57 protein-coding genes (1 of these 57 cut by a window edge) are annotated in these 55844 nt (G+C 70.9%); 30 read left to right on the top strand and 27 right to left on the bottom strand.

The annotated features are described in order from the left end of the window. From ACIGXO_RS20455 to ACIGXO_RS20435, 5 genes are all read left to right on the top strand, one after another. Positions 1-17 carry the 3' end of a helix-turn-helix domain-containing protein gene (locus ACIGXO_RS20455; RefSeq protein ID WP_014144137.1) on the top strand. Its footprint begins 193 nt before the window's first position, so 17 of the gene's 210 nt are visible here — the last part of the coding sequence; the start codon falls outside the window, past its left edge; its stop codon occupies positions 15-17. A gap of 163 nt (positions 18-180) precedes the next feature. Beyond that, positions 181-279, top strand: coding sequence for a 30S ribosomal protein bS22 (locus ACIGXO_RS20450; protein ID WP_003948845.1), 99 nt, complete (start codon positions 181-183; stop codon positions 277-279). A gap of 359 nt (positions 280-638) precedes the next feature. After that, entirely contained in the window at positions 639-1688 is a 1050-nt protein-coding gene (locus ACIGXO_RS20445) for an NAD-dependent epimerase/dehydratase family protein (RefSeq protein WP_399788432.1), read from the top strand. A 14-nt stretch (positions 1689-1702) separates the two neighbouring features. Continuing rightward, positions 1703-2707: a lysophospholipid acyltransferase family protein gene (locus tag ACIGXO_RS20440; RefSeq protein WP_399788430.1), complete on the top strand. Its 1005-nt coding sequence runs from the start codon at positions 1703-1705 to the stop codon at positions 2705-2707. A 91-nt stretch (positions 2708-2798) separates the two neighbouring features. Beyond that, positions 2799-3776 (top strand): aldo/keto reductase, encoded by a 978-nt coding sequence (locus ACIGXO_RS20435; protein ID WP_399788427.1) that lies wholly within the window; start codon positions 2799-2801, stop codon positions 3774-3776. A gap of 165 nt (positions 3777-3941) precedes the next feature. Here ACIGXO_RS20435 and ACIGXO_RS20430 read toward each other — a convergent pair whose 3' ends face one another. The 4 genes from ACIGXO_RS20430 to ACIGXO_RS20415 all read right to left on the bottom strand — a co-directional run bounded on the left by ACIGXO_RS20430 (position 3942) and on the right by ACIGXO_RS20415 (position 8240). Beyond that, positions 3942-5144, bottom strand: a complete 1203-nt coding sequence (locus ACIGXO_RS20430) for a DUF5667 domain-containing protein (RefSeq protein WP_399788423.1) — start codon at positions 5142-5144, stop codon at positions 3942-3944. A gap of 313 nt (positions 5145-5457) precedes the next feature. After that, positions 5458-6252 (bottom strand): ECF subfamily RNA polymerase sigma factor, BldN family, encoded by a 795-nt coding sequence (locus ACIGXO_RS20425; RefSeq protein ID WP_399788420.1) that lies wholly within the window; start codon positions 6250-6252, stop codon positions 5458-5460. A 539-nt stretch (positions 6253-6791) separates the two neighbouring features. After that, on the bottom strand, positions 6792-7700 hold the full coding sequence (locus tag ACIGXO_RS20420) for an HAD family hydrolase (protein ID WP_399788528.1): 909 nt from the start codon (positions 7698-7700) through the stop codon (positions 6792-6794). A gap of 261 nt (positions 7701-7961) precedes the next feature. Continuing rightward, entirely contained in the window at positions 7962-8240 is a 279-nt protein-coding gene (locus ACIGXO_RS20415) for a glutaredoxin family protein (protein ID WP_399788417.1), read from the bottom strand. A gap of 385 nt (positions 8241-8625) precedes the next feature. Between ACIGXO_RS20415 and ACIGXO_RS20410 the strand changes: the two genes are divergently transcribed. From ACIGXO_RS20410 to hemB, 5 genes are read left to right on the top strand one after another with little or no spacing between them, the layout of a single operon-like run. After that, positions 8626-9405 carry a redox-sensing transcriptional repressor Rex gene (locus tag ACIGXO_RS20410; protein ID WP_223736026.1) on the top strand — a complete coding sequence of 260 codons (780 nt, stop codon included), beginning with the start codon at positions 8626-8628 and terminating at the stop codon, positions 9403-9405. Continuing rightward, complete coding sequence (locus ACIGXO_RS20405; RefSeq protein WP_399788414.1) at positions 9402-10850, top strand: glutamyl-tRNA reductase; 1449 nt, start codon at positions 9402-9404, stop codon at positions 10848-10850. Before ACIGXO_RS20410 ends, ACIGXO_RS20405 begins: the two co-directional genes overlap by 4 nt. Then, positions 10847-11815, top strand: a complete 969-nt coding sequence (hemC, locus tag ACIGXO_RS20400) for a hydroxymethylbilane synthase (RefSeq protein WP_399788411.1) — start codon at positions 10847-10849, stop codon at positions 11813-11815. The genes ACIGXO_RS20405 and hemC overlap by 4 nt, the downstream gene beginning before the upstream one ends. Continuing rightward, entirely contained in the window at positions 11812-13461 is a 1650-nt protein-coding gene (locus ACIGXO_RS20395; RefSeq protein ID WP_399788408.1) for a uroporphyrinogen-III synthase, read from the top strand. Before hemC ends, ACIGXO_RS20395 begins: the two co-directional genes overlap by 4 nt. After that, the gene (gene hemB, locus ACIGXO_RS20390) at positions 13458-14450 is read left to right on the top strand and encodes a porphobilinogen synthase (protein ID WP_399788405.1); all 993 of its coding nucleotides are present in this window, start codon (positions 13458-13460) and stop codon (positions 14448-14450) included. Before ACIGXO_RS20395 ends, hemB begins: the two co-directional genes overlap by 4 nt. 65 nt (positions 14451-14515) lie before the next feature. Here the strand turns inward: hemB and ACIGXO_RS20385 are convergent, their stop codons facing one another. Genes ACIGXO_RS20385 through ACIGXO_RS20375 form a run of 3 tightly spaced genes read right to left on the bottom strand, consistent with a single transcriptional unit; the run spans position 14516 to position 15756 of the window. Next, entirely contained in the window at positions 14516-14707 is a 192-nt protein-coding gene (locus ACIGXO_RS20385; protein ID WP_399788402.1) for a DUF1059 domain-containing protein, read from the bottom strand. A 15-nt stretch (positions 14708-14722) separates the two neighbouring features. After that, a complete protein-coding gene (locus ACIGXO_RS20380; RefSeq protein ID WP_399788399.1) occupies positions 14723-14929 on the bottom strand; it encodes a DUF397 domain-containing protein in 207 nt (68 codons plus the stop codon). After that, positions 14926-15756: a helix-turn-helix domain-containing protein gene (locus tag ACIGXO_RS20375; protein WP_399788397.1), complete on the bottom strand. Its 831-nt coding sequence runs from the start codon at positions 15754-15756 to the stop codon at positions 14926-14928. The genes ACIGXO_RS20380 and ACIGXO_RS20375 overlap by 4 nt, the downstream gene beginning before the upstream one ends. Positions 15757-15918: 162 nt before the next feature. On the opposite strand from ACIGXO_RS20375, the gene ACIGXO_RS20370 reads away from it, so the two are divergent. After that, positions 15919-16269, top strand: coding sequence for an ATP-binding protein (locus ACIGXO_RS20370; RefSeq protein ID WP_399788395.1), 351 nt, complete (start codon positions 15919-15921; stop codon positions 16267-16269). On the opposite strand, the gene ACIGXO_RS20365 is transcribed toward ACIGXO_RS20370, so the two are convergent. Then, the gene (locus ACIGXO_RS20365; protein WP_399788392.1) at positions 16262-16966 is read right to left on the bottom strand and encodes a DUF6882 domain-containing protein; all 705 of its coding nucleotides are present in this window, start codon (positions 16964-16966) and stop codon (positions 16262-16264) included. The two genes, ACIGXO_RS20370 and ACIGXO_RS20365, sit on opposite strands and share 8 nt — an antisense overlap. Positions 16967-17074: 108 nt before the next feature. Further along, positions 17075-18832, bottom strand: a complete 1758-nt coding sequence (gene argS, locus ACIGXO_RS20360; RefSeq protein WP_399788388.1) for an arginine--tRNA ligase — start codon at positions 18830-18832, stop codon at positions 17075-17077. Between the two features lie 137 nt (positions 18833-18969). On the opposite strand from argS, the gene lysS reads away from it, so the two are divergent. After that, on the top strand, positions 18970-20736 hold the full coding sequence (lysS, locus tag ACIGXO_RS20355; RefSeq protein WP_399788525.1) for a lysine--tRNA ligase: 1767 nt from the start codon (positions 18970-18972) through the stop codon (positions 20734-20736). Positions 20737-20798: 62 nt separating this feature from the next. Here lysS and ACIGXO_RS20350 read toward each other — a convergent pair whose 3' ends face one another. From ACIGXO_RS20350 to ACIGXO_RS20340, 3 genes are all read right to left on the bottom strand, one after another. Beyond that, the gene (locus ACIGXO_RS20350) at positions 20799-21995 is read right to left on the bottom strand and encodes a DUF2637 domain-containing protein (protein WP_399788385.1); all 1197 of its coding nucleotides are present in this window, start codon (positions 21993-21995) and stop codon (positions 20799-20801) included. A 128-nt stretch (positions 21996-22123) separates the two neighbouring features. Then, the gene (locus tag ACIGXO_RS20345) at positions 22124-22834 is read right to left on the bottom strand and encodes a DUF3558 family protein (RefSeq protein ID WP_399788382.1); all 711 of its coding nucleotides are present in this window, start codon (positions 22832-22834) and stop codon (positions 22124-22126) included. A gap of 151 nt (positions 22835-22985) precedes the next feature. Beyond that, entirely contained in the window at positions 22986-24056 is a 1071-nt protein-coding gene (locus ACIGXO_RS20340; protein ID WP_399788379.1) for a hypothetical protein, read from the bottom strand. Between the two features lie 268 nt (positions 24057-24324). Between ACIGXO_RS20340 and ACIGXO_RS20335 the strand changes: the two genes are divergently transcribed. After that, positions 24325-25518 (top strand): RtcB family protein, encoded by a 1194-nt coding sequence (locus ACIGXO_RS20335; protein WP_399788376.1) that lies wholly within the window; start codon positions 24325-24327, stop codon positions 25516-25518. Between the two features lie 127 nt (positions 25519-25645). Here ACIGXO_RS20335 and ACIGXO_RS20330 read toward each other — a convergent pair whose 3' ends face one another. Next, positions 25646-26125, bottom strand: coding sequence for an ArsI/CadI family heavy metal resistance metalloenzyme (locus ACIGXO_RS20330; protein WP_399788373.1), 480 nt, complete (start codon positions 26123-26125; stop codon positions 25646-25648). A gap of 80 nt (positions 26126-26205) precedes the next feature. On the opposite strand from ACIGXO_RS20330, the gene ACIGXO_RS20325 reads away from it, so the two are divergent. The 7 genes from ACIGXO_RS20325 (at position 26206) to ACIGXO_RS20295 (ending at position 33011) form a co-directional block, all read left to right on the top strand. Continuing rightward, a complete protein-coding gene (locus ACIGXO_RS20325; protein WP_399788370.1) occupies positions 26206-26604 on the top strand; it encodes an ArsR/SmtB family transcription factor in 399 nt (132 codons plus the stop codon). Next, positions 26601-27713 (top strand): ACR3 family arsenite efflux transporter, encoded by a 1113-nt coding sequence (gene arsB / locus ACIGXO_RS20320; protein ID WP_399788367.1) that lies wholly within the window; start codon positions 26601-26603, stop codon positions 27711-27713. Before ACIGXO_RS20325 ends, arsB begins: the two co-directional genes overlap by 4 nt. 55 nt (positions 27714-27768) lie before the next feature. Further along, the gene (locus ACIGXO_RS20315; protein WP_399788522.1) at positions 27769-28125 is read left to right on the top strand and encodes an arsenate reductase ArsC; all 357 of its coding nucleotides are present in this window, start codon (positions 27769-27771) and stop codon (positions 28123-28125) included. Positions 28126-28221: 96 nt separating this feature from the next. Next, on the top strand, positions 28222-28713 hold the full coding sequence (locus ACIGXO_RS20310; protein ID WP_399788364.1) for a DUF2975 domain-containing protein: 492 nt from the start codon (positions 28222-28224) through the stop codon (positions 28711-28713). Beyond that, positions 28713-28934 (top strand): helix-turn-helix domain-containing protein, encoded by a 222-nt coding sequence (locus tag ACIGXO_RS20305; protein WP_399788361.1) that lies wholly within the window; start codon positions 28713-28715, stop codon positions 28932-28934. The genes ACIGXO_RS20310 and ACIGXO_RS20305 overlap by 1 nt, the downstream gene beginning before the upstream one ends. Before the next feature lie 384 nt (positions 28935-29318). Then, entirely contained in the window at positions 29319-30605 is a 1287-nt protein-coding gene (locus tag ACIGXO_RS20300; protein WP_399788358.1) for a haloacid dehalogenase-like hydrolase, read from the top strand. A gap of 234 nt (positions 30606-30839) precedes the next feature. Further along, positions 30840-33011 (top strand): ATP-binding protein, encoded by a 2172-nt coding sequence (locus ACIGXO_RS20295; RefSeq protein ID WP_399788355.1) that lies wholly within the window; start codon positions 30840-30842, stop codon positions 33009-33011. 33 nt (positions 33012-33044) lie between these two features. On the opposite strand, the gene ACIGXO_RS20290 is transcribed toward ACIGXO_RS20295, so the two are convergent. Then, the gene (locus tag ACIGXO_RS20290; RefSeq protein WP_399788352.1) at positions 33045-35213 is read right to left on the bottom strand and encodes an ATP-binding protein; all 2169 of its coding nucleotides are present in this window, start codon (positions 35211-35213) and stop codon (positions 33045-33047) included. Between the two features lie 351 nt (positions 35214-35564). Here ACIGXO_RS20290 and ACIGXO_RS20285 point away from each other — a divergent pair, with 351 nt between their 5' ends. Continuing rightward, positions 35565-36056: a hypothetical protein gene (locus ACIGXO_RS20285; protein WP_399788349.1), complete on the top strand. Its 492-nt coding sequence runs from the start codon at positions 35565-35567 to the stop codon at positions 36054-36056. A 75-nt stretch (positions 36057-36131) separates the two neighbouring features. Here ACIGXO_RS20285 and ACIGXO_RS20280 read toward each other — a convergent pair whose 3' ends face one another. The 5 genes from ACIGXO_RS20280 to ACIGXO_RS20260 all read right to left on the bottom strand — a co-directional run bounded on the left by ACIGXO_RS20280 (position 36132) and on the right by ACIGXO_RS20260 (position 39892). Next, positions 36132-36554, bottom strand: coding sequence for a peptidoglycan-binding protein (locus ACIGXO_RS20280; RefSeq protein WP_399788346.1), 423 nt, complete (start codon positions 36552-36554; stop codon positions 36132-36134). A gap of 113 nt (positions 36555-36667) precedes the next feature. After that, entirely contained in the window at positions 36668-37069 is a 402-nt protein-coding gene (locus ACIGXO_RS20275; RefSeq protein ID WP_399788519.1) for a VOC family protein, read from the bottom strand. Between the two features lie 59 nt (positions 37070-37128). Continuing rightward, complete coding sequence (locus ACIGXO_RS20270) at positions 37129-37878, bottom strand: SDR family NAD(P)-dependent oxidoreductase (RefSeq protein WP_399788343.1); 750 nt, start codon at positions 37876-37878, stop codon at positions 37129-37131. An 87-nt stretch (positions 37879-37965) separates the two neighbouring features. Continuing rightward, on the bottom strand, positions 37966-38301 hold the full coding sequence (locus ACIGXO_RS20265) for a YnfA family protein (RefSeq protein ID WP_399788340.1): 336 nt from the start codon (positions 38299-38301) through the stop codon (positions 37966-37968). A 46-nt stretch (positions 38302-38347) separates the two neighbouring features. Beyond that, positions 38348-39892, bottom strand: coding sequence for an FAD-dependent oxidoreductase (locus ACIGXO_RS20260; protein WP_399788337.1), 1545 nt, complete (start codon positions 39890-39892; stop codon positions 38348-38350). Positions 39893-40000: 108 nt separating this feature from the next. Here ACIGXO_RS20260 and ACIGXO_RS20255 point away from each other — a divergent pair, with 108 nt between their 5' ends. Then, complete coding sequence (locus ACIGXO_RS20255; protein WP_399788334.1) at positions 40001-40597, top strand: TetR family transcriptional regulator; 597 nt, start codon at positions 40001-40003, stop codon at positions 40595-40597. Between the two features lie 15 nt (positions 40598-40612). Here ACIGXO_RS20255 and ACIGXO_RS20250 read toward each other — a convergent pair whose 3' ends face one another. Together ACIGXO_RS20250 and ACIGXO_RS20245 are read right to left on the bottom strand one after the other, a co-directional pair. Further along, the gene (locus ACIGXO_RS20250) at positions 40613-41551 is read right to left on the bottom strand and encodes a M56 family metallopeptidase (RefSeq protein WP_399788331.1); all 939 of its coding nucleotides are present in this window, start codon (positions 41549-41551) and stop codon (positions 40613-40615) included. A gap of 3 nt (positions 41552-41554) precedes the next feature. Beyond that, the gene (locus ACIGXO_RS20245) at positions 41555-41947 is read right to left on the bottom strand and encodes a BlaI/MecI/CopY family transcriptional regulator (RefSeq protein WP_399788328.1); all 393 of its coding nucleotides are present in this window, start codon (positions 41945-41947) and stop codon (positions 41555-41557) included. Positions 41948-42147: 200 nt separating this feature from the next. Here ACIGXO_RS20245 and ACIGXO_RS20240 point away from each other — a divergent pair, with 200 nt between their 5' ends. Next, positions 42148-42411: a twin-arginine translocase TatA/TatE family subunit gene (locus ACIGXO_RS20240; protein ID WP_399788324.1), complete on the top strand. Its 264-nt coding sequence runs from the start codon at positions 42148-42150 to the stop codon at positions 42409-42411. Positions 42412-42451: 40 nt separating this feature from the next. Here ACIGXO_RS20240 and ACIGXO_RS20235 read toward each other — a convergent pair whose 3' ends face one another. The 6 genes from ACIGXO_RS20235 to ACIGXO_RS20210 all read right to left on the bottom strand — a co-directional run bounded on the left by ACIGXO_RS20235 (position 42452) and on the right by ACIGXO_RS20210 (position 47886). Beyond that, on the bottom strand, positions 42452-42907 hold the full coding sequence (locus tag ACIGXO_RS20235; RefSeq protein WP_399788321.1) for a tellurite resistance TerB family protein: 456 nt from the start codon (positions 42905-42907) through the stop codon (positions 42452-42454). 130 nt (positions 42908-43037) lie between these two features. Then, a complete protein-coding gene (locus ACIGXO_RS20230; protein ID WP_399788318.1) occupies positions 43038-43760 on the bottom strand; it encodes an ANTAR domain-containing protein in 723 nt (240 codons plus the stop codon). Between the two features lie 56 nt (positions 43761-43816). Continuing rightward, positions 43817-44662: a GAF and ANTAR domain-containing protein gene (locus ACIGXO_RS20225; RefSeq protein ID WP_399788315.1), complete on the bottom strand. Its 846-nt coding sequence runs from the start codon at positions 44660-44662 to the stop codon at positions 43817-43819. Between the two features lie 9 nt (positions 44663-44671). Further along, complete coding sequence (locus ACIGXO_RS20220; protein ID WP_399788312.1) at positions 44672-46552, bottom strand: CheR family methyltransferase; 1881 nt, start codon at positions 46550-46552, stop codon at positions 44672-44674. After that, positions 46552-47172 carry a chemotaxis protein CheB gene (locus ACIGXO_RS20215; RefSeq protein ID WP_399788309.1) on the bottom strand — a complete coding sequence of 207 codons (621 nt, stop codon included), beginning with the start codon at positions 47170-47172 and terminating at the stop codon, positions 46552-46554. Before ACIGXO_RS20215 ends, ACIGXO_RS20220 begins: the two co-directional genes overlap by 1 nt. Positions 47173-47274: 102 nt before the next feature. Continuing rightward, on the bottom strand, positions 47275-47886 hold the full coding sequence (locus ACIGXO_RS20210; RefSeq protein WP_223735993.1) for a hypothetical protein: 612 nt from the start codon (positions 47884-47886) through the stop codon (positions 47275-47277). Positions 47887-48011: 125 nt separating this feature from the next. On the opposite strand from ACIGXO_RS20210, the gene hemL reads away from it, so the two are divergent. The 7 genes from hemL to ccsB all read left to right on the top strand — a co-directional run bounded on the left by hemL (position 48012) and on the right by ccsB (position 55730). Next, complete coding sequence (gene hemL / locus ACIGXO_RS20205) at positions 48012-49319, top strand: glutamate-1-semialdehyde 2,1-aminomutase (protein WP_399788305.1); 1308 nt, start codon at positions 48012-48014, stop codon at positions 49317-49319. Further along, entirely contained in the window at positions 49316-50026 is a 711-nt protein-coding gene (locus tag ACIGXO_RS20200) for a histidine phosphatase family protein (RefSeq protein ID WP_399788302.1), read from the top strand. Before hemL ends, ACIGXO_RS20200 begins: the two co-directional genes overlap by 4 nt. Before the next feature lie 165 nt (positions 50027-50191). After that, positions 50192-51400: a hypothetical protein gene (locus ACIGXO_RS20195; protein ID WP_399788299.1), complete on the top strand. Its 1209-nt coding sequence runs from the start codon at positions 50192-50194 to the stop codon at positions 51398-51400. A gap of 57 nt (positions 51401-51457) precedes the next feature. Then, the gene (locus ACIGXO_RS20190) at positions 51458-52075 is read left to right on the top strand and encodes a TlpA family protein disulfide reductase (protein WP_399788296.1); all 618 of its coding nucleotides are present in this window, start codon (positions 51458-51460) and stop codon (positions 52073-52075) included. Between the two features lie 4 nt (positions 52076-52079). Then, positions 52080-52850: a cytochrome c biogenesis CcdA family protein gene (locus ACIGXO_RS20185; RefSeq protein ID WP_399788293.1), complete on the top strand. Its 771-nt coding sequence runs from the start codon at positions 52080-52082 to the stop codon at positions 52848-52850. 4 nt (positions 52851-52854) lie between these two features. Next, complete coding sequence (locus tag ACIGXO_RS20180; protein ID WP_399788290.1) at positions 52855-54645, top strand: cytochrome c biogenesis protein ResB; 1791 nt, start codon at positions 52855-52857, stop codon at positions 54643-54645. After that, positions 54642-55730 carry a c-type cytochrome biogenesis protein CcsB gene (gene ccsB / locus ACIGXO_RS20175; RefSeq protein ID WP_399788287.1) on the top strand — a complete coding sequence of 363 codons (1089 nt, stop codon included), beginning with the start codon at positions 54642-54644 and terminating at the stop codon, positions 55728-55730. Before ACIGXO_RS20180 ends, ccsB begins: the two co-directional genes overlap by 4 nt. Positions 55731-55844: the final 114 nt, after the last annotated feature.

Here is a 55844-nt window from a genome sequence, read left to right as displayed (position 1 = left end):
GGGTGGAATCGGCCTGACGGGGGCCCATGAGGTCCCGCTGCGGGCCTGGTGAGGCCGTATGGAGGCCACGGAAGACCCTCGGATTACGCCGTACGCTCGGCGCCGGGTAGGCTGGCCCGATGTAGGTAGTGTGGGCTCGGACGCCCCGCACCGAGTGATTCGAAGTGAGCGAGGGTAGTCGTGGGCTCTGTTATCAAGAAGCGGCGCAAGCGGATGGCCAAGAAGAAGCACCGCAAGCTGCTCAAGCGCACCCGTGTTCAGCGTCGCAACAAGAAGTAAGCGACACTGAAGCGCGTTACCGCAGCCCCCCACCGCATTGGTGGGGGGCTGTGGTGCGTTCGGGGGCGGTGGTGCGTTCGGGGGCGGACGAGCCCGGAGGGCACACAGGCCGGGAATGGACCGAGCCCGGAACGGCGCGGGCTCGGAACGGCACGGATGCCCGGAAGCCGGGTACTCGTCGGAGCGCCACGGCGAAAGCCCTCAGGACGGGCCCCCGCACAGGACCGGACCAGGCCGAAACACGGCCGGTGGCGGCCACAAGTCATCCCAGTGCAACACCGACCGGATAGCGTGGGCCGCCACATCTCGGCACGTGCGGGGGGCGTGCGGGGGACGACGGTGGGAAGGAAGGGCTGATCTTGGGCAAGGTCGTGCTCGTCACGGGAGCCGCACGTCAGCTGGGCGGCCGTTATGTTCGCCGGCTCCAGCGCGATCCCGACGTCGACCGGGTGATCGGCGTCGACGCCGTGCCGCCCGAGCACCACCTCGGCGGCGCCGAGTTCCTGAAGGCCGACATCAGACATCCGGCCATTGCCAAGGTCCTCGCCGAAACGGGCGTGGACACGGTCGTACACATGGACATCCACGGCACCCCGCTCGGTTCCCGCGGCGGCCGCTCGGCGGCCAAGGAAACCAACGTCATCGGGACGATGCAGCTGCTGGGCGCGTGCCAGAAGGCACCGCACGTCAAGCGGCTGGTCGTGAAGTCCTCCGCGAGTGTGTACGGCTCCGCACCCCGGGACCCGGCGGTCTTCACCGAGACCACCAGCCCCAAGTCCCTGCCCAGCGGCGGCTTCGCGAAGGACGTCGTCGAGGTCGAGGGGTACGTACGGGGCTTCGCCCGGCGGCGGCCGGACGTCGCGGTGTGCGTGCTGCGCTTCGCGAACATCCTCGGGCCGTGCGCGGACTCCCCGCTCGCGGAGTACTTCTCGCTGCCCGTGCTGCCCACCGTCCTCGGGTACGACCCGCGGCTGCAGTTCGTGCACGAGGAGGACGCGATCGAGGCGCTGCGCATCGCGACCGCCGAGCCGCGCCGGGGCACGCTGAACAGCGGTACGTTCAACATCGCGGGCGACGGCGTGCTGCTGCTCTCGCAGTGCTCGCGGCGCCTCGGCCGGCCCACGCTGCCGCTGCTGCTGCCGACGGTCACCTGGGCGGGCTCGATGCTGCGCTCGCTCGGCATCACCGACTTCTCGCCGGAGCAGATCCGGATGCTCACGCACGGCCGGGTCGTCAGGACGACCCAGATGCGCGAGACACTGGGGTTTGAACCGGCGTACACCACGGCCGAGACCTTCGCGGAGTTCGCCCGCAGCCGAGGTCCCGGCCTGCTGCCGCCCGAGAAGGTCTCCCGTACCGTCGACCGGCTCGCCGCGCTGCTGCCCGCAGCCAGTGCCCAGACCCAGTGAGGAGTTCACCCACGATGGCGGACGCCAAGGTCATTCCGTTCGGCGACGAGCCGCGCGCGCGGAGAAGGGCCAAGCGGTCGGGGAGCGCGGCACGCAGCGCGGGCCTGACGCCCGTGCCGCCGCCGCGCCAGGACGAGCCGGAGCCCGCGGCGCCCGGGGACGGCCACGAGGAACGGGGCAGTTCCTGGGAGCAGCGGATCGCCGGCGGCCTCAACTTCCTGCGCAGACGGCTCACCGGTGAGTACGAGGTCGACGACTTCGGGTACGACGAGGAGCTCACCGACCAGGTCATGATGTCCGCGCTGCGGCCCCTGTACGAGAAGTACTTCCGGGTCGAGGTGAAGGGCGTCGAGAACATCCCCGACAAGGGCGGGGCGCTGATCGTCGCCAACCACTCGGGAACGCTGCCGCTGGACGGCCTGATGCTCCAGGTCGCGATCCACGACCAGCATCCGGCGGGCCGTCATCTGCGGCTGCTGGCGGCCGATCTGGTCTTCATGCTGCCGGTGGTCAACGAGCTGGCGCGGAAGGCCGGGCACACGCTGGCCTGCACGGAGGACGCCGAGCGGCTGCTGGAGCGCGGCGAGGTGGTCGGCGTCATGCCGGAGGGCTTCAAGGGGGTCGGGAAGCCCTTCTCGGACCGGTACCGGCTGCAGCGCTTCGGGCGCGGCGGCTTCGTGTCGACCGCGCTGAAGGCCGGGGTGCCGATCGTGCCGTGCTCGATCGTGGGCGCGGAGGAGATCTACCCGATGATCGGGAACGCCAGGACGCTGGCGCGGCTGCTGGGTTTCCCGTACTTCCCGATCACGCCGACGTTCCCGTGGCTGGGGCCGCTGGGCGCGGTGCCGCTGCCGACGAAGTGGACCATCCAGTTCGGCGAGCCGATTCCGACGGACGGGTATCCGGCGGAGGCGGCGGACGACCCGATGCTGATGTTCAACCTCACGGACCAGGTGCGCGAAACGATTCAGCACACGCTCTACAAGCTGCTCGTGCAACGTCGTTCGGTCTTCTTCTGAGGCCATGGCCGCCGGGTGACGGCCGGATGACGGCCCTGATGAGGGATGCCCCGTGTGCTGTCGGGGCATCCCGGCGCGACAGAATCGGATCATGTCCATCACCCAGTACGTGAAGCTCGGCTCCACCGGCCTGGACGTCTCCCGCCTCTGCCTCGGCTGCATGACCTACGGCGTCCCCGACCGCGGCCCGCACCCCTGGACGCTCGACGCGGACCAGGCCCGCCCGCTGATCCGGCAGGCAATCGAGTCAGGGATCAACTTCTTCGACACCGCCAACGTCTACTCCGACGGGACCAGCGAGGAGATCGTCGGCAAGGCGCTCGCCGATTTCGCGCGGCGCGACGAGATCGTGCTCGCGACCAAGGTCAACGGCCGGATGCGGCCGGGCCCGAACGGCGCGGGGCTGTCCCGCAAGGCGATCATGACCGAGATCGACCACAGCCTGCGCCGGCTCGGCACCGACTACGTCGACCTCTACCAGATCCACCGCTGGGACCCGCGTACTCCCATCGAGGAGACCATGGAGGCCCTGCACGACGTGGTGCGGGCGGGCAAGGCCCGGTACATCGGCGCCAGTTCCATGTACGCGTGGCAGTTCGCCAAGGCCCAGTACACCGCCGAGCGGAACGGCTGGACCCGCTTCGTCTCCATGCAGAACCACTACAACCTCCTCTACCGCGAGGAGGAGCGCGAGATGCTGCCGCTCTGCGCGGACCAGGGCGTGGGCGTGCTGCCCTGGAGCCCGCTCGCCCGCGGCCGGCTGACCCGGGACTGGGACGCGACCAGCCGGCGCGCGCAGACCGATGAGTTCGGCAAGACGCTGTACCAGGAGGGCGACCGGGAGATCGTCGACGCGGTGGGCACCCTCGCCGCGGAGCGCGGCGTGCCGCGCGCGCAGATCGCGCTCGCCTGGCTGCTGCACCAGCGGCCGGTGACCGCGCCGATCGTCGGCGCCTCGAAGCCGCAGCACCTCGAGGACGCACTGGCCGCGCTGGAGCTGCGGCTCACGGATGAGGAGATCGGGCGGCTCGAACAGCCGTATACGGCGCGGCCGGTCAGCGGGCACTGAGAGTTCGTGTACGGCCGGTCAGCGGGCCCCTGAGCGCCGCCTGCCCGGCCCGTACGGCCCGTACGGGCACATGCGACGGCGCCCGGTGTTCTTCTGGAGGGAAGGACCGGAAGAACACCGGGCGCCGCCGGGCCAACGGAGGCGCGCACTGACCGCCGCGCGCCGCTAGTCGTCCTGGCCGTCGACGCCGAGCCCCGGGAGCAGGTCCGGGAGCAGCGGCGGGATCGTGACGTCGGGCTCGGCGGGGCCGTCGCTCTTGTGCCCGCCGTCCGAGGGGGAGGCGCTGTCCTTGGCGGGCGGGTCGAGCAGACCGCCGGTGTTCCCGCCGAGCAGGCCGTCGTCCTTGGACGGGGAGGAGGACGGGCGGGGCGAGGGGGAGTCGTGCTTCTTGCCGCTCGCGGACGGGCTGCCGGAGCGGGACGGCGCCGTCGAGTGCTCCTCGGCCGTGCTGTCCGAGGCGGACGGAGCGCCGTGCCGGGCGCCCTTGTCCGCCTTCTTCGGCAGCAGCGGGCGCAGCGGCCCGACCTCCTCGTCTATGGCGTCGAAGACCGAGCTGACGTCCTGGGAGACGTCGGCGAGCTGCACCGGCAGCCGGTCGCGCAGCTGTGCCCAGCCCTCGCGGTGCGAGGCGGTGAAGGAGTCCAGCGCCTGGATGGCGCCGAGCGACCCGTCCCGCTCGTACGCGTCGTGCAGCAGGCGGTGGCCCGTGCCCGCGTCCTCCGTGACGCCCGCCAGCGACCTGCGGACCTCGGAGAGGGTCTCGTGCGCCAGCGGACCGGACTTGAGCCGCTCCATCAGCCGGCGGGCCTCCTGCATCCGGCTGCCCGCCTGGTCGAGGTAGAGCCGGCCGCGGTCGGAGTCGTCCTCGGCCATGCCGAGCTTGAGGTCCTCCATGCCGCGCTTGAGGCCGTACAGCGAATCACCGGGCAGCGCTTCGGAGCTGGCGGCCGCCACTCCGCTGAACGCGCCCGCGGCCACCCCGACCGTCAGCCCGCCGGCGGCGAGTCTCCTGGACAGCCGGGACCGCGGGCGCAGCCGGCCGAGCGACTTGGCGGCGCGGTGCGCGCCTCGCACGCCGCGCTGCTGTGGCACCTTCGCGCCGTCGGAGGGTGCGCCGCCTTCGGCGAAGGCGGCTTCCATCGCGGCGATGAGCTGCGCGCGCTGGACCGTGCGCGCTTCCGGGTCCAGCGTGGGCCTGGGGAGCTCCTCCAGGCCGCCGGCCACTGCCAGCAGCCGTGCCGTTTCGGGCTCCGCCGGCTCCTGACCCGGTGTGTCGATCTGCTCATCGGCCGCGCCCTGGAGGTCCTGATCCTCCAGCGCCTGGGCGAAGGCGTGAGCCCGCCGGTGCGCCGATACGTTCGCGATCACGGGCGGCACCTCCTCTCATCATCCCGCTCGACTCCCCGGACTGGCTTGACGATCCAGCAGGGCCGGAAGGCTGCACACCCTGCGCGCAACCACTCGATCGAGTGAGTGGCCGCGGGCATGGCGTGTCCGCAGGGAGCCTGCATTCCGCACAACGAGCGGCGAGGTACTCGGGTTACGCCCCCACGATGATGTGACGGACCGGTACCGCGCGATGGCTGAAAGTGATGGCCTGGTCAGGGCTTGGCGGCACAATAAGAGTGGTGTGGGGGACGGATGTTCGGGGAGAGCGGCCCGAGGAGGGGAGCGGACGACGTCAGCGGGCGTCGTCCGGCAGCAGCCGCGCGAGGGTCCGGACAGCGCGGTACTGGAGGGTCTTGATCGCTCCTTCGTTCTTGCCCATGACGCGGGCGGTCTCGGCGACCGACAGCCCTTGGAGGAACCGGAGCGTGACGCATTCCTGCTGCTGGGGGTTGAGTTTGCGGACGGCTTCGAGGAGGGCGGCGTTGGACAGGGATTCAAGGACGGAGTCCTCGGGGCTGCGCTCGACCTCGTTGGCGTCGAGCATCTCGCCCGTGGTCACCTCCAGGCGGAAGCGCGAGGACTTGAAGTGGTCGGCGACGAGGTTGCGCGCGATGGTCACCAGCCAGGCGCCGAAGTCCCGGCCCTGCCAGGTGAAGGTGCCGATCCGGCGCAGTGCGCGCAGGAACGTCTCGCTGGTCAGGTCCTCGGCGGTGGCCCGGCCGCCGACGCGGTAATAGATGTAGCGGTAGACCGTGTCGGCGTACTGGTCGTAGAGCCGGCCGAAGGCGTCGGCCTCGCCCGCCTGGGCCCGTTCGACGAGCTCCATCATGCGGCGGCTGTCGCTGTCGGCGGGGCGGCGGGCGGTGGTCGTGCCACTGCGGCGCGTACGGCTGCCGGCGGACCGTGCGCCGACGGCGGTCCTGGCGTCCGCCAGGGCGTAGCAGGGGCGGGCGGGTCCTGCGGCAGGGGCGGGTGTGGCGAGGGCGGGGACGGTGTACGCGGTGGGGACAAAACTGCGCAGGTGGTCGACGAGCGTCGTACGCAGCGTAGCCAGGCCCGAGGCGTCAACCCCGACGTGTGGGTACACGGGACTCCCAGAGGCAGAGCTTCCATCACGTGCAGTGCGGGACCGTTCACCCGCGGTAGGGGCTTATGGGTTCCGGTTTGCGTCTGAGGAGAATAACGCTTCGTACAGGCAGCGCTACACCCAGTTGCTCAAATCGTCGATTCCGTCTGGTCTGTTACGTATTTCTGGTCGATCAAGTATCAGATGTTGAACAGGTATTGATCGGAAAGTGACGGGATCTGCCTGGTTGAAGGGCGTGTTGTGGCGCACCGGGCGTCGGGCGACTCCGCGCCGACCGGTGGGGTATGAAGAAGGTTTGCCCTGCACACAGCGGTACGAGTGTTCGTACGGGGCGTGCGGAAGCACCCTTGGGAGTGGTGCTGCGAAGGGCAGCGCGAAAAAACTGGCGCACGCCGTCGATGTGATCATCGGTGGGCGGCGCGTTCCCCGCCCTTTCGGTGACGGTGTGTAACGCGCACCCCTCCACTGGAAGTTGGGCGGGCTTCCGGTTATAGGGCTTTGCCGGTGCCTCTTGCGATGTCCCGCCCGCGTGTCCGCCGCTACCGGCGCCGGCGCTGCAGGGCCACCGCGGCCGCCGCGCCGCCCGCCACGGCGCCCACCCCGGCCGCCGCCGGAATGCCGATCTTGGCCGCCTTGCGGCCCGTCCGGTAGTCGCGCAGCCGCCAGCCCTGCTCGCGCGCGTGCTTGCGCAGCCGGGTGTCGGGGTTGATCGCGTAGGGGTGGCCGACGAGCGAGAGCATCGGGATGTCGTTGGCGGAGTCGCTGTACGCGGCGCAGCGCGAGAGGTCCAGGCCCTCGGCCATGGCCAGCGCCCGTACGGCCTCGGCCTTGGCGGGCCCGTGCAGCGGCTCGCCGACCAGCTTGCCCGTGTAGACCCCGCCGACGGACTCGGCGACCGTGCCGAGCGCGCCGGTCAGGCCGAGCCGGCGGGCGATGATCGTGGCGGTCTCCACGGGCGCCGCGGTCACCAGCCACACCTTCTGGCCCGCGTCCAGGTGCGCCTGGGCGAGCGCGCGGGTGCCCGGCCAGACCCGTTCGGCCATGTACTCGTCGTAGATCTCCTCGCCTATGGTCATCAGCTCGGAGACGCGGTGGCCCTTGACGATGGAGAGGGCGCTGTTGCGCACGTCCTCCATGTGCTCGGGGTTCTCCGAGCCGGCCAGCCGGAAGTACGCCTGCTGCCAGACGAAGCGGGCGAGGTCGCGCTTGTGGAAGAAGTGCCGCTTGTAGAGGCCGCGCCCGAAGTGGTAGATCGCGGCGCCCTGCATGACGGTGTTGTCGAGGTCGAAGAAGGCGGCCGCCTTGTCGTCGCCGACGACCGGGAAGTCCGGCTCGGCGTCCTCGGTTTCGCTGTCGGCGGCCGCCGCGGCGGCTTCCGCCGCGGCCTGGGCCTCGGCTTCCTGGGAACTCTTGCGGGCGGCCTCGGCCGCCGCCTCGCCGGCCAGCACGCTGCGCGCGGTGGCGGGGCGCCGGTGACGGGTGAACCACCCCGTCACTAGGGACGGGATGCCCGTGACGAGGGACGCATTGAAGGGGCTCCTGCCGGGGCGGTGCTCGGGCGAGGGGTCGGCCATACGGCGAGCATAGCCAGTTTGTTCGGTGGCCCTGGTTACGCAGGCATGTCAGGCAGGTACGGGGCTGCCGACGGTCGCGTTACGGCCACAGTGCGTGGCCCCGGCGCGCCCTTCCGCGGGCCCGGGAGATCCCCGCTAGGCGCCCAGCGCCTTGCGCAGCCGCTGCGGGTCGACGCGCCAGAAGTCGTGCTGCGCGCCGTCGACGAGGATGACCGGAATCTGCTCCCAGTATTTGCGGTAGAGCTCTGCGTCCTCGGTGATGTCCTGCTTCTCCCAGGAGGCGCCGGTCTCGGCGCAGACCGCCTCGATCACCTTCTGTGCGTCGTCGCACAAATGGCAGCCCGGCTTGCCGATGAGCGTGACCGTGTGGTCGGCGGGGTTCTTGCGCGGGGTGCGGCGGAGAAGCGGGGCCATGCCGCCATTGTGCCCCTGCCGGGCCCGTCCGTACCCGTGCCACCAGCTCAAGAGCGCCTATGACGGCCGTCACGAGCCTTCGGCCGCGGCGGTGGTTTCCCTTACCATCGATGGGCGATTTGGCGGTGTACGGGGGTAAAACAGCAAGGAAGGTGGCGGCGTGCTCCCGTTCACGGTGCTGCGTTATCCACGCGAAGCGTGTGAACGGAGTGACGCAGGATGCGGTTCCGCGAATTGCCGCAATAAGTGCGTGACACCGGTCACGTTGACGGGACAAAGCGGACACCATCTTTGTGCACGCGTTCACAAAGACATAGCCTGCTATCGACAGGGCGGTCTTGAGACATTTGGCCGTCCAAAGCCCCGCTCTACCCGCAGGAGCACCGTGGCAACTGGCCGAACTCACCGACCGGCGACCCGAAGCCGAGGGATCCCCGAGGCCACCGTCGCCCGGCTTCCGCTGTATCTGCGTGCACTGACCGCGCTCTCGGAGCGTTCGGTCCCCACGGTCTCCTCCGAGGAACTGGCCGCAGCGGCGGGGGTCAATTCTGCCAAGCTGCGCAAGGACTTCTCGTACCTGGGCTCCTACGGCACCCGCGGCGTGGGCTACGACGTGGAGTACCTCGTCTACCAGATCTCGCGGGAGCTCGGCCTCACGCAGGACTGGCCGGTTGTGATCGTCGGTATCGGTAACCTCGGCGCCGCGCTCGCCAACTACGGCGGCTTCGCCTCCCGCGGCTTCCGCGTCGCGGCCCTGATCGACGCCGACCCGGCGATGGCCGGCAAGCCCGTCGCGGGCATCGCCGTCCAGCACACCGATGAGCTCGAGAAGATCATCACCGACAACGGCGTCTCGATCGGCGTGATCGCGACCCCCGCGGGCGCCGCCCAGCAGGTCTGCGACCGCCTCGTCGCCGCCGGCGTCACCTCCATCCTGAACTTCGCGCCGACCGTGCTGTCCGTCCCCGAAGGGGTCGACGTGCGCAAGGTCGACCTGTCGATAGAGCTGCAGATCCTCGCCTTCCACGAGCAGCGGAAGGCCGGCGAGGAGGCCAGCAGCCAGGACGCGGCGCAGCCCGCGACCACGCCGGTGCGCCCGGCGCCCGCCGATGACTCCGACCGCAAGGGACCTGACGGGGACGTGCCCGCCGTGATGCCGGCATGAGTCTCCTTGTTGTCGGCCTTTCGCATCGCAGTGCACCGGTCAGCATCCTGGAGCGGGCCGCGCTGGCCCCCGACTCCCGCGGCAAGCTGCTGCAGGACGTCGTGTCGGCCGAGCCGGCCGCCGAGTCGGCCGTGCTCTCGACCTGCAACCGCATCGAGCTCTACGCCGACGTGGACAAGTTCCACGCCGGTGTGGCCGAGCTGTCCACGCTGCTCGCCCAGCACAGCGGCGTCAGCCTGGACGAGCTCACGCCGTACCTCTACGTCCACTACGAGGACCGCGCCGTCCACCACCTGCTGTCCGTGGCCTGCGGCCTGGACTCCATGGTCGTCGGCGAGGGCCAGATCCTCGGCCAGATCAAGGACGCGCTCGCCCTCGCGCAGGACCAGCACACCGCCGGGCGGCTGCTGAACGACCTGTTCCAGCAGGCCCTGCGGGTCGGCAAGCGCGCGCACAGCGAGACCGGCATCGACAAGGCCGGCCAGTCCCTGGTCACCTTCGGCCTGGAGCAGCTCGCGGGCGCGGCCGGCGGTCACGACGCGCACTGCGTCCTCACCGACGACGCCGTACCGGACGCCACGGCCCCGCTCGGTGCCCCGGGCGTGGACGCCTGGGCCCGCGGCAAGCGGGCCCTGGTCATCGGTGCGGGCTCGATGTCCTCGCTCGCGGCCGCCACCCTGGCGCGCGCGGGCGTGACCGAACTGGCCGTCGCCAACCGCACCCTGGAGCGCGCCGAGCGGCTGACCGAGATCCTCACGGAGCCGGGCAGCCCCGGGCGTGCCAACGGCCTCACCGCGCGCGCCGTCCCGATGTCCGAGGTACCGGCCGAGCTGGCCGCCGCCGACATCGCGATCTCGTGTACGGGGGCGACCGGACTCGTCCTCACCGGCGAGGCGGTCGCGGCGGCCGCGAAGGGCCGCGAGGACCGGGAACTGGCCCTGCTCGACCTGGCGATGCCGCGCGACATCGACGGCGCGGCCCACCGGATCGCGGGCGTCCACCTCGTCGACATCGAGTCGCTGGCCGACGCGTCCGCCGACGCCCCCATGGCGTCCGACGTGGACCAGGTACGCACCATCGTGTCCGAGGAGGTCGCGGCCTTCGGCGCGGCCCAGCGCGCTGCGACGATCACGCCGACCGTGGTGGCCCTGCGCACCATGGCCGCCGACGTGGTCGCCGCCGAGATCGCGCGGCTGGACGGCCGCCTCCCGGACCTGGACGACAAGCAGCGCGCGGAGATCAACCAGACCGTGCGCCGGGTCGTCGACAAGCTTCTGCACGCGCCCACCGTGCGGGTCAAGCAGCTCGCCAGCGAGCCCGGCGGTGCCGGGTACGCCGACGCGCTGACCAAGCTCTTCGATCTCGACCCCCAGACGGTCGCCGCCGTCAGCCGGGCCGACACGCGCGCGGACAGGCACGACACAGCACGGGAGCAGCGCTCATGACGCACCACGCATTGCGACTCGGGACACGGCGCAGCAAACTCGCCATGGCCCAGTCCGGACTCGTCGCCGAGGCGGTCCGCCAGGTCACCGGGCGGCCCGTCGAGCTGGTGGAGATCACCACGTACGGCGATGTCTCGCGCGAGCACCTGGCGCAGATCGGCGGTACGGGCGTCTTCGTCTCGGCGCTGCGCGACGCGCTGCTCGGCGGCGAGATCGACTTCGCCGTCCACTCGCTCAAGGACCTGCCGACCGCGCAGCCCGAGGGCCTGACCCTCGCGGCGATCCCGGTCCGCGAGGACCCGCGGGACGCGCTGATAGCCCGCGACGGCCTCACGTTCGAGCAGCTGCCCGACGGCGCACGGGTCGGTACCGGCTCGCCGCGCCGCATGGCGCAGCTGAACGCCTGGGCGCGGACGCTGGGCCGTCGTATCGAGACCGTGCCGATCCGCGGGAACATCGACACCCGCATCGGTTACGTCGAGAAGGGCGAGCTGGACGCGGTCGTACTGGCCGCTGCCGGGCTCAACCGTCTCGGCCGCATCGGCGAGGCGACGGAGCTCCTCTCGCCGGACACAGTTTTGCCCGCCCCCGGCCAAGGGGCGCTTGCGGTGGAGTGTGCCGCGACCAATGAGCACCTCGCCGCCCGGCTCGCCGAGCTCGACGACCCGTTCACCCGGGCCGCCGTGACCGCCGAGCGTTCCCTGCTCGCCGCCCTGGAGGCCGGCTGCTCCGCACCTGTGGGTGCGCTGGCCGATTTCCAGGCCGGCGAACGGGCTGTCACCGAAATGCGCCTGCGTGGCGTCGTCGGCACGACCGACGGCAGCGCGCTGGTGCAGCTGTCCACCACCGGACACGTACCCACCTCCCGCGACGACGTTTCTGTACCGGCGACCATGGGCCGTGAGCTCGCCGCCGAGATGCTCGCCAAGGGTGCGGCCGGTCTTATGGGGGAGCGAGCACTTTGAACCCCACCGCCCCTAACCACCCCGCCGTCGGCCAGGTCACCTTCCTCGGTGCCGGGCCGGGAGATCCGGGTCTGCTCACGCTGCGCGCCGTAGAGGCGCTGTCCCACGCGGACGTGCTGATCGCGGACCCGCAGGTGCTCGACGTCGTCCGCACGCATGCCCGGGCGAACGTGGACACACCGCTGCAGGCTTCAGCTGACGAGGCGTCAATCCCCGCCGATGTCCCCACGCTTCGGGACACGACCAATCTTGTCATGGGGGCCGCGCGCACCGGCAAGCGGGTCGTGCGTGCCGTGTCCGGAGACCCCGGCCTGGACGCCAATGTGGCCGAGGAGATGCTGGCCTGCGCCTCCGAGGGCATCGGCTTCGAGGTCGTGCCGGGCATCGCGGCAGCGGTCGGCGTGCCGGCCTACGCCGGTGTGCCGCTGCGCGACGCGCAGGGCACCGACGTCCGCTTCGTGGACGCCCGTACGGCCGACGACCGCTGCTGGTCCGAGGTCGGCGCGAGCGACGCGACCGCGGTCGTCTCCACCACCCTCGACTCGGTGGCCGCGGCCGCCGGCGAGCTGGTCGCGGCGGGCCGCAAGCCCGACACCCCGCTGACCGTCACGATCGCCGGTACGACCACCAAGCAGCGCACCTGGACCGCCACCCTGGGCACCATCGCGCAGACGCTGAAGGCCGCCAAGGTGCTGCCCTCGGCGGACGGCGGCCAGCCGGTCATAGCCGTGGTCGGCGAGCGCAGCGCCGCCGCGCAGCGGGACCAGCTCTCCTGGTTCGAGTCCAAGCCGCTGTTCGGCTGGAAGGTGCTCGTGCCGCGGACGAAGGAGCAGGCCGCCTCGCTCTCCGACCAGCTCGTCTCGTACGGCGCGGTGCCGCACGAGGTCCCGACGATCGCCGTCGAGCCGCCGCGTACGCCCCAGCAGATGGAGCGCGCGGTCAAGGGCCTGGTCACCGGGCGGTACGAGTGGATCGCCTTCACCTCGGTCAACGCGGTGAAGGCCGTCCGCGAGAAGTTCGAGGAGTACGGCCTGGACGCGCGCGCCTTCGCGGGCATCAAGGTCGCGGCCGTCGGCGAGCAGACCGCCAAGGCGCTGATCGCCTTCGGCGTGAAGCCGGATCTCGTTCCTTCCGGGGAGCAGTCCGCGGCGGGCCTCCTGGAGGACTGGCCGCCGTACGACCCGGTCTTCGACCCGATCGACCGCGTCTTCCTCCCCCGTGCCGACATCGCCACGGAGACCCTCGTCGCCGGGCTGATCGAGCTCGGCTGGGAGGTGGACGACGTCACCGCCTACCGCACCGTTCGTGCGTCGCCCCCGCCCGCCACGACCCGCGAGGCGATCAAGGGCGGCGGCTTCGACGCGGTACTTTTCACCTCGTCTTCGACGGTGCGGAACCTCGTCGGCATCGCCGGCAAGCCGCACAACGTGACCGTGATCGCCTGTATCGGCCCGGCCACCGCGAAGACCGCCGAGGAGCACGGGCTGCGCGTGGACGTCATGTCGCCCGAGCCCTCGGTGCACAAGTTGGCCGAAGCGCTCGCGGACTTCGGTACGGCCCGGCGCGCCGCCGCGATCGAGGCCGGTGACCCGGTCACCCGTCCGAGCGAGCGCCGGCCCGGATCGCGCAGGAGGGCTCGCAGTTGAGCAGTACGTACGGACGTTTCCCTGGTGCGCGGCCCCGCCGGCTGCGCACCACCCCGGCCATGCGCCGCATGGTCGCCGAGACCCGGCTCCACCCGGCGGACCTGATCCTTCCCGCGTTCGTCCGCGAGGGGATCTCCGAGCCGGTGCCGATCGGCTCGATGCCGGGCGTCGTCCAGCACACCCGTGACACCCTGCGGAAGGCGGCCGTCGACGCCGTCTCCGCGGGCGTCTCCGGGATCATGCTCTTCGGCGTCCCCGAGGACTCCAAGAAGGACGCGGCGGGCACGGCGGGCACGGACCCCGACGGCATCCTCCAGGTCGCGATCCGCGACGTGCGTGCCGAGGTCGGCGACGACCTGGTCATCATGTCCGACCTCTGCCTGGACGAGTTCACCGACCACGGCCACTGTGGCGTCCTGACGCCGGACGGCCGGGTGGACAACGACGCCACGCTGGAGCGGTACGCGGAGATGGCCCGCGTCCAGGCCGAGGCGGGCGTCCACACGGTCGGCCCCAGCGGCATGATGGACGGCCAGGTCCGGGTGATCCGCGAGGCGCTCGACGGCGCGGGCCACGAGGACGTCTCGATCCTCGCCTACACCGCGAAGTACGCCTCGGCCTTCTACGGCCCCTTCCGCGAAGCGGTGGGTTCGTCGCTGAAGGGCGACCGCAAGACGTACCAGCAGGACGGCGCCAACGCCCGCGAGTCCCTGCGCGAGCTGGCCCTCGACCTCGAAGAGGGCGCGGACATGGTCATGGTCAAGCCGGCCATGCCGTACCTCGACATCGTCCGGGATGTCGCGGAGTCCGTCGACGTCCCGGTCGCGGCGTACCAGATCTCCGGCGAGTACGCGATGATCGAAGCCGCCGCGGAAAAGGGCTGGATCGACCGCGACGCGGCGATCCTGGAGGCCCTGACCGGCATCAAGCGCGCGGGTGCGCAGAACATCCTGACGTACTGGGCGACGGAGGTCGCGCGCAACCTCTGAGTTCCGAGCGCTGAGCCCCCGCCGTCCACCTGGACGCGGGGGCTCTGTTCATTCAGTCCTCAGCCCTAGGCGTGCTGCGGCACCTCGTCCTTGAGCGACTCCCGGACCTGCCGACGCAGCTCCAGGCTGTCCGTGTGACCGTGCACGGACACAGCGTGCTCAGCGGCGGCACGGACGACCTCTTCCTCCTCGCCGGAAATGACAAGCGTGCAGTTCATTTCGCTGGGGTAATCCCGGCAATCGGCGACCTTGCGCATGACGCCACCACCTCCTCACCCCTCCAGTGTCGCCCCACGCGGGGCGCGCCGCACGCGCGCCGTGAAGGCCGACCAGGCGGCAGGGCTGACGGCCAGCTGTGGCCCGCCGGGGTTCTTGGAGTCCCGGATGTGGACGGTGGTGGGGGAGGTGGCGACCTCCACGCAGGCGCCGCCTTCACTGCCGCTGTAGCTGGACTTGAACCACTTCAGTGCGGCGTTCATAGATCTCCTAGCAGCTGGTCCAACAGGCCCTTGCTATCTCGGGGGTTGAGGGCCTGTGTCCGCAGCATCGCATACTTCATTGTCAGGATGCTGACCTCGTCCGGATGGGAGACGAATTGGCTGCCGCGTTGCGTTTCGGCGTAGGCGAGGTGCTCGTGGTCCGGGGTCTCCAGGAGGATGAACGGGCCGTCGAGGGCTGCGTGGGCATCGACGCCGAACGGCATGATCTGGAGGGACAGCCCGGGCAGATCGGCGCAGTTGCGCAAGTGCTGTAGCTGTTCCGCATAGACGCTGTCGCCGCCGAGTCGGTCCCTCAGCATGGCCTCGGAGATGACGAAGCTGGTCACGGGCGGCTGCTTCCGCTTCAGGATGTCCTGGCGCTCGATGCGTGCCGCGACCTGCTTTTCGATCTCGTCCTCGCTGAGTACGGGCACCCTGCTGCGGAAGACAGCCTGGGCGTATCGCGGGGTCTGGAGCAGGCCCGGGACGACCAGGATCTCGTACCAGGAGAGGCTGATCGCCTCCCGTTCGTGATCCATGTACTCCGCTGCCCACACCGGGAACTTCTCGATCTCCGGCATGTACTCGACGGCCACCGCCAGTACGCCCCGCGTTCCCAGTTCCAGGTCGATCCGATCGGCAAGATCAGGCTTCAGGGGCCGCCGTCCCTGCTCGATCGACGCGATCGTCTCCTCGCCGACGTTCAGGCGGTCGCTCAGCTCGCGCTGCGTGAGGCCGGACAGACGGCGGAACAGGGCCAGTTGGGCGCCTACGAGGCGCAGCGTCGTCGCGCTCTTCCGGCGACTGGGATGATTCCGGGGCTGCATGGGGACCCACTCCCACCATTTTCCGTGCCTCACGCGCGCAGAACCCGTACAGCGAATCTGTACGGGCTGACGTACTGCTTCAGCGTAGTTACACAGAGCAACCTGTGTGGCGTGAATGAGGATGGATTCCGGGAGCGCTTTTACCCGCGTACGCGCAGATCCGTGCCGGCGGCAAGGGAGTTCGCGCGCCGTGCGCTCGCCGACTGGGGCTTCGGTGAGGCGCGTACGCAGGACGCATTGCTGTGTGTGAGCGAGCTGGCGACCAACGCCGTGCGGCACGGCGTACCGCCGGGGCGCGGGTTCCGGCTCCGGCTCCTCCTGGCCGGTGAGGCCCTCGTACGGATCGAGGTGCACGACTCGGGGCCGGGGTGCCCGCGCGTCGCGGACCCGGCGGAGGACGGGGACGAGCGGGGGCGTGGCCTGCTGCTGGTCGAGGCCGTCGCAGACAAGTGGGGCGTCGCCGACCGGAACCCCGGCAAGATCGTCTGGTGTGAGGTCGCACCGGCTACGTAGCCGGGGACGTGGCGAAGTGGGCGTCGATCGCCGTGACGCGGCCCTGGGCGTCGAAGCGGATGCTGACCGGCGTGCCGTCCGGGAGGCCGACCCTGATGCCGTCCTCCGTCGGCTGCTGCGGCAGTCCGTGGCGCTCGAAGTAGCCCGTCACCACCTGCCGCTCCGAGCTCCCGAAGATGCCCGCGCCGGTCATCAGAATGCGGGGAAGGGTGACGGCGTCCGGTACATGGCGCGGGACCTGCGGGTCGTCCGGTACGAGGTAGAGCCGGGCCTCCGGGCTCGCCTGTACGCCGATGTAGCCCGTCGCGCCCAGCACGCTCATGGCGCCGAACGCAAGCGTCTCCGCGGCCATGCGCGGGTCCGGGGCACCGCCCAGGGGAACGAGCTCGTGCGTGAACTCGGGGACGCCGTTCTCGTGCCCGAACCGGCGCAGAGCGTGGGCCGCCCTGGCGACGGGAGCGTTGCCGAAGCCGGGGTTGGCCCAGCCCCACAGCCATGAGCTGTCTCTGACGTCCCAGGTGCCGAGGACCGATATGCGCAGGTCCTGGCCGCCCTGCCGATAGTGACACTGATCGAGATCCGCGCTCCAGTCGCCGGAGGGCAGGAAGGCGTTGAACGTTTCGAGCTGGTGCGCACCCCACGCGGCGTGCGGCTCGACGGTACGGACGAAGGCTTCACTGAATGCTGCGCTGCTCATCCTCCGACCCTACGGTCGGCCTGTACGCCCCGTGCAGCCCGCCCGGAACACAGCGGTGGCCGCCACCCCGAGGGGTGACGGCCACCGTCGCGTCGTGCCGCGGAGCGGTCAGAGGCGCTCGGGCGTCCGGATGCCCAGGAGGGCCATGCCCTGGTGCAGCGTGCGGGCGGTGAGGTCGCAGAGGAAGAGGCGGTTCTCGACCTGCTCGGGGGTGTCCGCCTTCAGGACCGGGCACTGGTCGTAGAAGGTCGTGTAGAGGGACGCGAGCTGGTAGAGGTACGCGGTCAGCTTGTGCGGCGCGTACTCCGCCGCGGCGTCCGCGACCGTCTCGCCGAACTGGTCCAGGTGCAGGCCCAGCGCCCGCTCGGCCGGGGCGAGCGCCAGCTCCGCGTGCGCGGCCGGCTTCGCGTCGCCCGCCTTGCGGAGGATGGACTTGATGCGGGCGTGCGCGTACTGGATGTAGACCGACGTGTCGCCGTTCAGCGACACCATCTGGTCGAGGTCGAACTTGTAGTCGCGGTTGGGGGAGGTGGAGAGGTCGGCGTACTTGACCGCGCCGATGCCGACCTGGGCGGCCCGCTCCTGGATCTCGTCCTCGGTGAGGTCCTGCGCCTTCTCGCGCACGACCTCGGCGGCCCGCTGCACCGCCTCGTCCAGCAGGTCCTCCAGGCGTACGGTCTCGCCCTCACGCGTCTTGAACGGCTTGCCGTCCGCGCCCAGCACCGTGCCGTAGGCCATGTTGTGCGCGGTGACGTCGTCGTTCAGCCAGCCCGCGCGCCGCGCCGTCTCGAAGACCATCTTGAAGTGCAGCGACTGGCGCACGTCCACGACGTACAGCAGCGTCGTCGCCCGCAGGTCGAGGACGCGGTTGCGGATCGCGGAGAGGTCGCTCGCCGCGTAGCCGAAGCCGCCGTCCGCCTTCTGCACGATCAGCGGGACCGGCTGGTCGTCCTTGCCCTTGATGTCGTCGAAGAAGACGACGAGCGCGCCCTCGGAGCGGACCGCGACGCCGGACTCCTCCAGCAGCCGGGCCGTCTCGGCCATCATGTCGTTGTACGCGGACTCGCCGACGATCTCGTCGTCCCGGATCTCCATGTCCAGCTTCTCGAAGACCGAGTAGAAGTAGACCTTCGACTCGTCCACGAACCGCTGCCAGAGGTCCAGGGTCTCCTTGTCGCCGGACTGGAGGGCGACGACCCGCTTGCGGGCCCGCTCCTTGAACTCCTCGTCCGCGTCGAAGACGGCGCGCGACGCCTTGTACACCCGGTTCAGGTTCGACATGGCCTGCTCGCCGTCGACCTCGTCGGCCGGGGCCAGCTCGCCGGGGTGCTCGATCAGGTACTGGATGAGCATGCCGAACTGGGTGCCCCAGTCGCCGATGTGGTGCCGGCCGACCGTCCGCTCGCCGGTGAAGTCGAGCATGCCGCGCAGCGCGTCGCCGATGACCGCCGAGCGCAGGTGGCCGACGTGCATCTCCTTCGCCACGTTCGGCTGCGCGTAGTCGATGACCGTGAGGCCCGGCTCGTCCTTCAGGGGCACGCCGAGCCGGTCGCCGTCGGCCGCCCGGGCCGCCAGTGTCTTCACGATCGCCTCGTCGGTGAGCGTGATGTTGAGGAAGCCGGGGCCCGAGACCTCGATGTCCTTGATCAGCTCGGGCGCCGAGATGCCCTCCACGACCTTCCCGGCCAGCTCACGGGGGTTCCCCTTGAGCTTCTTCGCGAGCGCGAGCATCCCGTTGGCCTGGAAGTCGGCCCGGTCGCTACGTCGCAGCAGCGGGTCCGCGGCGCCGGCCTCCGGCAGGGCTGCCGAGAGGGCGTCCGCGACGCGCTGATTGACCGTTGCGGCGAGAGAAGGGACCGAAGCCATGAAGTGCTGCCGTTCCGTTGGAGTGGACTGGAATCCCGTGGTGTAAAGGGTTTGCCAGTCAGTATCCCACGGCGGTTCCATTGATTTTTCATCTGGGAGAATGGAACGGCCAGGCCCATGACGGCGGGCCGCAGGCGATCAAGCGAAGCGCAGAGGATCAAGAGGAAGGGCCGACCGTGGCTCAGAGCACCGAGACAACCGACTGGGTCTCCCGCTATGCGGACGAGGTCATCGCCGAGTCGGAGCGTCGCGCGCCTGGCAAACCGGTCGTCGTCGCCTCCGGCCTGTCCCCCTCCGGCCCGATCCACCTGGGCAACCTCCGCGAGGTCATGACCCCGCACCTGGTCGCGGACGAGATCCGCCGCCGGGGGCACGAGGTGCGCCACGTCCTGTCCTGGGACGACTACGACCGGTACCGCAAGGTCCCCTTCGGCGTCGAGGGTGTGGACGACTCCTGGGCCGAGCACATCGGCAAGCCGCTGACCAGCGTCCCGGCCCCCAAGGGCTCGGCGTACGCGAACTGGGCCGAGCACTTCAAGGCCGCCATGGTCGACGCGCTCGCGCAGCTCGGCGTCGAGTACGACGGCATCAGCCAGACCGAGCAGTACACCTCCGGCGTGTACCGCGAGCAGATCCTGCACGCGATGAAGCACCGCGGCGACATCGACGCGATCCTCGCCCAGTACCGCACGAAGAAGGCCCCGGCGAAGAAGTCGCAGAAGCCGGTCGACGAGGCCGAGCTGGAGGCCGCCGAGGGCTCCGGCGCGGCCGGTGAGGACGACGGCAGCGGCGGCGGCGCGGGCTACTTCCCGTACAAGCCGTACTGCACGGCCTGCGGCAAGGACCTCACCACCGTCACCGCGTACGACGACGACACGACCGAGCTCACCTACACCTGCGCCTGCGGGCACGGCGAGACGGTCCGGCTGAGCGAGTTCAACGGCGGCAAGCTGGTCTGGAAGGTCGACTGGCCCATGCGCTGGGCCTACGAGGGCGTGATCTTCGAGCCGAGCGGTGTCGACCACTCGTCTCCGGGGTCGTCGTTCCAGGTCGGCGGCCAGATCGTCGGTATCTTCGACGGCAAGCAGCCGATCGGCCCGATGTACGCCTTCGTGGGCATCAGCGGGATGGCCAAGATGTCCTCGTCGAAGGGCGGGGTGCCGACCCCGGCCGACGCGCTGCAGATCATGGAGCCGCAGCTGCTGCGCTGGCTGTACGCGCGCCGCAAGCCGAACCAGTCGTTCAAGATCGCCTTCGACCAGGAGATCCAGCGGCTGTACGACGAGTGGGACCGGCTGGACGCCAAGGTCGCCGACGGCTCCGTGCTGCCGGCCGACGCGGCGGCGTACACCCGTGCCATCGGGACCGCGGCGGGCGAGCTGCCGAAGACGCCGCGCCCGCTCCCGTACCGCACGCTCGCCTCGGTCGCCGACATCACGGCCGGCCACGACGAGCAGACGCTGCGCATCCTCAGCGAGCTGGACCCGGAGAAGCCGGTCACCTCGCTGGACGAGGTCCGGCCCCGGCTGGACCGCGCCGAGCAGTGGATCACCAGCCAGGTCCCGGCCGACCAGCGCACCATCGTCCGCGCGGAGCCGGACACGGAGCTGCTCGGCTCGCTGGACGACCAGGCGAAGGAATCGCTCCGGCTGCTGCTGGACGGCCTGGACGAGCACTGGTCGCTCGACGGCCTGACGCACCTGGTCTACGGCGTGCCGAAGGTCCAGGCGGGCTTCTCCGCGGACGCCACCGCGAAGGAGCTGCCGCCGGAGATCAAGACCGCCCAGCGGTCGTTCTTCGCGCTGCTGTACCGCCTGCTGGTCAGCCGCGAGACCGGCCCGCGCCTGCCCACGCTGCTCCTCGCCGTGGGCGCGGACCGGGTGCGGAAGCTGCTGGGGGCGTAAGGGGTACGTACTCCGTCAGGGGCTCGGGCGCGCGTCGCTCGGGCCCCTGCTCGTGCGCGTGGTCAGGCGATGTGCTCGCTCTCCATCTCCTGGCGGAAGCGGGCGCGGAAGTCACGCAGATACGGCCGGAGATAGTTCTCGCTCAGTGGGCCGGCACCGTCCTTGCCCGTGACGTTGTACGTGTTGAGCAGGTAGCGGGCGAACTGGTGCGGGTCCGGGAAGTCGTTCTTCTCGGCCAGGTACGCGCGGAACGCGACGAAGAACTGTTCGTCGCGGGAGAGGCCGTCGGGCAGCGTCGCCACGGGCGGCTCGGGGACGTACTCCGGCTCGGGTACGGCCGCCGTCCGCTGCTCGGGGAGCGGGACCGGTGCGCCCGCGTTGCCGAGGGGACGGCTGCGGCCGGGGCCGACGGGGATGGTGAGCTGGGGGGCGGTCTCTTCAGGGACGGGGGCGGTCTCTTCCCTGGCCGGGGCGGGCGCCACGACTCGCTCGACCGGCGTCGGGTGCTCCCGGGGCGCCACGTCGAGCTCAGTCCGGTGTACCGAGCCCTGCGGCTCACGTACCGGCTCGGCCCCCGCCGCATCGATCCCCGCCGCCGCGAGCCCCGCGGGTCCCGTTTCCGCGAGCGGCACGCCGTACCGCGCCAGCCGCAGCGGCATCAGCGACTCCACCGGTGCCTTGCGCCGCCACGCGCGCCCGTACCGGGACCGCAGCCGCGCCTGATACACCAGCCGGTCCTGCTCCAGCTTGATCACCTGCTCGTACGAGCGCAGCTCCCACAGCTTCATGCGGCGCCACAGCCGGAACGTCGAGGGGAAGGCGAGGAGCCAGCGGGAGAGCCGGACGCCGTCCATGTGCTTGTCGGCGGTGATGTCCGCGATCCGGCCGATCGCGTGCCGGGCGGCCTCGACCGCCACGACGAAGAGGACCGGGATCACCGCGTGCATCCCGACACCGAGCGGGTCGGGCCAGGCCGCCGCGCCGTTGAAGGCGATCGTCGCGGCCGTCAGCAGCCAGGCGGTCTGGCGCAGCAGCGGGAACGGGATGCGGATCCAGGTGAGGAGGAGATCCAGCGCCAGGAGGACGACGATCCCCGCGTCGATGCCGATCGGGAAGACGTACGAGAAGGAGCCGAAGCCCTTCTTCTCGGCGAGCGCACGGACCGCCGAGTACGACCCGGCGAAGCCGATCGCGGCGATGACCAGCGCGCCCGCGACGACCACGCCGATCAGTATTCGGTGCGTCCGACTCAAACGCATCGCGGCCACCCGCGATCCCTCCCCGCACTCGGCTGACTGGCGCGCCTAGCGTGGCACACCCGTGCAGCCGGGTGCGGAGAGGGCGGCAGGCGTTACGCGAGTGGTACGCCCGCGGTGCGGATATGTGCTTACTTGTTCGCCTTGTTGATCTCGTAGACGGCCTGCTTCGCGGCCTCTTCCGCGTCCGCGAGCATTTCCTTGTCGTCCGGGGCCTTCGCGCCGGCCAGGCCCGCACCGTTGAAGTTGATGGTGACCACGGCGTTGGCGGTACGGGCGACGACCGTCTGGTTCTTGAAGTCGTTGCCGTCCTTCTTCAGGTCGTACGTCACCGTGGTCGCCTCGTCGCCGATGCCCTTCGCGGGCTCGCTCTTGACGTTCTTGGCGTCCTTGGTGCCCTTGGCCGCGTCGACCTGCTTGTTGTAGAAGCCGGTCGCCCGCTTGTCGCCGGAGCCCAGCGCGGGGTCGGAGTCGTAACGCTGCAGGTTGACGGCGAGCCAGCGGAACTGCGTGCCGTTGATGCCGCCCTTGCCCTGCCGCTCCTCGCTGCTCCAGGTGCAGGTGCCGTGCGCGGAGGTGTCGCTGCTCTTCCCCTCCTCACCGCTCTCGTCCTTCACGGCGGGCAGCATCTTCTTGACGCGGTCCTTCGTGATGGCCGTGCAGGGGTCGGGGAGCTTCTTGAACTTGCCCGGCGCCACCTTCGGCGAGGAGCTCGGGGCCGCGGACTTCGAGGCGGAGCCGCCCGAGTCCTTGCCCGAGTCGTCGGAGCAGCCGGCGACGAGCATCACCGGTACGGCTGCGCAGGCGAGGTAGCTGGCGAGTCGCTTGGCTGAACGGTGCATGGTTCCTTCGCTGTTCGTCGTCGTGCGAGCGGCCGTTCCGCGCGCAGGGCCCGGGTGGCCCCTGCGACGCACGGTACGTGGCGGACGGGCGCCGGTTGCCGAATTGTGGTGTTACTCGCCGACGGTAACCGGTCAATCCGACCGTAACCGGTCATTCGGTCCAGTGCGCGGCCAGCTCCGCGGCCAGCGCGCGGGCCTTTTCCTGCAGCTCGCGACGGTCGGGAAGGACGGACTTGTCGGTGGACCACTGGTCGTACTCGATGGTGACAATCACATTCGACGAGCGGAACACGACCGTGACGTCACGGTGCAGGCCGGAGTCGGCGGTGACCAGCGCGTCGTCCAGGAAGGCGGCGTCGCCGAGGCCGGTGAGCGGACGCGGGGCGAGGCTCGCGGCGTCGTCGGGGGAGCCGGAACCGGGGGAGCCGGAGGGGTCGGGCGAGCCGGAGGAGCCCGCGGAACCGGGGGTGTCGCCTTCGGCCGTACGGGTGTCCGAGGGGCGGTTGCCGCTGCCGGCGCTCTTCCCGGAGTCGCCGTCCCGGGCGTCGCCGGGGGCGTCGCCAGCGGTGTTCCCGGCGGTGTTTCCCGTGCTGCTGTCGGCGGTTCGGGAGCCGTCGCGCTGCGCGCTGCCGGCCGTACCGGCCGAGGGGTCGGCGGTGGGTCCCTTCCCGCCGGCGGGGCGGCTGCCGCTGTCGTCACCGGTGCCCTTGCTGCTCTTGGGGTCCTTGCTGCTGCCCTTGCCGTCCTTGCTCGCGGACGGGGTGGGGGTGTGGGCCGGGGTGCTCGACGCGTCGGTCGGGATGTGGGCCGCGAGCTCCTTCTTCGCGTACAGCTCCTGGGCCTTGTCGTCGTCGCTGAGGGAGCCGTCGTACGAGACCACGCGCTGCAGGTCGATGTTCAGGTGGCGGGTGCCCTCGGAGGTCTCCCGCTTCCAGTGGCAGCCGACCCGGCGGTCGGTGTCGAAGGTGACATCGGCCCGGCCGCGGTAGATCTTGTCGGCCTCCGCGCGGGTCTCCGGGGTGCCGTCGGTGGGCAGCAGGCTGCGCAGCGTGCTGCGGGCGGGCAGCCCGCACGGCTCGGGGAGCGAGTCGAACTCGCCCGGCTCGGCGACCGGCGCCGACGACGTGCTGTCGCCGCCCTTGGCGTCCTCGGCCCCCGTATCGGTGTCCGAGCTGCCGGAGCAGCTGGTGAGCATGGTGGCCAGCGCCACGGCAGCCGCCACGGCGGCCCCTCGTACGGACGACCTTCGCTGCACCGTCCCCGGCTCCTTCCGTACGAAATCCGGTTGCCGCTGAGCAGCGGCTGATGGACACAATGTCTACCGCACGCATCGCCGCACCCGCCGGTCCGTTGTCGCTGATCGGGTGCATTATCCAGCTTTTGCGTTTTTGCCGTTACATACCTTTTGCTGTCATCTGATGGCTTTTGCTGTGCACTGTTATCCATCCGCTGTGCACTGTTGTCCATCTCACCGGGGGAACGAGGAAGTCATGTCGTACGTGGAAGTGCCCGGCGCGCAGGTGCCGATCCGGATGTGGGCGGACCCGGCCACGGTCGAGGGCGTCGCGCTGCAGCAGCTGCGCAATGTCGCCACGCTGCCGTGGATCAAGGGCCTCGCCGTGATGCCGGACGTGCATTACGGCAAGGGCGCCACGGTCGGGTCGGTCATCGCCATGCACGGCGCGGTCTGCCCGGCGGCGGTCGGCGTCGACATCGGCTGCGGCATGTCCGCGGTCAAGACCTCCCTGACGGCGAACGACCTCCCCGCCGACCTCTCCCGCCTCCGCTCCAAGATCGAGCAGGCCATCCCGGTCGGCCGCGGAATGCACGAGGACCCGGTGGACCCGGGCCGGCTGCACGGCTACGCCACGGCCGGCTGGGACGACTTCTGGTCCCGCTTCGACGGCATCGCGGATGCGGTCAAGTTCCGCCAGGACCGGGCCACGAAGCAGATGGGGACGCTCGGTTCGGGCAACCACTTCATCGAGTTCTGCCTCGACTCGGACGACTCCGTCTGGCTGATGCTGCACTCCGGCTCCCGGAACATCGGCAAGGAGCTCGCCGACTTCCACATCGGCGAGGCCCAGAAGCTGCCGCACAACCAGGGCCTGGTCGACCGCGACCTCGCCGTCTTCATCGCGGACACCCCGCAGATGGCGGCGTACCGCAACGACCTCTTCTGGGCGCAGGAGTACGCCAAGCACAACCGCGCGATCATGATGGCCCTCTTCCAGGACGTCGTCCGCAAGGAATTCAAGAAGGCCCGCCCGACCTTTGAACCGGTCATCTCGTGCCATCACAACTACGTGGCCGAGGAGCGGTACGACGGCATGGACCTGCTCGTGACCCGTAAGGGCGCGATCCGGGCCGGGAGTGGGGACTACGGGATCATCCCGGGGTCGATGGGTACGGGGTCGTACATCGTGAAGGGGCTCGGGAACGAGAAGTCCTTCAACTCGGCCTCGCACGGCGCGGGCCGGAAGATGAGCCGCAACGCCGCGAAGAAGCGCTTCTCGACGAAGGACCTGGAGGAGCAGACGCGGGGTGTGGAGTGCCGTAAGGACTCCGGCGTGGTCGACGAGATCCCGGGCGCCTACAAGCCCATCGAAAAGGTCATCGACCAGCAGCGCGACCTGGTCGAGGTGGTCGCCGAGCTCAAGCAGGTGGTGTGCGTGAAGGGCTGAGTACAGCCCTGTACGTGCTGCCTGCTGGCCCCGGACGGCTTGTACGTGTCCGGGGCCAGCTGTATGTCGCTTGTTGCTTGTCGCTTGTTGCTTGTCGTGCAGGGGTGTTGGGTGAGCCCTCGCGTGGTCAGCTTCCGCAGCCGCAAGCCGGAGCTTCCTGGTCCGTCTCAAGGGAAGCGGGGCTGCTTGTGCAGCAGCCGTCCGCGGTGGAGTCGAGGGCCGCGCTCTTGCCCATCCGGTCGGCGTCGGCCTTGACGACGTAGACCTCCCAGGGCTCTTTGCCGGGGCCGTGGACCCAGACCTTGTCCTGGAGGGCGTAGCAGCAGGAGGTGTCGTTCTCCTCGAAGGTGGCCAGCCCCGCGTCCTTCAGGCGGTCGGTGGCCGCGGTGACCTGGCCGGTGGTCTCCACCTCGACGCCGAGGTGGTCCAGGCGGGTGTCCTGGCCCGCCTCTCCCTCGATCAGGACGAGCTTCAGCGGTGGCTCGGTGATCGCGAAGTTGGCGTATCCGGGGCGGCGCTTGGTCGGCTCGACGCCGAACAGCTTGGCGTAGAACTCCACCGAACCTTCGAGGTCGGCGACGTTGAGGGCGAGCTGAACACGGGACATGGCGGTCTCCCTGATCGGGCTGTATTGAAGTTCGTCAATGCCAGCTTGCGCCGTGAATCGAAGTTCGTCAACATAGAGGAATGTCGAAACAAGAGCTTGAGGTGCTCGGGCGGACCGAAGAGTGCTGTCCGGGCCTGCTGACCGCCCCGCTGGACGCGGACCAGGCCGTGGAGCTGGCGAAGGTGTTCAAGGCCCTGGGTGACCCGATCCGGTTGCGGCTGCTGTCGATGATCGCGTCCCGTGCCGGGGGAGAGGTGTGCGTCTGCGATCTGACGCCGGCTTTCGACCTGTCCCAGCCGACGATCTCCCACCATCTCAAGCTGCTGCGCGAGGCCGGTCTGATCGACTGCGAGCGTCGCGGGACGTGGGTGTACTACTGGCTGCTGCCGGAGATGACCGACCGGCTCGCCGGTCTCCTCACCCGCCCTGCCGGTCAGCCGCTGCCCGAGCGGCCCGCCGAAGCCGGGGCCGCCTCATGACTGCCGAAACCGCGCCCACCGCACCCGTGGCGGCCCGGCTGTCGTTCCTGGACCGCTACCTCGCGGTGTGGATCCTGGCCGCCATGGCCGCGGGCCTCGGGCTGGGCCGCCTCGTGCCCGGTCTCGGGGACGCACTGGCGAAGGTGACCGTCACCGGTGTCTCGCTGCCGATCGCGCTCGGCCTGCTGGTGATGATGTACCCGGTCCTCGCCAAGGTCCGCTACGACCGGCTGGACACCGTCACCCGCGACCGCCGCCTGCTGATCCCGTCCCTCCTCCTGAACTGGATCGTCGGCCCGGCGGTCATGTTCGCGCTCGCCTGGCTCTTCCTTCCGGACCTGCCGGAGTACCGGACCGGGCTGATCATCGTGGGCCTGGCCCGCTGCATCGCCATGGTCATCATCTGGAACGACCTGGCCTGCGGTGACCGCGAAGCCGCCGCCGTCCTCGTCGCGCTGAACTCCGTGTTCCAGGTGATCGCGTTCTCCGCGCTCGGCTGGTTCTACCTCTCCGTACTGCCCGGCTGGCTCGGCCTCGAGCAGACGGGCCTCGACGTGAGCGTGTGGGAGATCGCCCGCAGCGTGCTGATCTTCCTCGGCATCCCGCTGGTCGCGGGGTACCTGACCCGTCGCCTGGGCGAGAAGGCCAAGGGACGCTCCTGGTACGAGTCGCGGCTGATCCCTCGGATTGGCCCCTTCGCCCTGTACGGGCTGCTGTTCACCATCGTCGTCCTGTTCGCGCTCCAGGGCGACGCGATCACCTCGAAGCCGGTCGACGTGGTGCGGATCGCGCTGCCGCTGCTGGTGTACTTCGCCGTCATCTGGGCCGGCGGCATGGCCCTGGGCAAGGCCGTCGGGCTGGACTATCCGCGCACGACGACCCTCGCGTTCACCGCTGCGGGCAACAACTTCGAGCTGGCCATCGCCGTGGCCATCGCCACCTTCGGAGCCACTTCCGGGCAGGCCCTGGCCGGTGTCGTCGGCCCGCTCATCGAGGTGCCCGTACTGATCGGCCTCGTGTACGTGGCCATGGCGACCCGCCGCTTCTTCCCCCGCCCCGCCGGATCGGTCGAGGCGTCCACCGCTGAGGAGAATTCCGCCCGTGTCTGATCACCGGAAACCGTCGGTGCTGTTCGTCTGCGTGCACAACGCGGGCCGCTCCCAGATGGCCGCCGCGTTCCTCACGCATCTCGCGGGCGACCGCATCGAAGTCCGCTCCGCCGGCTCCGCCCCGGCTGACCGCGTCAACCCTGCCGTGGTGGAAGCGATGGCCGAGGCCGGCGTCGACATCACGGCGGAATCCCCGAAGATCCTCACCACGGACGCCGTGCGGGCATCCGACGTGGTCATCACCATGGGCTGCGGCGACGCCTGCCCGGTCTTCCCCGGCAAGACCTACCTGGACTGGCAGCTGGCGGACCCCGCCGGTCAGGGACTCGCTGCGGTACGGCCGATCCGCGATGAGATCCGGTCCCGCGTCGAGGGCCTGATCGGCGAACTGGTGGCGACAGAACGGAACTGACGCTCGGGCCCGGAACCGCTTGCCCTCGGTCTCGCACCTTGCTCGACCTATCGAAATTCGATAGATTCCCATCGAGGATCGATGGAAGGATGGGGCATGGGAAAGCTGGTAGTGCATGCGCTGCGCGCCGTGCTCGTGGTGGTGCTCGCCGGCACCGTGTTCGTACAGGCATTGATGGCGTGGGCGTTGGTCAGCGGGAACGACCCGGAGGACGGGTCGCTGCCGCTGACCCCGCTGCGCGTGATCACGCTCCTGGGCATGGTGGCGGTCCAGGTGGCCCTGGTCTGCGTATGGCGGCTGGTGACGATGGTGCGACGCGGGACCGTGTTCTCCCATGCCGCCTTCCGGTACGTGGATGTCCTGATCGGCGCGATCGTGGCAGGTGCCCTGGTGTGGTTCGCGGTCACCGCCGTCAACGCGCCCGGCCAGCGGGCCGACCCGGGCGTCACCGTCATCATGGGCGGGATCGGCGTCGGCATCCTGGGAGTCGCGCTCATCGTGCTCGTACTGCGGATGCTGCTCGCCCAGGCCGTCGCGCGCGACGTCGAAGCGGCGGAGATGCAGGCCGAGTTGGACGAGGTGATCTGATGCCGATCGCCGTCGACATCGACGTGATGCTGGCCAGGCGGAAGATGTCCGTGGGCGAGCTCGCGGACCGCGTGGGGATCACGCCCGCCAATCTGGCGGTACTCAAGAACGGCCGTGCCAAGGCGGTGCGCTTCGCGACGCTCGCCGCGCTCTGCGAGGCGCTCGAGTGCCAGCCGGGCGACCTGCTGCGCTGGGAGGCCGAGGACGCCGCGGGCGGCTGAGGACCGTCGAGTACCGCAAGGTGATCGAGCGGCAGAGCGACCTCGGTTGCAGGTTTAGCGGGCGTCGTTCACCGGTGGGAGTGATACCGGACTGGTCACCTGAACGATTGCGGTCGCTGCGCGGTGAGCAGGCTGACCAGGGCAATGGTGTCCCCGGTGTGCAGGAGAATGCCAAGCCGCGGCCTGTTCATGGCGCAGTGTGACGAGGGTGCGTTGCTCAGCTTTTCCGACGTCGCTTGAGTTGACCTGTGCCGAGTGGGCCGCCCCTGGTGAAAGCGATGCACGCGCCTCGGGTGAGCCGGGGCGCCTTCGTGGCCACCGGTGCGGCACATCCCACTGAACCATCGGCGAAAGGCATGTCCCTTGCGCGGGAAGAAAATCAGCTTGGCTCTGGCCGTTGTGTCGGTCATCGCCGTGAGCGGACCGGCGTCCGCTCTGGCCTCCGGACCGGAGGAACGGGCGACTGCCCGGACAGTCGACGCCTCCGGACAGAGCGGGGACTGCCCGCAGCTCTCCAAGAAGCTCGCTTGGTACGGCGACAACCGCGCCAAGCTCCAGAAGATGATCGACGAGCGGGGTACCTGCTCGGGCCACCACAGGCAGCGTCCCGTCGCCGCGTTCGACTGGGACAACACCGTCGTCAAGAACGACATCACGGATGCCACGCTCGCCTGGGCGCTCAAGCACGACAAGATCCTGCAGCCCAAGAGCTGGCGCGAGACCAGCAAGTGGATGACGGCCGACGCCCACCGGGCCCTCACCGAGGCATGCGGCACGTCCGTGCGCCCCGGCAAGCCGCTGCCGACCTCCACGGACACCGGCTGTACGGACGAGATACTCGATGTCTACCTCGAGGCGAAGACCTCGGACGGGAAGACCGCCTTCGAGGGGGAGTGGAACCACCGGCGCACCGTTCCCGAGTACGTCTGGGTCACCCAGCTGTACGCCGGAATCCGCCCGGCCACCCTCACCGAGTACGCCAAGCGGGCCCGGGCCGAGAACCTCGCCGCGCCCATCGGCCACGAACAGACCGTCGGCACGCACAAGATGGCCGGCTACGTCCGCTACTACGAGCAGCAGAAGGACCTGATCCGCACGCTGCGGAAGGCGGGCTTCCAGGTGTACGTCGTCTCCGCGTCCGCGGAACCGATCGTGCGGGCCTGGGTGGACGAGCTGGACTTTGACCGCGAGCACACCATCGGCATCCGCAACATCGTCAAGCACGGCAGGCTGACCACCGGCGTGCAGGGCTGCGGCGACGTCAAGGACGGCCGGGGCGAGGTGCTGACCTACATCGACGGCAAGCGCTGCTGGATCAACCAGGAGATCTTCAAGGTCAAGGGCGCCGACGCCTGGAAGAAGCAGGACCGGGCGCACCGCATCGCGTTCGGCGCGGGCGACGCCGAGACCGACGTCACCTTCGTCAACGACGCCACCGCCGGGCATCTCGCCGTCAACCGCAACAAGGCCGAGCTGATGTGCCGCGCGTACGACAACGCCGACCGGCGCTGGGTCATCAACCCGATGTTCATCGAGCCGCTGCCGCGCAAGTCCGGTACGTACCCCTGCGCGAGCACGGCGTACACCGCGGAGGACGGCACGGGCGAGCCGGTCCGCCGCCCGGACGGGACCGTCGTGCCCGACCAGGAGGACCGGGTGTACGGCGGCTGAGCACGCCGATGCGGCGGGTGGGGGCACGCCCTGCCCGCCGTTGCCACACGGCGCGATCGCTCCCGCGCCGTCAGCCGCGTGCAGGGCTGGGCACAGGACGTGCCGTTCCCGGCACGTCTCGGTCCCATGGCGTCAGGTCCGGTCGCTTTCCCCCTCGCCGTCACGCCGCGTGGCGGGAGCCGTCAGGCTGTCCTGCATTTCCTGGTGGCGGGTCCGCAGAGGCCGGAGGGTGATGTGTCCACGCCGAGGCAGCGCACGGGGAACCTGCCTGCGGAGACGACGGAGCTGATCGGGCGGCGGACAGAGCTGGTGGAGATCCGCCGGCTGCTCACCGAGGCGCGGCTGCTGACCCTGACCGGGGTCGGTGGGGTGGGCAAGACGCGGCTGGCGCTGCGGGCCGCGTACGAGGCGCAGCCGTCCTTCCGGGACGGGGCCTGGTGGGTGGAGCTCTCCCCACTGCGGCGCGGCGGCTCCCTGCTGGCGCACACCATCGCCGAGGCGCTGCCGCTCGCGGACCAGACGACGCGTCCGATGATCGATGTGCTGGCCGAGTATCTGGCGGAGCGCGAGACGCTGCTGGTGCTGGACACCTGCGAGCACCTGGTGGACGAGTGCGCGCTGGTGGCGGAGGCGTTGCTGGCGGCGGCGCCGGGGCTGCGGATCGTGGTGACCAGTCGCCGTCCCCTGGGCATCGCCGAGGAACGGCTGCTGACCGTCGCGCCGCTCCCCGTGCCCGAAACCAGCGAGCACGAGGCCGTGGAGGAGGCGGACGCGGTCGCCCTCCTGGCCGCCCGTGCGGCCGAAGTGGTCCCCCGCTTCACCGTCACCGACAGCAACCGGCCGGAGCTGGTACGTCTGTGCCGGCGCCTGGACGGTCTGCCGCTGGCCATCGAGCTGGCCGCCGCCCGGCTGCGCGAGATGTCCATGACCGAGCTGGCCGAGCGTCTGGAGGACCGTTACGCGGTCCTCGGCACCACCGACGAGCTGGTGAGCGACGCCGAACCTCCGTGGCATCAGGCGCTGCGTACCGCGATCGGCTGGAGTCACGAGCTGTGTTCCCCGGCCGAGCGGCTCCTCTGGGCCCGGCTGTCGGTCTTCGCGGGCGGCTTCGACGCCGGGGCGGCCATGCGGGTGTGCGCCGACGCGCACCTGCCCGGCAGCGAGATCCCTGACCTCCTGAATGCGCTGGCCGACAAGTCCCTGTTGATCTGGCAGCCGACCGGGGGTGGCGAGCGCTACCGGATGCTCGACACCATCCGCGAGTACGGCGCCGGCTGGCTGCGCGGCCTCGGCGAGGAGGACGCACTGCACCGTCGGCACGTCGTCCACTACGCGTCGCGGCTGCGCGTCTTCGCCGACCGCTTCCTCACTTCCGAGCAGGTACCGCTGTACCGGGGACTGGTCCCCGAACGGGAGAACTTGCGCGCCGCCCTCGGTTACACCCTCGACAGCGGCGGTGCCGACGCCGTGGCGCTGACGGCGGTGATGTGGCCGTACTGGACCTGCGCCGGGCAGCCCCGCGAGGCGGGCCACTGGATGGATCTGGCGCTCGAGCGCGCACCCGAGCCGTCCGCCGACCGGTTCACGACCCTGGCGTGGAGCTGCACCTATGCGACGTACCGGGGCGAACACGCGACGGCGCGGTGGTTCGCGGACGAGGCGCAGGAGGTCGCCGACCGGCTCGGCGATCGCCGACTGGCCGGCTATGCCGCCATGAGCCGCGGGATGGCGCTGGCCTACGCCGGCGAGCCCGACGCGGGCCTGGACCTGCTGCACCGGGCGACCGAGGTCTTCCACGACCTCGGCGACGCCTCCGGCATGTGCCTGGTGGCGATCCGTCGCTGCGTCGCCCATGCCAGTGCGGGCGACGCCGATGCCGTCCTCGCCGCTGTCGCCGAGGCGCTCGACCTGCTCGGCAGTGAGGAAAGCTACTTCACGGCGTTCGTCCTCATCTGCCGCGGCATCGCCCAGGTGATCTCCGAGGACACGACCGCCGCCGGCCAGGCCGGGCGCCGCGCCGTTGAGCTGCAGTCCGCGCGCGACGACCTGCTCGGCGTAGCGTCCTCCCTCAGCCTGCTGGCCTGGGTGGCTGCACAGGAGGGCCGGCACCGCCGCGCGGCCTGTCTGTTCGGCGCGGCGGACGAGGTGTTGGCGCTGGCGGGCGCGGCGCCGTTCGTCGGCAACCCGAAGCTGGGGGCACTGCACGCCCGGTTCGAGGCCGTCGCCCGGCAGGCGCTCGGCGACCAGCGGTACGAGGCCCTGCACCACCAGGGGGCGCGGCTGCCGCGCTCGACCGCCGTGGACTTCGCCGTACGCGACCTCGACGCGCTGCCCACCGCCCGCGGCGAGGCCACCGGGGCCGACCCGCTCACGCACGGCGAGCAGGGTGCGCAGCGCCCCCTCTAGGAGCTGCTGCCGCCGGGCTCCGTTGGGCTGTCGTCAGTCGATTTCGGCGGGTGGTGGGGTGGGGGCGGGGGTGTTGAGGGCGTAGGCGATGGCGGTGGTGGGGGCGGTGTCGTAGCCGGTGTGGAAGGCGGTTTCGTAGGCGGTGTCGCCGAGGAGCCGGCGGGCCCGGGCCTCGCAGGCGTCGCGGGCGGCGATGAGTTCGGGCATGCCCATCTGGGGGGTGCCCAGGGTCTGCCAGGTCTGCTCGGCGATGCCGAGGAGCCGGGCGGCCTGCTCGGCGTGGCCGGAGGCGACGGTGGCGGACGCGAGCAGGTCGAGGGCCATGGCGATGCCGAGGCTGTCGTTGAGGCGGTGCTTGCCGTCCAGGGCGGTACGGGCATGGGTCATGGCCTCCCCGGGCCGTCCCAGTCCCAGCGTGGCGAGGGCGCGCATGTAGTCGCCCCAGGCCCGGGCCCAGGTCTCGCCGCGCCGGCCGGACTCGGCGCACAGGTCGTCCGCGACGGCCACGGTGTCGGCGAACTGCCTGAGATGGGCATGGACGAAGGCCCGGGCCGCGCGTGCCAGGAACCACGCCGCGTCGTAGCGCCCGCTGCGCGGCCGGGTGTGCGGTGAGGCGTCGAGTACCTCGGCGGCCCGTGCCTGGTGACCGCTGACGGTGAGGCTGCCGCCTTCCAGGTAGGCAGCGGCGACCAGCGCGGTCCCGTCGGTGGTGCCGGCCGTGGCGGTGCGGAAGGCGGTGGCCAGGCGGAGGCTGGTCTCCGTGTCCCCCTGGGCGATGGCGGCGATGCCGCAGGCCCACAGGGCTCTCGCGCGTACGGGTGTGGGGGTGGTGTCGAGTGCCAGGGCCCGGCCCAGGTAGTGCCGGCCGTCCCGGGCGAAGCCGCAGGCGAACCAGAAGAACCACAGGTCGCCGCCCAGTTCCAGCGCGCTCCGGCCGTCCCCCTCGGCGAGGCAGTCGTCGAGGGCGGCGCGGAGGTTGGCGTGCTCGGCGACCATCCGGTCGTGCCAGGCGATCTGGTCCGGTCCCATCCAGGCGGCATCCGCCCGGTGAGCCAGGGCCCGGTAGTACTCCCGGTGGCGGCGGCGCAGCGTACGTTCCTCGCCGAGGCCGCGCAGCCAGCCCGCACCGTATTCGCGGATGGTGTCCAGCATCCCGTAGCGCTGCCCGGCCGGCGTCGGCGCCCTCCCGTCCCCGGCCGGCTGCCGGATCAGGATGGACTTGTCGACCAGCGCGGTGAGCAGGTCCGGGATCTGTGCGTCCGGGAGGTGCGCGTCGGCGCAGACCCGGCGAGCGGCCTCGGCATCGAAGCTGCCGGCGAAGACCGAGAGCCGGGCCCACAGCAGGCGGGCGGCCGGGCGGCACAGCTGGTGGCTCCAGCCGATCGCGGTGCGCAGGGCCTGGTGCCAGGGAGGTTCGGCGCCGTCCACCACCTCGTTCGTCTCGCCGAGGACCGCGAACCGGTCCTCCAGCCGCTTCACCAGGTCGGCCACCGGCCACTCGCTCAGCCGGGCCGCGGCCAGCTCGATGGCCAGCGGCAGTCCTTCCAGCCGCCGGCACAGGGCCACCACCTCGGGCCGGTTGGCATCGGTGACCGCGAATCCGGGCACCGCCTCGGCGGCCCGCGCGGCCAGCAGCGCCACCGCCTCCGCCCCGTCGACCGCTTCCACCGCGTCCGCCCCGGTGGGCCCCGGACCGTTTGCCGCCGGCACCGGCAGCGGCTCGACGGTGAACACTTCCTCGCCGGCCGCGCCCAGAAGGCGTCGGCTGGTGACCAGGACCCGCAGCTTCGGTGCGGCCCGCAGCAGCGCCTCGACGACCATGGCGCAGTCGTCGGTCAGGTGCTCGCAGGTGTCCAGGATCAGCAGCAGCTCGCGGTCGGCGAGGTACTCGGCCAGTACGTCGGTCATCGGCCGGGTCGTCTGGTCGGCCAGCGGCAGCTCCTCGGCGATGATGTGCGCCAGCAGCGGGCCCTGGCGCACAGCCGAGAGCTCCACCCACCAGGCGCCGTCCGGGAATTGCGGCTGTACCTCGTACGCGGCCCGCAGCGCCAGCCGCGTCTTGCCCACGCCGCCGACGCCGGTCAGCGTCACCAGCCGGGCCTCCCCGACCAGCCGGCGGACCCGCGCCAGCTCGGCCCGCCGCCCGACCAGCTCCGTCGCCTCCGCGGGCAGCTTTCCCGCCCGTCGCCCGCGCCTGGTCACGATCGCACCTCTCCCCGTATCCGGGATGGGAGCAGTCTGCCGAGGCCCGCCATGCCGAGTGACGATTACGGGGAAAGCGACCGTTTGTGATCATTGCGGGCCGCCATCGTGCGGGAGCAGCCCATCGATGAACAGCAGTGCACACCGTAGGCTCGATCGGCCGGGCTAATTAAAGGAATTGCACGTTCGAGTGACTGTTTTCCAGTCAGGGGAATTGCGGGGATGGACTGGCGGGTTTTTCTCTTTTGGTGTGACGGTTCCGCTGGGAATGTCGGTGCCAAGTGTGAAGCGCGTGTGTTTCATCGGCCGTTGGATGCGGCCGGGGCGTGACACACGGGAGAGGAAAGAAAGATGCGGGTTTTGCATTCCGGCCGTCGTGCGGGTCGGTGGCCGGCGGCGGTGGCGGCCGCCGGTGTCCTCGGGCTGACGGGCACGCTGGCCTTCGGCGGGGCCGCGGGGGCCGCCGGCGGCGGGGCCGGCCGGTCGGCGCACGAGTGCGGCAAGGAGACGCTGAGGGGGCAGTACATCTACCAGTTCACGGGGATGAGCGTCGCGGGGAAGAAGCACGAGCCGGTGGCCGAGGCCGGGACCGAGTGGTACGACGGGCACGGCCGGATCAAGACGATCAGCACGACCAGTGAGAACGGGAAGAGCGACGGCAAGGTGCACGGCACCGGTACGTACACGGTGAAGTCGGATTGCACCGGGACGGCAACGTACGAGGCTGCCGGGGAGACCACGCATTACGATCTCTACCTGGATCCCGAAGGGAAGAAGTTCACCTTTGTCGGCACCGATAAGGGGAGTTCTGTTTCGGGTGCGGAAACTCGGGTCTTCGATTAGCGCGGGAAGACAGTGAGAAAGGGCCGGGCCCCGGCGGGGGCCCGGCCCTTTCGGATGTGGCAGGTGGGGCGTGGGTCAGGCGGTGGGCTGAACCGGGCCGGCCGGGGGGCCTGCCTGGTACAGGGCGAGCCAGGTGGTGGGGTTGACCACGCCGTTCGGGACGAGGTCGTGGTCGGCCTGGAAGTGGGCCACGGCGGCCATCGTGTTGGCGTCGAAGGTGCCGCTGAGGTTGTTCCAGCCCAGGTACTGGCGGTTGGCCAGCAGGCACTGGACCTGCGAGACCTGGTCGCCCGCCGCGCCGAGGGCGACGGTGCCGCGGTCCTCGGAGAAGGCGCAGGCGGCGGGGCCGTGCACGACGTTGTCGCCCATGGCGGCGGAGGCGGGAGTGGCGAGCAGGCCGGTGGTCAACAGGCCCGCGCCCGCGGCCAGTACGGCCGCACGCTTGAGGGCCCTGCCGGGCCTGCGGAAACGGGGGGTGGGGATACGGAAAGTGCTCACGCTGCCCGCGTGCCCAGTAGGGGGAAAATCATGTGGGGTGAGGATTGTGGATCTTGTGAAGGTCCGCCGCCCGAGGTGTACCGCGCGGCGTGCGGGGCACGCCGCGCGCCGCCCTACGCGTCCGCCGGGTACCAGCGCAGTTCGACGGTGTTGCCGTCCGGGTCCTGGACGTAGAGGGACTCGGCGGTGCCGCGGGCGCCGAAGCGCTTGCCGGGGCCGTCGAGGACGGTGAACACCCCGGAATCGATGACCTGTTGCCAGTCCAGGGGCGCGACGACCAGGCAGAGGTGGTCGACGTTCCGGCCGGAGCCGGGGGCGGTGGACGCGTCGTCGGGAGCCCGTACCAGGTCGATGATGGTCGTCGGGCTCACCCGTACGGACGGGAACGGCACCTCGCCCGCCCGCCATTCCTCGACCCGGACCGGTTCGAGGCCGAGCGGGCCGCAGTAGAAGTCCAGCGCGCGTTCGACGTCGGCGACGTTGAGGACCAGGTGGTCGAAGGCGGTGACGGTCACGGGAGCGGGGCTGGCGGGCATGCTGTGTTCCTTCTCTGGGAGTACGGACACGGAACCGGTCAGGACTCGCGGTGGACCTTCGTGTTGGACGCCTGGGCGCGCGGGCGGACGACGAGGAGGTCGATGTTGACGTGGGCGGGGCGGGCGACCGCCCAGGCGATCGTCTCGGCCACGTCGTCGGCGGTCAGCGGCTCGGCGACGCCCTCGTACACCTTGGCGGCCTTCGACTCGTCGCCGCGGAAGCGGGTGAGCGCGAACTCGTCGGTCTTCACCATGCCGGGGGCGATCTCGATGACGCGTACCGGCTGCCCGCACAGCTCCAGGCGGAGCGTCTCGGTGAGGACGTGCGCGCCGTGCTTGGCGGCCACGTAACCGCCGCCGCCCTCGTACGTGCCGTGCCCGGCGGTCGAGGAGAGGACGACGACCGTGCCGTCGCCGGTGGCGGTCAGCGCGGGCAGCAGCGCCTGCACCACATTAAGCACGCCGAGGACGTTGACCTCGTACATCGCGCGCCAGTCGGCCGGGTCGGCGGTGGCCACCGGGTCGGTGCCGAGCGCGCCGCCGGCGTTGGCGACCAGCACGTCGCAGCGGTCCAGGGAGGCCGCGAAGGCGTCGACGGCGGCGCGGTCGGTGACGTCGAGGGCGTACGCCTCGGCGTGCGGGAGCTCGGCGGCCAGCGCCTCGATGCGGTCCTTGCGGCGCGCGGCGAGGATCACGCGGTAGCCGGCCTCGGCGAGCTGCCGGGCGGTCGCGGCGCCGATGCCGCTGCTCGCTCCGGTGACGACGGCGGTACGGGCGGCGGCGGTCATAAGTGCTCCTCGGCGTACGGGCGTACGGATGTACGAGTGGGCGGTACCGCGGTCAGGATATGCGGAGCGGGACCGCGGCCCCGGCCGTCACCGCCCCCGCGGCGCGTACATGATCACGGCCATGCCGGCCAGGCAGACCAGGGCGCCGGTGACGTCCCAGCGGTCGGGCCGGTAACCGTCCGCGACCATGCCCCAGGCCAGTGAGCCGGCGACGAAGACGCCCCCGTACGCGGCGAGGATGCGGCCGAAGTCGGCGTCCGGCTGGAGCGTGGCGACGAAGCCGTACGCGCCCAGGGCCAGGACGCCCGCGCCCGCCCAGATCCAGCCGCGGCTCTCCCGTACGCCCTGCCAGACCAGCCACGCGCCGCCGATCTCCAGGAGCGCGGCGAGGACGAAGAGGACGGCGGAGCGGACGATCGGCATGCGGGCAGCGTATGCGGGCGCCCGGCCGGAGCGATGACGCGGACTCCTACGGCGCCGCCGCCGTGGCCGGTGCCTTCTCCGCCGGCCCCGTCCAGTGCAGCAGGGCCGCCGCCAGGGCGTCCGCGCGGGCCGCGCGGTCCATGGTGTCGGTGGCCCAGGCGATGTAGCCGTCCGGGCGGACCAGCAGCGCGGTGCGCCGGTGGCTGCGCCAGGTGCCGTGCACGACGCGGCTCGCGTCCCGGCCGCCCAGCTCAGGCGTCTCGTAGGCGGGGGTGATCAGGACGAACCGGTTGCCGCGCAGCGCTTCATAGAGGCGGCTGCCGTCCGCGAGCCGGATGTCGGGCGCGCGCCGACCCGTCAGCGGGTGGTCGCCGCGGTGGCGTCCGTACGCGATGCCGATGCCGGTGATCATCGAGACCGCGCGGTGGGTCACCGGCGGTACCCGCTTGATGAGCTGCGTGGCCAGCATCCGCGCCACGTGCTGCGTGCGGGTCTGCAGCAGCGCGAACCGGATGAGCGCGCCGCTGGAGCGCAGCACCATGCGGCCCACCGGGTGGCGTTCGGCGTGGTAGCTGTCCAGCAGCGCGTCGGTGGCCCGGCCGCGCAGTACGGCGATCAGCTTCCAGCTGAGGTTGGCGGCGTCCTGCAGGCCGGTGTTCATGCCCTGGCCGCCGGCCGGGGAGTGGACGTGGGCCGCGTCGCCCGCGAGGAAGGCCCGGCCCACGCGGTACTCGGGGACCTGCCGCTCGTCGCTGTGGAAGCGGGACATCCAGCGGGCCTCCTGGATGCCGTAGTCGGTGCCGTGGGCGAGCCGGGTGAGCTCGCGGACCTCCGCCAGGTCGACGGGCGTCTTGTCGTCGGCCTGCCGGCGGCGGTGCCAGGCGATCACCCGGAACCAGCCGTCGCCGAAGCCCGCGATCAGGGCGAAGGCGTCGCCGGTGGCCTTGGCGACGAGCGGCGCGTCGGGCTCGTCGGTGAGCCGGACGTCGGCGAGTACGACGGACCGGATGACGGCCTTGCCGGGGAACGGCAGGCCGAGCGCCCGGCGGACGCCGCTGTGCACGCCGTCGGTGCCGACCAGGTAGGAAGCGCGGTGGCCGGCCGTGCCGCCGCCTTCGGTGCGGACCGTGGCCGTGATGCCGTCGGCGTCCTGGTCGATGCCGGTGAGCTCGTGGCCGTACGCGAAGGTCACGCCGGCCTTGCGGGCCCGCTCCTCCAGTACCCGCTCGACCTCGAACTGCGGGGTGACCAGGATGAACGGGAAGCGGGTGGGCAGCTCGGTCGGGTCGATCGCGACATCGGCGAACAGCTGGAGCGAGGTCACCGGGTGGCCGGTGTCGATCACTTCCTCGGCGATGCCACGGGCGTCGAACTGTTCCAGGGTGCGGGCGTGCACGACCAGGGAGCGGGTGAGGTTGCTGATCCCGGGGGCGCGGCGCTCCAGCAGGGTGACGTCGAGGCCGGCCTCGGCGAGGTCGCCGGCGAGCAGCAGGCCGGTGGGCCCGGCGCCGACGACCAGGACGTCGGAGGTGGGGTGCGGGACCGCCGCGCGGGCGGTGGTGCGGGCGGTGCTGTGGGGCTCGCGGTTCATGGCCGCCTCCTTTGCCAACACATGTTGGTCAACGCTTGTTGGCCGCTTATGGGCAACGTAGAGCGGCTCCCCTGGCGTGTCAACAGGTGTTGGCCTACGCTTGTTGACATGCCCGACAGAGCCCCTTCCGGTACCGAGTCCCCGGTCCGTCCCCGCCGCTCCGACGCGACCCGGGCGGCGATCCTCACCGCGGCGCGCGACCGCTTCGCCGCCGAGGGGTACGAGCGCGCGACCATCCGGGCCATCGCCAGGGACGCGGGCATCGACCCGTCCATGGTCATGCGCTACTACGGCAACAAGGAGGGCCTGTTCGTCGCCGCCACCGAGATCGACCTGCGGATGCCGGACCTGACCGGGGTGGACCGCGCCGAGCTGGGCGAGCGGCTGGTGCGCCACTTCCTGGACGTGTGGGAGCACGACGAGCGGCTGACCGGCATGGTGCGGGTCGCCGTGACCATGGAGGCGGGCGCCGAGCGGGTGCGGTCGATCTTCCGCGACCAGCTGGAGCCGGTGATCGCGGCGGTCTGCCCGGTGCCGGACGAGGAGGCGGCGGTGCGGGCCGCGCTGGTCGCCTCGCAGATCCTGGGCATGGCGCTGGCCCGGTACGTCGTCCGCATACCGCCCGCCGTGGGGCTCGGCCACGACGAGGTCGTCGCCTGGCTGGCGCCGACGGTGCAGCGGTACCTGACGGCGGAGCGGCCCTGAGCTGCCCCGCTCCGCTCAGAGCGGTGTCGCCGCCTGGAGGACGAGGAAGAGGGCGACGGTGGCGTTGACGGAGGAGAGGGCCGAGGCGAGGGTGCCCGCCGCCGCGACGAGGGCGGCGATGCCGGCCGGGGTGAGCGCCGACGGCCAGCCGCGGACCGGCGGCCCGGGCCGCAGCAGCGCCGCCACCCGGCGCGGTACGGGACCCGGAACGGCGAACGACGCCAGCCCAGCCATCGGCGCGTGCCGGGTGATGAGCGCCGCCTTGCCCACCGCGCGCGCCGTCACCCGGCGGTCGCCGACCGCCTGCGCCGCCTCCTCGTCCGCCCAGCGCTCGGTGCAGAACTCCGTGGCCGTGCGCAGCGGCAGCAGAAAGGGGTTGGCGCGCGCGGCGAGCTGTACGGCCAGCAGGTAACGGTGGTGACGGCCCGCCAGGTGCGCGCGCTCGTGCGCGAACAGGGCCCGCCGCTCGCGCGAGTCCAGCCGGGCCAGCATCGCGGTGGAGACCACGATCCGGCCGGGCCCCGGCCGCCGGGCCGGCAGCGCGTACGCGTACGGCGCGCCGTCCGGCAGGACCGCGACCCGCGAGCCCGGCAGCCCGGCCAGCGCGCGGGCCGCCCGGCGCCGTACGCGCAGATGGCGCCAGAGGGTACGGACGCCCGCGACGGCCACCGCGGCCAGCGCGGGGATCGCCGCCCTGCCCGCGATCTCGTCGTACGGGACGGCTGCGCGGACCTCCGGGTCGGACCAGCCGTCCGGCAGCGGGTTGCCGGGGAGCTGGGCGGTGCCGACGACCATGATCAGGCCGAGGCAGAGGGTGCTGCACACGGCCAGGACGGCCGCCACGCCGGCCAGCAGGCAGGTGGCGCTGCGCGGGTGCAGATGCTGTTCGGCCAGGCGCGCCACCGGCCACGCGGTCAGCGGGAGCACGAGGGGCAGGAAGACGAACACGCCCACGGGTCAGTCCCCGGCCGCGGGGCCGTCGGGGTCCTCCGCCTCGTGGAGCAGGCCGCGCAGCAGGCGCTCGTCGTCGGGGGAGAGGGCCGTGACGAAGCTGGCCAGCACCGCTTCCCGGTCGGCCTCGGCGTCCAGTACCCGGCGCATGCGCAGCGCGGCGAGCCCCGCCTCGTCGGACGCGGCCTGCCACACGAAGGCGCGGCCCAGGCGCTCGCGGGTGACGGCCCCCTTGGCCAGCAGCCGGGAGAGGATGGTCATGACGGTGGTGTAGGCGAGGTCGCCGTCGAGACGTTCCTGCACCCAGGCCGCGGTCGCCGGGCCCGAGGAGAGCCGCAGGACCGACAGGACCTGTGCCTCCAGCTCGCCCTGGCCGCGCCGGCGCGCTCCGCGGTCCACTCCGTCGTCTCCCTCCGCTGCCCCGGCCGTACGTGTGGTGGTCGCACGGTCCGTGGGGCGGCCATCGTACTGAGGTGAGCCCGGGGCGTACGCCTGGTCTTCACCCGTTGTTTCTACAGTGCTGTAGATTCAAATCGGCCGCGCCGCCGGCCGGTACGCTCATGGGGCCCTCCGTGCGGAGGGGGAAGAGAGGACCGGGGATGTTCGGGATCAGTGAGATCGCGCTGCTCCTCATCGTTGTCATCGTGGTGCTCGCGGCCAAGCGGCTGCCCGATCTGGTGCGGTCGGCCGGCAAGGCGACCCGCATCCTGAAGGCCGAGACCAGGGCGATGAAGGACGGGGTCCATCCCGACGACGACGGTCCGCCGCCGCGCGTCATCAAGGCGCGGCCCGGCGACGTGATCAACTCCCGTACGCAGGACGGGGAGCCGCGCTCCCAGGGCGAGCCGGGGGCCCGCGGCTGAGTGCCGGCGGGCCGCACCCGGCCCCCGTCAGGCCGAATCGTTACAGGTCGAACTCGGCCGGCGGGATGTCCAGCGCGAAGCAGACGTCGCGCACGACGGCCTGCTCGGTCTTGTCGAAGTCGCCGTCCGCGCCGCCGATGACGATGCCGATCTGGATGACGGCGCGCGCCTCGGCCGGCTTCTTCTTCACCTTGCCGATCTCCTGGAGCACGCTCACCCGGCCGAAGTCGAAGTCGGCGACGAGCTTGTCGAGGTAACCGTCGAAGCGGCGCTGCAGATCGTCGGCGGGGAAGTTCTGCAGTACGTCGTTCGACATGATCAGCTGAGCGACGCGGCGGCGTTCGGAGGCGTCGACGCTGCCGTCCGCCGCGGCCACCAGTGCGCACATCGCCATGCTCGCGTCCCGGAAGGCGCCGCTCTTCAGGTCGTTCTTCTTCGCCGTCAGCTGCGTCTGCATCGTCTGGGCGGAGTCCTTGATCCGGTCCCACAGGGCCATGTGCTGCTCCTCGTCGTCGTTGCTCGTCCGCCGCGCGGCGGCGCGCCGCAGAGCTTAAATCTACACGTGTGTAGAAGTTAACGGGACGTACGGGTGCCCGCCCGAGGAGAGGAGAGGGGTGGCGGCGGTGTCAGACCAGGTCGAGACCGCCCTCGACCACCTCGTGGGCCACTTCGGAGAGCAGCCTGCGGTGCGCGCGGGCGTGGCCGCGCAGCAGGGCGAAGGCGCCGTCCATGGTGAGGCCGTGGCGGGTGGCGAGCACGCCCTTGGCCTGCTCGATGATCACCCGGCTGTTCAGCGCGTACTCCAGCTGCGAGCTCAGCGTCCGGCTCGCGTGCAGCTCGTGGTCGCGCACCAGGATCAGCGCGGTGAAGTCCGCGAGGGACTGCGCGAGCGCCGCCTTCTCCTCGGACAGCGGGGCGTCCGCCGCGGAGTTCAGCAGGACGAGCGCGCCCACGGACCGCTCGGCGGTCCGCAGCGGGAAGGCGGCGGCGCGGCTGTACCCCAGCTCCAGCGCCCGCGGCGCATACCGCGGCCAGCGCTGCCTGGTCGCCGGGCGGTCGAACGCGATGCCGGGGAGCGGCCGGCCGCTGAGGCGGCTCTCCGTACCCGGGCCCTCGCGCCACTTCAGCGCTTCCTGCTTCAGCATCTGCACGCCGTCCTCGGAGCCGGCCACCTGCGGTTCCGCCCGGTCGTCGGCGGCCCCCACCGCGCCGGCGGCGCGCACGCCGAGCAGCCGGGGGCTGCATCGTGCCAGTGTGGCCAGCAGTTCGGGAGTCTCCAAGGGCGTGCCCGCGGTACCTCCGGACAGTTCCACGAACACGTCGGCGATCTGCTGTGCCGGTGTCGTCATGACGCCCCCTTCAGGCGAGTCGCAGCGCTCCGCGAACCTTGCGTCATCTTTGCCGGTCAGGCAAGACGGAGCCTTCCGTGCACGATCCGTCGCGCCATTTCATTCACGGGTACCCCGTCGGCGTAAGCCTTCGCCTTGACCAGCGCGAGCGCGTCCTCGACAGGACAGTGGGCCTGTACGGAGACCATGCCTGCCGCCTGGTGCACCGTGTCCCGGTGGTCCGTGCCGCCGTAGAGCTCCGGATCGGCGTCCGGACCGAGCAGTACGGTGCGCACCAGCGCTTCGGTGATCTCGGTGAAGACGGCGGACCTGGCGATACCGGGCCGGGGGTCGAAGACGGCCAGTGAACCCAGGCAGCCGTCGGGAGTCTCCAAGGGTACGGCGACCACCTCGCCGAAGCCCAGTGCCGTCACGGCCGGGCCGTAACCGGGCCAGCGCCGTTCGAGGGCGGGCCCGGCGGCGGTGACCCGGCGGCGGCCGGCGGCGGCGTCCCGGCACGGGCCCTCGCCGAGGATGTACTCCAAGTCCTGGGCGGCGCGCGAGGAATCGTCGGACGCGGCGACCGCGAGCTGGCTGTGGTCGGAGCCGAGCAGGGCGAGCGCCGCGCTGTCCGTGCCGCAGGCGTCCGCGACCACGCTCATGAACGGGGGCTGCGGGCCGGCGGGCGCCCGCCAGTTCTCCAGCCGGCGGGCGTACGCCTCCTGGAGATTGGCCGAAGAGCGATGGCTGGCGGCCGCCTTGCGGTGGGTGGCCGCGAGCCGGAGATGGAGCGGGTGACCGGTCTGCTCCGCGAAGTGTTCCTGCTGGGCGGCCAGCGCTTCGGCGCGGTCCGCGCGTCGGTGCGCCTCGGCCGCACGATGCCGTGCGGCCGCCGCCTTTCCGGACGGGCCCCGCGTTTCCATATGGGCAGCCTACGCTGGCTTTCCGCCATCGGCCCGGGCATCGGGCACTTCTTCCATCAACAGGACGACGCCGCCGTTGTACCCGTCGAACGGCGAGCACGCGACCGTGCACTGGATGGCCCGGCCGATGCGGTTCACGGCCGGGAAGCCGACGGGGCCCGTGCGCCGGCCGTGGTCCAGGCACTGCTGCACCATGCCCCGCAGCTGATCGGCGGGCAGCCCGAAGTCCAGTGAGAAGAACGGCTCTTCGACGACCTCATCGGCGCGCAGCCCCCACAGCTCGGCGGCGCCGCGGTTCCAGCTCTTGACCCGGGTCTCCCGGTCCAGGACCACCACGCCGGCCCCGACGCTGGTCAGGACCGCTTCGAGGAACGCGCGGGCCTCGTCCAGCTCCTCGGTGCGGATGCGCATCTCCTCGTTCATGGTCTCCAGTTCCTCATTGCCCGACTGGAGTTCCTCGTTGGTGGTCTCCAGCTCCTCGTTCGTGGACTGGAGTTCTTCGTTCGTCGTCTCCAGTTCCTCGATGCTGGACTGGAGTTCCTCGTTGGTCGTCTCCAGCTCCTCGTTGGTCGACTGCAGCTCTTCGTACGCGGTTTCCAGGTCCTCCCGGACCCGCTTCACCTCCGACCGCAGCTGCGTGGTCACGGTGACGTCGGTGAACGTGATGCTCGTGGCGGCGGGCGTCCCGTTCGCCGACATCAGCGGCTGGATGAGGATGTCGAAGTACTGCAGCTCCTCGCCGACCCGCCGCTCGGCGCCGTTGACCCGCAGGGTACGCCGCTCGTGCACGGCCTGCTCGATCAAGGAGCGCAGCTCGACCGGGCGGTAGGAGATCTCCAGGTCCTGGAACGGGCGGCCGATGTCGTTCGAGGTGAGGGAGAAGTGGCTGCGCGCGAGGTTGTTGATCATCACCACGATCCCGTCGACGTCGACGGCGACCGACGGGGCGGGGGCGGCGTCCAGAATCAGGTCGCGCAGCTGGCGGTTGCGGGCGAGCGAGTGGGCCTCGGGGTGGCCGCCCGCGCGGATCTTCACGGGGGCGGGGTTGTACGGCGGGCCCGACTCGCCCGGACGGCGCCGGAAGACCCGCTGGCGCATGCTCATGACGTCGAACCGGTCGGCGTCGTTCAGCAGCATCTCCGCCTTCCCCAGGAAGAGGAAGCCGCCCGGACGCAGCGCGAAGTGGAAGCGGTCGATGATCTGGGTCTGCGTCTCGACGTTGAAGTACATCAGCGTGTTGCGGCAGAGCAGCAGGTCCAGGCGGGAGATCGGGGCGTCGCGGGTGATGTCGTGCCGGCCGAAGATCACCCGGCGGCGCAGATCGGGGCGGAAGCTGAACTGTGCGCCGTTCTGCTCGAAGTACTTGTCCCGCAGCTCCGCCGGCAGCCCCTCCAGGGCCTTCGCCGGGTAGAGCCCCGAGCGCGCGTCGCGCAGCGCCTCTTCGTCGACGTCCGTGGCGTAGATCTTGACGCGGTTCAGGCACTCCTCGATGCCGAGCGCCTCGGCGAACATGATCGCGAGGGAGTACGCCTCCTCGCCGCTGGAGCAGCCCGCGCTCCACACCCGGATCTCCTGCCCGGGGTCCGCCTGCGCGAGCAGCTCGGGCAGCACCTCGCGCTGGAGGAAGGCCCAGGCGTCGGGATCGCGGAAGTAGGAGGTGACGTTGATCAGGATGGTGTTGAAGAGCGCGCCGAATTCGTCCGCGCTGATCTCCAGCAGGTCCCGGTAGTCGGTGTAGGACTCCACGTTCACCTCCGCCATCCGCTTGCGGATGCGGCGGCCCAGGGAGGATCTCTTGTAGCCGGTGAAGTCGAATCCCCGGGTGTCCCGGAGAAAGCCGAGCAGCGCCTCCAGCTCCTCGTCGGCCTCGGCTTCCCGTGCGTCACCCATCACTGCCTCTTGGTCTCGACCAGGCCGCGGATCACCGCGGCGATTTCTTCCAGGGGTAGCACGAAGTCCACGGCCCCCGTCTTCACGGCCGCCTCCGGCATGCCCCGGAATTCTGCCGTGCGGGGGTCTTCGGCGATCACGGTGCCACCGCGCGACTTCACCGCGTCGACGCCCATCGCGCCGTCGGAGCCGGAGCCGGTCAGGACGCAGGCGATGGCACGCGGGCCGTAGGCGCCCGCCACCGATTCGAAGAGGAGATCGGCCGAGGGGCGCACGAAGTGCACCAGCCGGCTGGTGCTGAGCGTGAGGATGCCGTCGGGGCCGACGAGGAGATGGCGGTTGGGCGGGGCGATGTGGACGACACCGGGGAGGGCCTGCTCACCGTCGTCCGCCAGCTTGACCCTGAGCGTGGTGCGCCGGGCGAGGACCTCGGCGATGACCGTGGCGTGGCGGGGATCGAGGTGCTGCACGACGAGGAGCGGGACGGGAAGCCCGGTCCCCAGCTCCTCCAGGAGCACGCTCAGTCCGTGGATGCCGCCGGCCGAGGAGGCGACCGCCACGATGGCGAAGTTCTCCGGCGCGGACTCGTCGTGGTCCGGTGCGGACGCGTGTGCCGTCACACCTGCGAGCCTAGTCCGCTCCACCCGTGGAAGGGGAAGCAGGAAGGCCGGGGAGTACTGGTCCGGATACGCCGTTCGGTGTGGTCGGGGCTCCGTCGTCCATCAGGGCCACACCAGGCAGTACGCCTGATGTCCGGCCTCGTGCAGACGGTGGCTGAAGTCCTGCCATTCGTGGAGGAGGCGGTAGACGGCGAAGGCGTCGCGCGGGCCGCCGCGGTCGGGGACGGTGGACCAGATGAAGGCGGCGGCGCCCACCGACTCCTCGCCGACGCCGCGCAGCGGGTCGACGACCGTCATCGGGAGCTTGACCACGGCGTAGTCGGGGTGCAGGACGACCAGTTCCAGCGGGGGAACCTTGGACAGCGGTATGCCTTCTATACCGGTCAGCACCATCGCCGCCATGGTCTCCGGCTTGATCTTCGTGAACATCCCGCCCATGCCGAGCTCGTCGCCGCCCAGCTCTTCGGGGCGCATCGAGATCGGTACCCGGGCCGCGGTGGCGCCGTCGGGAGCGCCGAAGTATTTGTACGTCACCCCCATGCGCCCGCCTCTGCTGCTGGTCCCGCTGTTGTTCTCCGGGCCGACCTGCCCGGTGCCGCTCTGCTCCGCACGGTCCTGCTCGCCGCTGTACTCCGCTCGGCGGTGGCGGCCGCGCCGGGCGCGCTCCGGGCCCCGGTCATCGGTCCCTTCGCCCAGTTCGCCACCGCGATGCATATCTCCACCCGACCACTCGCAGCCTCAGCCGCGCAACCCGATCATCGTCTCAGAGACCTCCCCCGTCACCGGCGTGTGAAACGCCCGGCCGCGCGCCCCCGTGCGCCTCTGAGACCATTGCTTGCGTGACTCACTCGTACGATGCCCCAGTTTCGCAGACGCTCTTCGACCGCGCGGCCGTCGTGACGCCCGGCGGCGTGAACTCTCCCGTGCGCGCGTTCCGCGCCGTGGGCGGTACGCCCCGGTTCATGGTGTCCGGTACCGGTCCGTACCTCACCGATGCCGACGGTCGTGAGTACGTCGACCTCGTGTGCTCGTGGGGACCGATGATCCTCGGCCACTCCCACCCGCAGGTCCTCGCGGCCGTGCAGGACGCCGTCGCGCGCGGCCTGTCCTTCGGCACGCCGGGCGCCGGCGAGGTCGAGCTCGCCGAGGAGATCGTGGACCGGATCGAGCCGGTCGAGCAGGTCCGGCTGGTCTCCTCCGGTACCGAGGCGACCATGTCGGCGATCCGGCTGGCCCGCGGCTTCACCGGCCGCCCCAAGGTGATCAAGTTCGCCGGCTGCTACCACGGACACGTGGACGCCCTGCTGGCCGCGGCCGGTTCGGGCGTGGCGACCTTCGGGCTGCCCGACACGCCCGGCGTCACCGGCGCGCAGGCCGGCGACACGATCGTGCTGCCGTACAACGACATCGAGGCCGTGCGCGCCGCGTTCGCCGCGCACGAGGGCCAGATCGCCTGTGTGATCACCGAGGCGTCGCCCGGCAACATGGGCGTGGTCCCGCCGCTCCCCGGCTTCAACCAGGGCCTGAAGGACCTGTGCTCCGCGAACGGCGCGCTCTACATCTCCGACGAGGTCATGACCGGCTTCCGGGTGAGCAAGGCCGGCTGGTACGGCATCGACGGGGTGCGCCCCGACCTGATGACCTTCGGCAAGGTCATGGGCGGCGGCTTCCCGGCCGCGGCGTTCGGCGGCCGCGCCGACGTGATGGCCCACCTCGCCCCGGCCGGCCCGGTCTACCAGGCGGGCACCCTCTCCGGTAACCCGATCGCCACCGCCGCCGGCGTCACGCAGCTGCGGCTGCTGGACGACGCCGCGTACGAGCAGGTCGACGCGGTCTCCGCGGAGCTGCGCGGGCTGGTTTCCGAGGCCCTGACCAAGGAGGGCGTGGCGCACCGCGTGCAGGTCGCGGGCAACATGTTCTCGGTCTTCTTCTCCGACGAGGACGTCACCGACTACGAGAAGGCCAAGGCGCAGGAGTCCTTCCGCTTCACGCCCTTCTTCCACTCGATGCTCTCCCAGGGCGTCTACCTCCCGCCGTCCGCCTTCGAGTCGTGGTTCGTCTCCACCGCGCACGACACGCAGGCGATCGAGCGGATCGCGGCCGCGCTGCCGGCCGCCGCCCGGGCCGCCGCCGAGGCCACCGCATGAGCACGGGTGCCGAGAACGACGACATCACCGTCGTCCACCTGATGCGCCACGGCGAGGTGCACAACCCCGACGGCGTCCTCTACGGACGGCGCCCCGGGTACCACCTCTCCGAGCTCGGCCGGGAGATGGCCGACCGGGTCGCCGAGCACCTCGCCGACCGCGACATCACGCACGTCGTCGCCTCCCCGCTGGAGCGGGCGCAGGAGACGGCCACGCCGATCGGCAAGGCGCACGGGCTGGACGTCGCGACCGACGGGCGGCTCATCGAGGCCGGGAACATCTTCGAGGGCAAGACCTTCGGCGTCGGTGACGGCGCGCTCAAGCGGCCGGGGAACTGGAAGTACCTCACCAACCCGTTCCGGCCGTCCTGGGGCGAGCCGTACATCGAGCAGGTCGTCCGGATGATGGCGGCGCTCGGCGCGGCCCGGGACGCGGCCCGCGGCCACGAGGCGGTCGCGGTCAGCCACCAGCTGCCGATCTGGATCGTGCGCAGCTTCGCCGAGCGGCGCCGGCTGTGGCACGACCCGCGCAAGCGGCAGTGCACGCTCGCCTCGCTGACGTCCTTCACCTTCCACGGCGACCGGATCGTGTCGGTCGGCTACAGCGAGCCCGCGCTCGACCTGGTCCCTGAGCACCTGCGGGCCGGCGCCCAGCCCCGCTTCGGCAGGGGCGCCGTGAAGGGCCAGCCCAAGGCGGCCGGCGCCTGACCCTCCTCCTGCGGCGGTACGTACGGGCAGAGAGCTGCCCGAACGTACCGCCGTAGATATATGCGCTCACACCGGAACCCCGGCCCCTGTCCCGCCCTCTTGCTTGATGTCCGTATATACGGACTTTGAGTACGGCGAATCATGGCAAGTGCGGACGGGAACGGTATGAGCGCGATCAGTCGGCGGAACCTGCTGGGCATCGGAGCGGGGGCGGCCGCCGCGCTCGGACTCGCGGGTTGCGGCACCGCACGGCCCGGCGATGCGGCCCGGAAGCCCACCGTCCAGGCCCGCCCGAAGCCGATCGGCGACGGCTCCACCGCCGAGACCGGCCCGCAGCCGCACCAGCCGCCGAAGCCCGAGCCGCTGGCGCCGGGGCAGACCCCGCCGCAGTTCGTGATCTTTTCCTGGGACGGCGCGGGCGAGGTCGGCAACGGCCTCTTCCCCCGCTTCCGCCGCCTCGCCAAGGACCACGGCGCGTCGATGACCTTCTTCCTCTCCGGGCTGTACTGCCTGCCGGAGTCCAAGAAGTCCCTGTACCGCCCGCCGAACAACCCGGTCGGCGCCTCCGACATCGGCTACCTCACCGACGCGCACATCAAGGAGACGCTGCGGAACATCCGCGCGGCCTGGCTCGAAGGGCACGAGATAGGCACTCACTTCAACGGCCACTTCTGCGCCGGCCCCGGCTCGGTCGCCCGCTGGACCCCGGCGCAGTGGCGCTCCGAAATAGACCAGGCCACCGGCTTCGTCACCAAGTGGCGCACCCACACCGGCTTCACCGACGTCGACCCGCTGCCCTTCGACTACGAGAAGGAGCTCGTCGGCGGCCGCACCCCCTGCCTGCTCGGCCAGGACAATCTGCTGCCCACCGCCCGCGAGCTGGGCTGGCGCTACGACGCCAGCTCGCCCGGCGGCCGCCAGACCTGGCCCACCAAGAAGTGCGGCATCTGGGACTTCCCGCTCCAGCAGATCCCGTTCCCGGGCCACTCCTTCGAAGTGCTCTCGATGGACTACAACATGCTCGCCAACCAGTCCCGGAACTCCACCCGGGCCCCGAAGGCGAACTACCCGGGCTGGCGCCGGCAGGCCGCGGGCGCGTACATCAACGGCTTCCAGCGCGCGTACGAGACCAACCGCGCCCCCTTCTTCATCGGCAACCACTTCGAGGAGTGGAACGGCGGGATCTACATGGACGCCGTCGAGGAAGCGATCAAGCACATCGCGGGCAGCGGCCACCGGGACGTGCGGCTGGTCTCCTTCAAGCAGTTCACCGACTGGCTGGACGTGCAGGACCCGAAGGTGCTGGCCAGGCTCCAGCGGCTGGACGTCGGCGAGCGGCCGAAGGGCGGCTGGCGGCGGTACCTAGGGGACTGAACCGCCCGACGAGGGGGGTGCGGAAGATCCGTAATGGGCCCATGCGAAACTTTTCACATGAGTGCCTGCCGCGTCCCCCGCCGCCGCGTCACCCGTCGCCGCATGCTCCTGCCGGCCGCCGGAGCCGCGGTCGCCGCCGTGCTGCTGAGCGCCTGCGGGTCAGGCGGCACGTCAGGGGGCTCGGAGCAGACGAAGTTCGTGCAGGGCAAGGACGGCGTGGACACCGTGAAGCCGGCCGACCGGCAGCCGGTGCCCGATATCTCCGGCGAATCCACCAAGGGCAAGCACCTCGACATCGCCGACTACAAGGGCAAGGTCGTCGTCCTCAACATCTGGGGATCCTGGTGCGCGCCCTGCATCGCCGAGGCCCCGAACTTCGCCAAGGTCGCCAACGAGACCAAGGACAAGGGCGTGCAGTTCCTCGGGATCAACACCCGGGACTCCAAGAAGACCCAGGCGGTCAGCTTCGAGGAGCAGCACAAGGTCCCGTACCCGAGCCTGTACGACCCGATGGGCAAGCAGATGCTGCGCTTCCCCAAGGGCAGCCTGAACCCGCAGGCGATCCCCACCACCATCGCGATCGACCGCAAGGGCCGGATCGCGGCCCGCGCGCTCACCCCGCTCAGCGAGAACGAGCTGCGCAAGATGATCGACCCGCTGATCGCGGAGAAGTGATCCCGTGATCACGCTCGCCGCAGCAAGCACAGCCCCGAACCAGACGGTGCTCACCGGCGCCCTGCTGGTCGCCCTGCCGGTCGCGCTGCTCGGCGGCCTGGTGTCCTTCTTCTCGCCGTGCGTACTGCCGCTCGTACCGGGCTACATGTCGTACGTGACCGGGGTCACCGGCACCGACCTCGCCGAGGCCAGGCGCGGCCGGATGCTGGGCGGCGCCGCCCTCTTCGTGCTCGGCTTCACCGTCGTCTTCGTCTCCGGCGGCGCCCTCTTCGGGTACTTCGGGCAGACGCTGCAGGACTACAAGGACGTCATCTCCCGGGTGCTCGGGGCCCTGACCATCCTGCTCGGCCTCACCTTCATGGGCGTGCTGGGCCGCTTCGGGCAGCGCGAGTTCCGGATGCTGCACAAGCGGCCCGCGATGGGGCTGGTGGGCGCGCCCGTGCTCGGCGTGCTCTTCGGCGTCGGCTGGACGCCGTGCCTGGGCCCCACCCTGACCGCCGTGAACGCGCTGTCGTTCAACGAGGCCAGCGCGGGCCGCGGCGCGCTGCTGACCATCGCGTACTGCATCGGCCTCGGGCTGCCCTTCATCCTGGTCGCGCTGGCCTTCCGCAAGGCGCTCGGCGCGTTCGGCTGGGTCAAGCGCCACTATGTCTGGGTGATGCGGACCGGTGGCGGGCTGCTCGTGGTGATCGGCGTCCTGCTCGTCACAGGAATCTGGGACAGCATGATGTCCGAGCTGCAGAGCTGGACGACCGGCTTCACCGTTGGGATCTGAATTGATGGCCGCCAAGACCGACACCCACCGCGACACGCACAGCGAGCCCCCGCAGGACGCCGACCTCGGCGCCGCGGGCTCCCAGCTGTCCACCGCGCCGAAGGAGGAGGTCTCCCTCCCCTCCCTCGGGCCGATCGGCTGGGCCCGCTGGTTCTGGCGCCAGCTGACCTCGATGCGGGTGGCGCTGATCCTGCTCTTCCTGCTCTCGCTCGGCGCCGTCCCCGGCTCGCTGATCCCGCAGACCAGCATCGACCCGGTCAAGGTCGACCAGTTCCAGAAGCAGCACGACATCCTCGGGCCGATCTACGACAAGCTCGGGATGTTCCACGTCTACAGCTCGGTGTGGTTCTCCGCGATCTACCTGCTGCTGTTCATCTCGCTGATCGGCTGCATCATCCCGCGGTCCTGGCAGTTCGTCGGCCAGCTGCGCGGCCGCCCGCCGGGCGCCCCGCGCCGGCTGACCCGGCTGCCCGCGTACGCCACCTGGCGCACCACCGCCGAGCCCGAGCAGGTCCTCCAGGCCGCCCACCGGACGCTGAAGAAGCGCCGCTTCCGTACCCACATCGTGGGCACCTCGGTCGCCTCCGAGAAGGGGTACCTCCGCGAGGCCGGCAACCTGATCTTCCACATCGCGCTGATCGTGATGCTGGTCGCCTTCGCCATCGGCAGCCTGTGGAAGTCCGAGGGCGGCAAGCTGATCACCGAGGGCGACGGCTTCTCCAACAGCCTGACCCAGTTCGACGACTTCAAGTCCGGGTCGTTCTTCGACACGGACGACCTGGCGCCGTTCGGCTTCCAGCTCGACAAGTTCGTCGCCACGTACGAGCGCGGCGGGCCGCAGAACGGCACCCCGCGGATCTTCCGCGCCGACGTCACCTACTTCAGCGGTGCCGACGGCAAGGAGCACAAGACCTCGATCAAGGTCAACGAGCCGCTGGACATCGGCGGCGACCGGGTCTACCTGCTCTCGCACGGCTACGCGCCCGACGTCACCGTCAAGGACGGCACCGGCAAGGTCGTCTACGAGGGCGCGGTCCCCTTCCTCCCGCAGGACCCCAAGAACTTCACGTCCAGCGGCGTGGTGAAGGTCCCGGGCGCCAAGACCAAGGACGGCAAGAAGAACCAGCTGGGCTTCCAGGGCTTCTTCGTCCCGACCTTCGGCGGCAAGGGCTCCGGCTCGATGTTCTCCGTCTTCCCCGCGCTGGACAATCCCCGGCTGACGCTGACCGCGTACCACGGTGACCTGGGCGTGGACTCCGGACTGCCGCAGAACGTCTACCAGCTGGAGACGAAGAACCTGAAGCAGTACAAGGTCGACGGCCGGGCCGTCGCCCAGATGATGTCGCCGGGGCAGTCCATGAAGCTGCCGAACGGTGACGGCAGCATCAAGTTCAACGGCGTCAAGCAGTGGGCCAGCTTCAAGATCTCCCACCAGCCGGGCAACGAGCTTGCGCTGGGCGGCGCGGTCGCCGCCCTGCTCGGCCTCGCCGGCTCGCTCTTCATCCAGCGCCGCCGGGTGTGGGTCCGCGCCGAGCCGGGCCCCGACGGCGTCACCGTCGTGGAGATCGCCGGGCTGGGCCGCAGCGAGTCCCCGAAGCTCCCCGAGGAGCTGGCGGACCTCGCGTACGCCCTCCAGCCGGACGCCCCGCAGGCGCCCGAGCCGGACACCGAAGCCTCCGACACCGAAGACTCCGAAGCCTCCGACCCCGAAGCTTCCGAACCCCACGCAGAAGACTCCGCGGAGCCGACCGACTCCGCCGGTAACGCTGACCCCTCCGAAGGAGCGCGCGCGTGAACCTCGCGGCCGCGGCCAACGAGAATCTGGCCCACACCAGCAATGTGCTGATCTATTCGGCGATGGCGGTCTACACCCTCGCGTTCCTCGCGCACATGGCGGAGTGGGTGTTCGGCAGCCGGAGCAAGGTGGCCCGTACGGCCGCCGCGCTCACCGCGGACACGTCGGCCGCGCCTGCCGTCACGGTGCAGACCAAGGCCAAGGCCGGCGGCACCGCCGTACTGGACCGCCCGAAGGTCGTGACCCGCTCGGCGGCCGGCAGCCGGGACGTGCCCGACGGCGTCGGCGCGCACGGCGGCACCGAGAAGGGCGACCTGTACGGCCGGATCGCCGTCTCGCTGACCGTGCTGGCGTGGCTGATCCACGTGGGCGGCGTGCTGGCCCGCGCCCTGTCGGTGGAGCGTGCCCCCTGGGGCAACATGTACGAGTTCTCCACGACCTTCGCCGCCGTCGCAGTGGCCGTGTACCTGATCCTGCTGATCGCCAAGAAGAACGTCCGCTGGATCGGCCTGCCCCTGGTCACCACCGTCCTGCTCGACCTCGGCCTGGCGATCTCGGTCCTCTACACCGCCAGCGACCAGCTCGTCCCGGCGCTGCACTCGTACTGGCTGTGGATCCACGTCAGCTGCGCGATCATCTCCGGCGCGGTGCTCTACATGGGCGCGGTGTCCACCCTGCTGTACCTCTTCCGCGACCGCTACGAGGCCAAGCTCGCCGACCCGAGCGGCAAGCAGCCCGGCGCCTTCGCCAAGTCGGTACTGGAGCGGCTGCCCTCGGCCGCCTCGCTGGACAAGTTCGCGTACCGTATCAACGCGACCGTCTTCCCGCTGTGGACCTTCACGATCATCGCGGGCGCGATCTGGGCCGAGGCCGCCTGGGGCCGCTACTGGGGCTGGGACCCCAAGGAGGTCTGGTCCTTCATCACGTGGGTGGCCTACGCCTGCTACCTGCACGCCCGCGCGACCGCCGGCTGGAAGGGCCGCAAGGCCGCCTACCTGGCCCTGATCGCCTTCGCCTGCTACCTCTTCAACTACTACGGCGTGAACATCTTCGTCACGGGTCTGCACTCCTACGCCGGAGTCTGAGCCGGAGTCCGACCGGGGCGAAAGCCGTGAGCCGCGGGGGGGGGGGGGGGGGGGGGCGCCCCCCGCCCGGCGGGGTTTTGAATCACTAGTTGTTTTAGGGGGGAGTGGACACGG

It is taken from the genome of Streptomyces sp. NPDC053542, from assembly GCF_044544685.1.
Taxonomy (GTDB): domain Bacteria; phylum Actinomycetota; class Actinomycetes; order Streptomycetales; family Streptomycetaceae; genus Streptomyces.
Note: the sequence above shows the minus strand (reverse complement) of the source record. Positions and strands in the feature narration are given on the sequence as shown.

Coding starts and splice junctions, on each gene's coding strand:
- ACIGXO_RS20440 (WP_399788430.1), top strand. CDS start 1,703: ATGGCGGACGCCAAGGTCATTCCGTTCGGCGACGAGCCGCGCGCGCGG.
- ACIGXO_RS20435 (WP_399788427.1), top strand. CDS start 2,799: ATGTCCATCACCCAGTACGTGAAGCTCGGCTCCACCGGCCTGGACGTC.
- ACIGXO_RS20415 (WP_399788417.1), bottom strand. CDS start 8,240: ATGGCCCCGCTTCTCCGCCGCACCCCGCGCAAGAACCCCGCCGACCAC.
- ACIGXO_RS20405 (WP_399788414.1), top strand. CDS start 9,402: ATGAGTCTCCTTGTTGTCGGCCTTTCGCATCGCAGTGCACCGGTCAGC.
- hemC (WP_399788411.1), top strand. CDS start 10,847: ATGACGCACCACGCATTGCGACTCGGGACACGGCGCAGCAAACTCGCC.
- ACIGXO_RS20385 (WP_399788402.1), bottom strand. CDS start 14,707: ATGCGCAAGGTCGCCGATTGCCGGGATTACCCCAGCGAAATGAACTGC.
- ACIGXO_RS20380 (WP_399788399.1), bottom strand. CDS start 14,929: ATGAACGCCGCACTGAAGTGGTTCAAGTCCAGCTACAGCGGCAGTGAA.
- ACIGXO_RS20375 (WP_399788397.1), bottom strand. CDS start 15,756: ATGCAGCCCCGGAATCATCCCAGTCGCCGGAAGAGCGCGACGACGCTG.
- ACIGXO_RS20365 (WP_399788392.1), bottom strand. CDS start 16,966: ATGAGCAGCGCAGCATTCAGTGAAGCCTTCGTCCGTACCGTCGAGCCG.
- argS (WP_399788388.1), bottom strand. CDS start 18,832: ATGGCTTCGGTCCCTTCTCTCGCCGCAACGGTCAATCAGCGCGTCGCG.
- ACIGXO_RS20350 (WP_399788385.1), bottom strand. CDS start 21,995: ATGCGTTTGAGTCGGACGCACCGAATACTGATCGGCGTGGTCGTCGCG.
- ACIGXO_RS20345 (WP_399788382.1), bottom strand. CDS start 22,834: ATGCACCGTTCAGCCAAGCGACTCGCCAGCTACCTCGCCTGCGCAGCC.
- ACIGXO_RS20335 (WP_399788376.1), top strand. CDS start 24,325: ATGTCGTACGTGGAAGTGCCCGGCGCGCAGGTGCCGATCCGGATGTGG.
- ACIGXO_RS20330 (WP_399788373.1), bottom strand. CDS start 26,125: ATGTCCCGTGTTCAGCTCGCCCTCAACGTCGCCGACCTCGAAGGTTCG.
- ACIGXO_RS20325 (WP_399788370.1), top strand. CDS start 26,206: ATGTCGAAACAAGAGCTTGAGGTGCTCGGGCGGACCGAAGAGTGCTGT.
- arsB (WP_399788367.1), top strand. CDS start 26,601: ATGACTGCCGAAACCGCGCCCACCGCACCCGTGGCGGCCCGGCTGTCG.
- ACIGXO_RS20315 (WP_399788522.1), top strand. CDS start 27,769: ATGGCCGCCGCGTTCCTCACGCATCTCGCGGGCGACCGCATCGAAGTC.
- ACIGXO_RS20310 (WP_399788364.1), top strand. CDS start 28,222: ATGGGAAAGCTGGTAGTGCATGCGCTGCGCGCCGTGCTCGTGGTGGTG.
- ACIGXO_RS20305 (WP_399788361.1), top strand. CDS start 28,713: ATGCCGATCGCCGTCGACATCGACGTGATGCTGGCCAGGCGGAAGATG.
- ACIGXO_RS20285 (WP_399788349.1), top strand. CDS start 35,565: ATGCGGGTTTTGCATTCCGGCCGTCGTGCGGGTCGGTGGCCGGCGGCG.
- ACIGXO_RS20270 (WP_399788343.1), bottom strand. CDS start 37,878: ATGACCGCCGCCGCCCGTACCGCCGTCGTCACCGGAGCGAGCAGCGGC.
- ACIGXO_RS20265 (WP_399788340.1), bottom strand. CDS start 38,301: ATGCCGATCGTCCGCTCCGCCGTCCTCTTCGTCCTCGCCGCGCTCCTG.
- ACIGXO_RS20260 (WP_399788337.1), bottom strand. CDS start 39,892: ATGAACCGCGAGCCCCACAGCACCGCCCGCACCACCGCCCGCGCGGCG.
- ACIGXO_RS20255 (WP_399788334.1), top strand. CDS start 40,001: ATGCCCGACAGAGCCCCTTCCGGTACCGAGTCCCCGGTCCGTCCCCGC.
- ACIGXO_RS20240 (WP_399788324.1), top strand. CDS start 42,148: ATGTTCGGGATCAGTGAGATCGCGCTGCTCCTCATCGTTGTCATCGTG.
- ACIGXO_RS20235 (WP_399788321.1), bottom strand. CDS start 42,907: ATGGCCCTGTGGGACCGGATCAAGGACTCCGCCCAGACGATGCAGACG.
- ACIGXO_RS20230 (WP_399788318.1), bottom strand. CDS start 43,760: ATGACGACACCGGCACAGCAGATCGCCGACGTGTTCGTGGAACTGTCC.
- ACIGXO_RS20225 (WP_399788315.1), bottom strand. CDS start 44,662: ATGGAAACGCGGGGCCCGTCCGGAAAGGCGGCGGCCGCACGGCATCGT.
- ACIGXO_RS20220 (WP_399788312.1), bottom strand. CDS start 46,552: ATGGGTGACGCACGGGAAGCCGAGGCCGACGAGGAGCTGGAGGCGCTG.
- ACIGXO_RS20210 (WP_223735993.1), bottom strand. CDS start 47,886: ATGCATCGCGGTGGCGAACTGGGCGAAGGGACCGATGACCGGGGCCCG.
- ACIGXO_RS20200 (WP_399788302.1), top strand. CDS start 49,316: ATGAGCACGGGTGCCGAGAACGACGACATCACCGTCGTCCACCTGATG.
- ACIGXO_RS20195 (WP_399788299.1), top strand. CDS start 50,192: ATGAGCGCGATCAGTCGGCGGAACCTGCTGGGCATCGGAGCGGGGGCG.
- ACIGXO_RS20190 (WP_399788296.1), top strand. CDS start 51,458: ATGAGTGCCTGCCGCGTCCCCCGCCGCCGCGTCACCCGTCGCCGCATG.
- ACIGXO_RS20180 (WP_399788290.1), top strand. CDS start 52,855: ATGGCCGCCAAGACCGACACCCACCGCGACACGCACAGCGAGCCCCCG.